Raw genomic sequence first — 57671 nt, forward strand, 5'->3', positions numbered from 1 at the left:
GGGCGGAGACACTGGATGATGAAGTGTTAGCCACAGCCATCCTGGATCGACTGCTATATCGTTGCGAGGTGATCAGGTTCGAGGGAAACGGTTACCGTATGGACAACCGGAAAACTTTCCTTGAGAAAGAATAAAAAAACAGTTGAATACAATAAAAAAGAGATAGTTAATGTAATGTTAAACCTGTACATTGGATATTGCCAAAAGTTGTACACTCAACATTGCCATTTTTTGTACATTGTAAATTTGCTAATTACACTTTGTATAGTAAAACAAATCATCTCACTTTTTTATCACTTCCGATAAACCCCATAAATTAAACATTAAAATTGTCTTATAATGAAAAAAATAACATCTATAATTGTCACAGTATGTATCCCTATAATTGTGATTTTAATTAATTCATGTAGCCATGATGATGTATATGTGAATAAAGTAACTGATATCGAACATTCATTAAATCTGAAATCTCCTAATGGAGAAATGATCGCGTCTAATATTTCCTCTCTGAAAAAAGATTTGGAAATAATAATCGCACAAGGATTTGAAAATAATACTACTTTTAATATTTCAAAAATTGAATATTTACCACTAGCAACTGGTTATTCGGCAATCATTAGCTACATAACAGAAGATGGTTTTGAAGGAAATTTAGTAAAAACGAATAATCCTTCTTTTAAGATTTCTGAGAACTTGGTTGTAAAGACCAAAAACACATCACTTAGATTGAGGAGTAGTGATGAAAATGGTGGTGGTTCTACATTTACTGTATCTTGCAAGAAACTAGGAACCTGTGACTGTAAAGTCACTGCTGTTTACAAAAATGGAGTTACAACATACACTTGTGGAGATTGTAATAACTGCGAGATGACAATTGAACATTAATTAAAATTAGATATGTTATGAAGAATAAATTTATGTATACAAACATTATAGTCCTGATTTTTTCTTTACAATTTGTGATTTTTATGTCTGGATGCAGTAAGGAAGATATAAAAATGAATATTGCAGAAAATGAATATTTATTAGATATTGTTGCTCCTAGTGGTGAGAAAATTGCTAATAATATAACTGAACTTAAAAAGGAAACTGCATTTATTATTGCTGAAACATTTGAAATTGATAAGACTTTTGAAATAACAAATTTATATTATTTACCATGTAAAAAAGGTTATATCGCTATAATTGAATACTTAACTGAAGATGGTATGAAAGGAACTTATGCTATTTCAAAAGATGCAGAGGTAAATTATTCAACAGATAATGTGATTCTTAAATCAAGTAGTAGATTAAGATCAAGCTCGGAAAATGGAGGAGGCGGGCAAACTAAGTTTGTATGTAAACCTCATGGAAATTGTTCTACATGTACACTTCAAGGATCATACAATCCAAATACTGGAGAAAACACCATAACATGTAGCTGTAATGAATGTAAAATGGAAATAACGGTTTCTTGATGAATATTTAGGAGAGTGTCTCAAAATGAGACATTCTCTTTATTTTTTTGCAATAATTAACACAGGTTGCAGCTGCTTTTTCATATTCAACTAAAAACATACAAACTTCATTGAATTGAATTCAATTAAATTATTTTAATAGCAAAATGAAATTTTTTTATGTGCTTTTTTTCATTACTTGCCCTATTTTACTTTTTTCTCAAAGTGTCATTAAAAATAATGATGGCAGTATAACTGTTATTTCCGACTCTACTGTCTACCTTGATTCAAATAGAAATATAATAAATAGAGATATATTTCAAGACTCATTAAATACGGGAAACTACGTTGTGTCCTTTAAAGATACGCTTAGAAGGGTTGAGTTTCAACTAAAGAAAAAAATAGTCACGGAGCATCCAATGTTCAGGTTGGGGAAAAAGTTTCCGGACTTGGAGCTATTGGACATAAATCAAAATAAAATTACTATAACAGATAAAGAAGAATACACATTGTTTACCTTTTGGGATATTAGTTGTAAGCCTTGCATTGAAGAATTAATATCTTTAAATGTTATTGCGGAAGAATATCCGAATGTTTGTTTTATTGCTATAACAGCTAATTCGAATATACAAGTTTCACATTTTTTTCAAGAAAAAGGCATTGCATGGAATAACATAAAGATTGTCTATGATTATCCATATAGTGAAAATTTTAATATAACTAGTGTACCTTTCAATGTAATTATTGATAAGAACAAAATAATAAAAAAGACAATAGCTGGAAAAGATATTAAGAGTATTTGTTCATATTTTGATGAGTTAAAGAAGAAATAAAAACACTTATCTTATAATAAATGGGTTGTTTTCTACATAAAAAAACAAGAGGTGGGTTGCTTTTATTGGTATTCATTACTCTTTTTTCGACTTGTAATAATAATGTTGATGATAATATTGGGCATGTACTCAATCTCGCGGGTAAAAATAGAGCAGAACTAGAAAAAGTATTAAAACATTATGCTTCAAATGTCGAAGATTCTCTGAAATATCAAGCAGCCAAGTTTCTTATTCTGAATATGGAAGGAAAATATTCAGAAAGTTACAACGCACCTTGGGAAGATGTTGCTACAGTAAACTTACGTTGGAGTAGTTCTTCGGATAAATCCAAGGTTATAGAAACATTTAATATTGGAGAGCTGATTCGCAAAGACGATATTCACCACATTACGGCAGACTATCTGATATCCAATATTGAATTGGCTTTTCAGGTTTTGAGAGATAAGCCTTGGGGCAAACACATTTCATTCGAAACCTTTTGTGAAGAAATACTTCCATATCGGATTGGAACAGAACCGTTAGAGAATTGGAGAGAAAAGGTGCTAGCCAGTTTTGCAGATTTAAATAATTCGCTAAGAGAAGATTCAACAATTACGGCAGTAAAAGCATGTAGCAAAGTGAATGATATTTTACCACGCTTTCGCATGGATAAAGACTTTTCAAACATGAATTATTCCCAGCTGATGGCAACTACCAGAGGCATGTGTGACAGCCAAGCAGCTTTAGCCGCTTTTGTCATGAGAGGCTTGGGAATTCCCGTAACAATTGATTTTACTCCGCAATGGAAAATCCACCCAACAGGACATACATGGAATAGTGTCTCTGACAGCATCGGGCAGCACATTTCTTTTATGGGTGGTGAAACCAATCCTCACAATAAACATCAAGGAAATACATTGCAAAAAGCCAAAGCCTATAGAAAAACATTCCAAAATCAAAGAATAGTGGAGGCCGATAAAAAAGACATTCCTTTCTTATTTCAAGATAACATAATAAACTTCTCCCCTTCCTTAGACAGTTTCTATTCACAGATAAGTTAGTTTCCTGGGATCGCCCTGCAGGGCGATCCCAGGAAACTAAGCGGCCTCCCGGTACACATCCATCGGCCTTTTATATTCCAATCCCTGATGGGGCCTTTCCTGGTTATAATACTTCATATAATCCTTTATTTTGTGATATAACTCCAAACCATTGTCTGATGGTTCGAGATAAAGCTTCTCGTATTTGATGTTCCGCCAAAATCTTTCAATGAAGATATTGTCAATAGCCCGTCCCTTCCCGTCCATGCTGAACTTTAAACCCTCGTATGAAGAAAAATAAGCTGAAAACTCCGGGCTGGAGAACTGACTCCCCTGATCCGTATTGATTATCTCCGGAGCACCATGGTGCTTTATAGCCTCTTCAAGGCACTCGCGGCACCAATGGGCGGTCATCGTGTTGGACAGTGACCAGCCAACGATATAGCGGCTGTAAACGTCAATGATGCCAACCAGGTACAGATGGCTGCCAGCTAACGGGATATAGGTGATATCCATCGCCCAGACCTGATTGGGGCGCGTTACCTTTAACCCACGCAGCAGGTAGGGATAAATCACATGGCTTGCTCCCTTATGGGGCTTGCTCGTGTTCGGACGGGGGCCGGTCGCATATAAATCCATTTTCCGATATAAACGGCGCACACGCTTGGGATTGACCTCGTAGCCAATGCCACGAAGGTGATGTGTCATCCGGGGTACACCGTAGAACGGGGTAATCATGTACTGTTTGTCTATCTGCTTCATCAGTTCCTCATTATAGGGAACCATCTTCACGGGGCGAATAGTAGAAGCTGCTACGGGGCACATCCAACAAATCACACTGGCGTGAAACGCTTAAAGAGTGGGTCTTGTCGATTTTGCTCATCCGTTCATTTTTGGCTATTTCCCCAATACTTTTTTTAAGAAATCAACCTCCAGCTGAAGCTGTCCGACCTTCTTGAACAGGGCGTCTTTCTCCTTGTCATCCTCTGTTTTAGAGCCGCCTCTCTCGAACACCTGGTCCGCCTGAGATAAAAATTGAGTCTTCCACGTCGAGATCTGACCCGGGTGAAGTTCATACTTCCTGGCGATCTCCTGGACTGTTTCTCTTTCTTGAAGTGCTTCTAAAACAATCTTTGTTTTAAAGCCGGCACTGTAAGTTTTCCTTTTCTTCATGACAACAAAATTAATATTATTTTTTAATGATTCTTGTTGTCTAAGATTCGGGGGTAATTATAATATCTACTTCTCCCAAGCTTTACAACAAGATATCACTAAAACAGTCTCATTTATGTCGTTTTATTCGATACAGAGCTCCTATAGGGAATTGTAACGTTTCGGAGATAGCTTTCTACGACGACTCTGGTAAAGAGCTTAAGGGTGTACATATAGGCTCTCCTGGTTCATATAACAACCTGGGAGATTCGGGAGACAAAGCATTTGATGGAAACATTTCAACATTTTATGACGCGGTAGACACAGAAAACTCTTGGACTGGTTTAGATTTCGGAGAATATAAGAGAATATCAACGATACATTACTCCCCACGATTATTAGGTGTTGGTATTTATAATGATAATGAATATGAATTATTTCGTTGGACTGTTGATGGTTGGAAATCGATTGAGAAAAAAAAAGCAACAGGACAAACAATTGAATTTAATACACCTCATAACTCTTTATTATATCTAAATAATAACACATTAAATAAAAGAGGGAAGGTGTTTTTTATTAATGAAAATGAAATTTTTTATTATAATTAATTAATAACTATTGAATTTAGAGATATTTGAATGTTCACATTTTCCTCCCCCTCCCAACATCTCTATCCGTCCAATTAATTCCGATACTTTTTTGAAACTCCCTATATTTCATCCGAAACCACTCGATAATATCCACACCATCAACAGTAAGACGGAGCTTGCCAGGTTGTTTCGGTTCCGGTTGCATTTGTGCCACGGAATGTTCAGTAGAAAATTTCCGTTTGTATTCTGCGGAGTACAAACTTCCTTTAAAGCCGACTTTATCGCCGGTTAATATCCGTCGGGTAAGGTCTTCTGAAAACCCCACAAATCGGCACATTCGTTCGATGGAAAGTAATTCCCGAAGATTGGGGAAAAGGTCGTAAATTTTTCGGAGTTCCGAACGGAGTTTATCCGTTATTTTTTCGTGTTCTTTCTGGGCGGTTTGCAACTCGGTTTTGAGCAAACGGTTTTCATCTTTCAAAGAATTATTTTCCGATTGTAGTTCTTCGATTTCGGCTTGTTGCTGTTTTACTTTTGAGCCACCGAAAAGAGAGTTTACGCCATCCATCAAATTTGCGCCCATTGCGGCTTTGGCGTTTTTGAATTTTTCTTTGCTTACTTCGGATTTGACTTTTGAGAGTTCCTTTTCGGTGTTTTTCTGTTTTTTGTGTATTTCGGTCTGATAGTGCCACTCTTTTCGGTCAAACCGTGCCACTATAATTCAGTAAGCACCCGATAAAGTCCCCGTTTTAGTTTACATTTTAAGTTTTGATCTTTGCCGGCAAACATAATTAAATATGACGCCAATAAGCAAAGAAGAATTTATGGTTATATTAAAACGCCAGCAAGAAAGCGGTTTAAGTGTCAAAGATTTTTGTGAAAATCAATCTTACACGGCTTTCAGTTTTTATTACTGGAAAAGTAAGTTTGGGCTGACTCGTCCATATAACAATCATGCACATGAAACTGCAGTGGATAAACTGGCTCCCATCAGTTTTAATCTATCTGAAAATAAGCCTGCACTTAAAACTGTTCCATCAGTTAATATTAAAGGAGAAATAAAAATAAAGTTGCCCGGTGGTATCCAGGTAAGTTTTATAGGCAGCACTCAAACTGAGGCTGCTATTAAATTACTTGCTCAAATATGTTCTGCACATGTTTTGCCTAAATGATACAATGCGCTATTTTCTCTGTCCGGGAAAGACAGATATGCGTAAAGGGATGAACTCACTCTGTGGAGTTGTGCAGAACCATATGGGATATGATGTTAGAATGGGTGATTGTTTCATTTTCATAAACAGAACTCGTACCACAATGAAAATACTTCATGCAGAAGACGGAGGTTTAGTTTTGTATATGAAAAGGCTCGAAGAGGGTACCTTTCGTTTGCCTGCTTATGATAAAGACAGCCGGTCATACCCTATGAACTGGTCCAGTTTAGTAATGATGGTTGAAGGTATACAGGATGACCCAAACACTAGGTTGAAGCGACTAAAAGCGTTTAGAAACCACCAATAAAAAACTCAAATAAAAGTGTAAAATATTGCTCTGAAAGCTTGTCTGGCTAACGGTTTTTTAGTATTTTTATAGCTAAATACAAACCCATACAATGGACCAGTCGCAAGCATTAGAACTCTTAATAAAATCGCAAGCGGAACAAATCCGTCTACTTACTGAGGCTAATGCTAAACAGGCAGAGCAGATGACCGGTCTGCAGCAAAAGATTGATAAGCTCCTATCACAAATAGCCTGGTTTACCCGTCAGTTTTATGGACGTAAAAGTGAGAAGCTATCCAGGCTTGACCCCAATCAGCTCAACTTATTTGAAACATTAGAAGATGAAAAGAAACATCTTGAGGAAATAGAGGCAGAGCGCATCGAAGCAGAAAAGCAGATTGAAGAAAATATATCCTCCAGAAAGAAGACTCGTTCCAACAGAAAGCTGCTTGAAGGACTTCCCGTTATAGAAGTAATTATTGAGCCGGAAGATGTTGATAAAGATAAATACAAGCGCATAGGAGAAGAACGTACCCGTACACTTGAGTTTGAACCGGGTAAATTATATGTAAAAGAGATCGTACGTCCTAAATACGGATTAAAAGACAATCTCACACCTGCAACCAAAGAAGCACCTGCAGTGCTTATAGCACCGCTTCCTTTGTTGCCCATCTACAAAGGACTTCCCGGAGCCAGCCTCCTTTCGGAAATTATGCTTGGAAAGTATGAATATCACCTGCCTTTTTACCGTCAGGTAAAACAGTTTCATCACTTGGGAGTAAAGATACCATCAAATACCTTGAGTGGATGGTTTAAACCCACATGTGAGCTGCTAACTCCATTATACAAGATCCTGAAGGAGGAGGTTTTAAACACGGACTACATACAGGTTGATGAAACCACCTTACCTGTTATAAACAAAGAGAGCCACTATGCAAAGAAAGAATATCTGTGGATGATAAGATCTGTCATGAAGAAACTGGTCTTTTTCCATTATGATGATGGTTCAAGATCGGGAGATACAGCCTACTCTTTATTAAAATCATTTGATGGTTACCTTCAGAGTGATGGTTATGGAGCATACAATGTTTTTAAAGAAAACGACCAGATTTGTCTTGTTGCCTGCATGGCCCATATACGACGTTATCACAACTTTAATTAAATCAAAAGTAGCCTAAGGAAGTAAATTAACAATCAGTATTATCCAATCGCTACTTTCTAAAACTACTTCTGATAATATTTCAAGCCAAACTTTTTAAAAAAGCTTTAAGCTTGGGATCTTTTTCCCAACTTTTCACATCCGGTTCAGTAATTCCAAGATCACTAAAAGCATTTTCTAAGGCTTCTCTCTTCAACTTCGAGTCCGCCCTTGCATAAATCTCGGTCGTCTGTATTGACACATGCCCCAAAAGATCCCTGATATATACCAGATTTACACCGGCCTGTAGCAGGTGCATTGCCCTTGAGTGCCTCAGCGTATGCGGAGTTGGTGTTGACGGGACCAGATCGGGATATGCAATATGTGCCAATGAAGCATATTTTTGCAAAATATAGGTAATCCCGGGATTGGTAAGCTTAGCCCTCCGGCTATTGAAGAAGAGGGGATGATGACCCATCCCGGGTCTGTCCAAGCCGTATTCCTTCAAGTAATTTCCAAGTAAATTCATCATATTGTCATCAATCGGCACCAATCGTTTTTTTGGCTCCTTTACCAAACAACTCGATGACATAGGGCTTGCTTGTTCTTATCGATAGCGGTGTGAGATCTATAATTTCCTGTACCCTGGCTCCAAGATTATACATCAAGGACAATAGGGTCAGGTTTCTTCTTCCTTCACGGGTATTTGTATCTATCTGTTCGAAAACGGCTTTTACCCCGTCAACAGTCAGATATTTGACACTATTTCGCACCTCTCGTTTTATACGTATTGAGCATATTGATTTCCAGTGTGATAAATGGACGGGATCTTCATACATCATGTATTCATAGAAAGATCTTATTGTAGCGTATCTCTGGTCTCCGCGTGGAAACGGCGTTGCGCTTGACATCCTGAAGCCAGTCCAGGAAGGAAAGTACCACACTCCTGTCTATGTCATCCAGTCCTAACTTGTCCGCCGGGATCTTCTTCTCTTTATTCATATATTCAAGAAGCAGAATGAAAGTGTCTCGGTATGAACGCACTGTATGGGCGCTGACGCCGCGCTCTTTTACCAGGTAATCGGTAAAATACTTTTCAATACACCCTGCAATATCTTTATATGTTCCCATGATCATCAACTTTAAGGAGTGATTTTGCAATAAGATTTCCAAGTCCGGCAGTTACGGATGCATCCATTTGGATAATTTCCGGATACATGTTTTGTGTAAGACGGAGATAATGCTCGGTGTCCATGACTTTTACATGTCCCATAAATGTAGAGAGTATAGGAAGGCAACAGTATATATCCCTGCCTTGCCTATGCATGCGGACGAGAGAGTGCACACAAGCGGTATGTCTTAGATTATGAAGGGTTGGGCCTTCTTCGTGTCCCTTATACGGGATGTTTGCCTCCTGCAGTAGTTTCCTAAAATATCTGCCTATACCCCTTTTTGACAGTTTATGCCCCAGCCCATTGACAAAAAGGTGACTCTCAGGAGCCATTACACCTTCGACGGGTAACATGTTTCTATAACGGATGTATTGCCTCAAAACTTTTTCTAAAGATTCATTTAAAGGGGCAAGTCTTTGACGGCCATTCTTTGTGTTATCCAAAACAATGACATGTTTTTCAAAATCTATGTCCTTGTTCCGAAGATTTATTGCTTCACCAATTCGTATTGCAGTGCTATACAAAGTCCTTAGCAAAACAGGTACAACCATCATTAATGAATTGGCATGATGCTCCTTTACCCTGAGATTATCGGCTGCGGCAAACAAGCCTTTGATTTCGTTTTCAGTAAAAATGTATGGCACATATTCAGATTTATGCTTCCTTGGCAATCTAGGGACATAACATTCAAGCCCCATATTGCCCATATATATCAAAAAACGTCTCATTACGGATACTTTTTGATATACGGTTGATACTTGTTTGTTGCCACAAGTTGCATGATACCAACTATCATAGGATATCCTGTCAATATAACAAGCCTGATGCCCCTTTTCTGCCAGATGTCGATCCAACTCGTAAAGGATCCACTTTATATCTTCTCCTTTTATCCCTTTTCTGGTTTTTGATTCTACGAAAGAGCTTATGTAGGGAGCCATGACACTTCTATAATTAAGATAATTAGGCATACAGCATGCCTCCTTTCTGCGAATAAAAATCCTCGGGGACATCCGGCACATTCTGGGAACATTCCAGTAGTGATTTGATATTAACACCAAGATAATACATGGTCGACCCTGTCGAACCATGCCCAAGCACTTCAGATATAACAGGCAAAGCCGTGCCATTTTCCAAAAGATTAGTCGCCAGGCTATGCCGTAAAGAGTGGGTGCCATGATGTCTTCCTTTGGGTGATACTCCTGCCGCATAAATATAATTAGTAACAATAGTACACAATGTCGATACTCTTATAGGTCTATAAGGTTGAATAAGTGACAAAAACAGATTCTTGGAATCATTATCTGGCCTGCCATTTTTTATATAATCAATAATGGCGTCTCCTATATCGGAAAGAAGCGGCAGTATAATCTCTCTTTTGGTCTTGTGCTGTTTGAGGATAATGACATTGTTATCCCAATTCAAACTAGCAAACTGGAGTCTTGTAATATCAGAAGCACGTAGCCCGAGTCTGGATGCAAGCAGTATCATCGCATAATCCCTTTTGCCTTTCCCCCCGGTTCTATCTATCACCCCTTCTATTTTCATTACTTCATCCCTGGTATAAAAGGAGGGTAATTTCTCACCCCGACGACACTTAAACCCCTCGAGTTCTTTACTCAGGTCTTCTTTTGTAAAGCCGGATTCGAAGAGATATTTTAAGAATATTCTGACAGGACCGCATTTGTATGGTGATTGATTTTGGGATGAAGCGAGAAAATAATTAATATCTTCTCTTTTAAGAGTTTCCAATGTAGCACCATGTAGCTTCATGGCTGTAGTAAAGATGTCCAAAGAACTTTGATATGTTCGTACTGTTGAACTGCTTAACCTATATTCCTTGTTGCGAAGAGATATGAAACTTTTAGCCTCCATTCCTAGTTTGCCGGGAAAAGTGTATACATCCCCTTCAATATATTTTGGACGGTATGGTAACCCCTTAAGGAAATTATTCAATAAGAAGACCGCTCCCCTTGATGTTGTATATTTGTGTTTAGAATCTGTCAATTCCAAACTTTTGAGAAAAGACATACCCACATCTTCTGTATAAATATCACAATCATGCTCTTGCATGAAAACCACAAGTTCACGGATACGGCAAATATGCCTTGCACCTGTCTGTTGGGTCAACTTGTATTGTTCTACAAGCAATTTTTCCTGAGACAACAAATCGTCTCTCATAATTTTTATTTCTAACATCCTTGATAAATTTAGATTGATGAATGTATTTTCATCAATTACAAAGATATATTGGAAAGAAGAATTTAATCAGAGAAATATTATCAAAACAATTATTGTTTGTCAACCAGTTACCGGTATAGAATCAATGGTGCTTTTGATTTAATTAAAGTTGTGATAACGTCGTTTATCAAAAGATTTTGATAAACGACGTCGCTATGAAATAGCTTTGGACGAGAACAAATCCCTTGCAGAGTATGCATTAAAGCAGATACAGCATCTTTACCAAATAGAAAGAATGGCAGATGAACAGAATCTGTCGTATGAGCAACGCTACAAAAAAAGGAATGAGCTTGCACGTCCCATAATGTTATCTTTTGAAAAGTGGATGGAGAAAACATATCCTACAGTACTACCCAAAAACCGCATGGGCGAGGCTATAAGTTACTCCTACTCTTTATGGCCACGAATGAAGAATTATTTAAAAGACGGCAGATTAAAAATAGATAATAATCTGGCAGAAAATGCCCTCAGACCGATTGCTTTGTCAAGAAAAAACTTCATGTTCTGTGGTAACCACGAAGCAGCTCAAAATACAGCAGTAATCTGCTCATTGCTTGCCTCGTGCAAAGAGTCCGGTATAAATCCAAGAGAATGGCTAAATGATGTAATAGCTAAAATGCCATACTACCAGAATCCGGGAAATGAAGATAACCTAAGAGCACTCTTGCCAAACAATTGGAAACAACAGGAGTCTAATAAAACTCTAATAATAGTCTAAAGAAACTCTAATAATTATCTGAGGGCCTAATTGCCAAAAGCAATTAGGAGAAAATCAAGGGGTAGTTGCTAGGGTGCTTACTTTGCTCCTTATTTAATACAAATACATGACGAAATGTCGGATTTTTAAAGATTTACCTTCTTTCTGAATTCCGCTTTTTTTACCGGAATCTGGGTGGGTATGCTCCGGATTATCCATTTCTTAAACCAAGAGAAAAAACAAAGAAAAACAACTACAAAAAACTCTTTCCAACCTGCTGAAACGCCTGTGGGGAAATGGATGATAAAAAAGAGAGGAAAAGAGGGCGAAACGCCGACAGGCAAAGCGTTTGAGGGCAAAAAGGTGTATTTAAATTCTTTTTTTAGCGGCTTCGCCGCTCAAAAGCCCCCCCTTTTATCGCAAAGCGATTGCATTAAAAAGAGAACCCGCTTTTTGCGGGTTCTCTCTAATTATTTAAGCCAATGTGTATTGTTTTTGTTATTAGTACATTGACCAATTTATTATTATGTTTGCCTGCTTGCCAATTTTGCATTAAATTTAGTGCTTTTAGTCCTGCTTTTTCAAAAGTGGTTAATTCGTCTGCTGTTTTGTTATAAATTCTCGCACCAATTAAATGCCCTGCGGTATCAATAACGAACTGGACTCGTAACTTTGTGTGTATTTCCTCACTTTCTGAAAAATTATATTGAAATTTTTCGCTAAAATCAGTCATAAAAGCTACTTCTCCACCATTATAGTTGGGCATTTTTTCAACAAAAACATATACATTTCTCTGCGTTAAGCTGTCGTATTGTAAATTTTCTTGTTGCCCTTTTACCGAATAGCAAGAGTGCAAACAAAACATTATTATAATCAATAAGTTATATTTACTGATTCCTGACAGGTGTTCCGGGCGGATTGTTCCAATAGTTATCATAATATTGTTTGTATAGAGTAGTGTTTTGTTCGAGAGTTAATGAGGGATTGTATTGCGGTCTAAAACCATATCCTTGGTTTTGTAAATCTATCTCTTTTAGCATAAAATTTAACTGTCCTTTTGTCAATGAATTTAGATTACTTCCTTTTTGCCCGTCAATGGTTATCATTGGATAACTCATAATATTATTTACAATATTTTTATCTGTTGTGGAAGTCGACACAAAAGAATTCGGTGCTACTCTTAACAATTCTGTATCCGCTGTTTGTGTTACTTCAAATGGGTGCTCTAATCTCAATGTATGCAACATTTCGTGCGTTGCGTCTGACGCTACGGAAGAAAGCAACCTTAATTCTCCTGCGGAATTATATAAATTTACAGAAGAATTAAAATATGAAGTCATTCCTCCAATATTACCATTCATTTCTCCCAAAGATAAAGATTGTACAATATCAGCATTCCCTTGATAAAAAGTAATAGTTCCCGACATTGTTCCGCCCGAAGATTGAGATATTGTATTATGAAATTGGGTTGAAATAGCATTTTGGTAAGCATTTATCTGAGCTGTTGTATAGTTGCCCAACACAGAGAGATTTAACGTCACATTGATAGTTATATGACCGTTAGCATCTGTAACATATTTCCATTCTCTTCCATCCGGGTCAATAAATCTTACTGGATTATTCCCACAATACACATACGAACTAATCGAGTAATACTTCTCCGCCATTGGATCCACGGTCAGCCACCTGCCAAGGGCGGCGTCATAGTGTCTTGCGCCGTAGTCATAGAGGTCAAGGCTCAACTGCCTGTCCAGTTCCTTGCCGTTGTACCTGTAGGGCTGGTTGGAAGTTTGGAGCCCTTCTCCGAACAGTCCGCCGAAAGGATAGTAGTGGTTCACCTGCTCCACCGTTCCGGCCTGGTCGATCACCACCCGGTTGTTGCCCTGATGATCCTTCAGGTAGTAGTGATACGTGGGGGGGGTGCCCGAGAGGGTGATGTATCCCTCCTCCGTGAGGATCATGCTCAACGTGCCGTTCCTGTACACCTTGTTACCCGCATATTCTGTTTTTACCGTGCTGCCGCCAACCGTGTAAGCTACGCTCAGCTTACTGCCCGCCGCGTCATAACCGTAGCTGACGGTATTCCCGTCCGCAAAAGCTACCACACTTGGCAAATTTAATGAATTATACGTGATCGAGGCAATGTTTTTGTTTAAATCTTTCGTCAGGTTGCCGTTGGCATCGTAGGTATATTCATTGGGCACGTTCGCCCTGTCCACAAAATGAAATGCACCCGGATAGGTAATGGGGGTGGTGACCGCGTCCGATACCCTGATGAGCCGGTTACCCGTGTAGGTATAAGCGAGGTTGTCCATCATTCCGTAGCCGCTGTCCAGCTTCCCTTGTCGCTGGAGGGATAGGATGTTGCCCGCCTTGTCGTAAGCGGTGACCGTTTCATTGAAACGGCCGAGGTTGGCTGTCAGCGATGCTCCCTCACCGTAGGCGGCGGCAGTGAGACGGTTCAAGCCGTCATAGGCGAACCTGTATCCCCTCTCGGTGGTTTCATCACCGGCCCTCCACTTCATGGCACTAATATTTCCGTTGTACAGTGCTTTATCGGGCACAACACCATTTACCGATGATTCATAAGTTAATGTTTGGTTGAATTTTGTACCAACGATCTGCGTAAGCCAGTCACGGACATTATAGTTATAAGAAATTTGTTCAGGTGTTTCACTAATTGTTTTTGATATTAATCGACCAACTTTATCATACTTATATTCATAATATTTCAGATCTCCGTTTACAGAATGTTCAACTCCCACCAATCGCAACATTTTATCATAAGAATAGGAGAAGAATTCTTCCAGCGTTGTTTTTCCATCAAAAGAGTGTACAAGCTTTTTACACATTGGCTTTCTAATAAAGGAATACTCTATATATTCATCATCAAATCCCCCAAACCGATTTGATGTATGGGTTTGAATAATCCTATCATGTTGATCATAATAGGTAGCAGAAATAGTATATTTTTTTGAGTTATCAAGCTGATACAATCTGGTTCCGGTTAATAATCCTTTTGAATTACCGGGTTGGTCAATTTGGGCATATGGTATATAATTCAATTTTTCCGGGTTGATAGAGGTTTGAAAAGAAATAAAGTCATAATTATCATAATAATTTACCGAAAGAAGGGCTACGTTTTGTAGAACTATATTGGGTATATAACCGGCAAAAGAGTTATCGGCTTCACCCAACTCACATTTTACTATAGTGTTTTTACACCCTTCAATATCTGGGTTTATACAGATTCCGGAAACGATCGGTCTTCCTACCGAATCGTATAGAAAAAAACTCCAGGTATTGGGGTCTCCGCTGCGTTGATTTCCATCTTGAGAAAATATCAATTGGTCTGCTTTGTCATATATAAAATAGACAGGCTCACAGCCCGGTAGTTTTTTCTCAATACAACGATTCCTTTCATCGTATTTGTAGATATAAGCAAAATTGGATAGTGTGGTTTGAGAGATATCAGAAACTGCCGGAGGTAAAACATATCTTAGATTTCCAAAATCATCATAGACATAATAGGTGTCACTATTTGCACCGGCATTTTTCTTCCTTTCCATAACTACTTGTCCTAATTTGTTCACAAATGCGTATGACACGCACTTATCTTCATCTGTGATTTTAGTAACAAATAACTCTCCGTTTGGATAATTGTTTAGGTTTTCCAAAGTGGTTCCATCAAGTCCTATTTTGTATTGTTTACACGATAGACTATCGGAATTATTGGTAAACCAATCTGTAAATATACCTCTATTTGAGTTGTGCCATTGAATTCCGGGACCATACTCTTCTTTTCTTCTATTTAAAGTTGATGGTTCATATACTATTTTACTGAATGCGGCATTATCTTCATAAAATGATGTGGCTATTGTGTTAACAGAAGATTTATCGATAAACGCGTTTTCTTCAGGAGCGGGAATAGGGTTCCACACCTTGGAAAGTCTCCCTGAGCCATCATATTCTCTAAAGTGCACAATATCGCCATAGACAGACTAGACTGAACGTCCCAACCCATCAAAATATTCAAATTCGTCAATATAAGAAGTACCTGAGTTAGTAAGCATATTTCGAGTTTTTATAAAATTGTTTTTATTTGACGGCTCTGTATTGACGTTAATTGTTATTACATTTGAATAAGCCGTTTGGACTCCACTTTTTACCACTCTTCTAAAAGATGTACTTGTTGTTAGTTTTGGACAACTGTATGTTGTACTTTGTGTACCGGGAATAATAGTCCACAAGTTTTTACCGGCAGGCGATTGTTCCCAGAAATAGATATATTCACCGTTTCCTCCCATTGCAACAGCAATATTGCTAAAAGTACCTGGTGAATTGTTCGGATAAACAGTTGTAATGGATGCTCTAATCTCTCCTGCTATTAGAGGAGTGGTTATGGGAACTTCTAAAAATACATTTTGAGAAGAATTTACGAACTCTATTTTTGACATTAAATTTGTAGTAGGGGGCTTAGTGTATGTTACCAAAATTTGCCCGTCTTGTATTCTGCAACTAATATGTTCCGACATCCGAAGAGTAAAGTCACAATTAAACGATGTGTCAAAATATAGCGTTGAGGATTCTCCCACTTCCGTAAAAGTGAGACTTGACGGATAGACAGTCATTAAATCACATTGACTGTAAATCGTATATATTTGGAAGACTAAAAGAAAAATAAATATCAATTTCAAGCAAACCTTCCTGCGTATTATGTTCATATTTTTATTTTTAATTGGAGTTTATTATATGATAATCGAACTTTTTCAAAACCTCTATGTCTGTATTTAGTATATACTGTAAGCGACCAACCGGGTCATATTCATAATAAGTAGTTTTTCCATTAGGCTCTGTGGAGAAAATAATACCAATTAAAGGTGTATAGCCATATGTAGTAATAAAAGCTTTTTTCAGTTTTTGACGTAAACCGTTGAGCTTACTGAAATCGGGAACTACTGCTGCTGAAAACAGATCAATGTCTGTACCAAGGTTATTAATAATCTCGCTATATGAAGCATTTTCTATTTTTGCTACAGTATATTGATAGTTATACCCCCAGATATAATAAGTTTTAATACCATCTTTTGATATACTTCTAATATTACCTTTTTTATCGTATTCATAAATAAAACGACATTCCTTGGGATTATTATCCTTTTGATAAAATTCTTGACTTGGCAAATAGGTATTTGCCACTGATTTATACCATATTTCTTTCGTTATTTCTGAGGTGTTTATACATGAAGTAACAGAAACAGGGACCACCACTATATTTTTATTTACCATACCTCTCAATATATTGCTTTGATTTATATCATCCACCAAACCATAATCGTATGGATATAAATAGGTCTCAGTCATTTTACTCCCTTCCGAATTAGTAATCGTTTTAGTTTTTATTAAATCATTTTTGTATGTATACTCAACCTTTTGATTAACTACTCCATTTGGGGTATATGAAATAGTCTCTTCGCTGTCCAACACCTCTTTAATCTCTAATATATCGTAAAAATGAGCTGAATAAAAATCATTATAATAACTACGTTGAAAATGTAACCCCTGTTCCCAATGTATACTTCCATCTTCTAAATATTTGAAATCAGGATTATTTCCCATAAAATTTAAAGTGTTCCTTTCGGCCAGTAAACCTTTTATCAGATTATCGGGCTGAATATTTTCTAGCTTATAATTATATTTTTTCTCTCGCAGGAGAATATATGAGCCTTTATCTAATTTATATACTTTTATTTGGGTATTTAAGGGACCATGAGTAAAAATATTATTATAGCGCTGTATCGTTTTTCTATTGAAAGTTATTTCTTCATCACTTTTTAACCCATCCGAGGAGCTGCTCCAATGTGGTAGACCTGTACCATATCCTTCAATGTTTGTGAACACATTATCTTCTGCAACTTTCCTAAAGCTAAAAACAGTTTTCCCTTCATCTTCTGTATATTCAGTTACCTCCTCATACCATATAGGGACAGCATTAAAATTCATTTTTGAATAATTAGATCGTCCATTTAGATATAGTATTCTAAATGTGAGGAACTTAAATAGAGAGCCTGATTCATGATCGCTAGAAAAATCATGATACATTCCTCCTTTGTAATCTTCCACAAAAGTATCATAAGTTGGTTCAGCAATGCTTACAGCTTTTCCATTTTCGTTAATACCATACTTATAGTATTTGACAACCGGAGCAGAATTAGAATCTGCCGTTGAATTGATTTTGGTAACCCTTAAGCCTCCACCTTGATTTAAAGCTACTCGATAAGAACTGTCAAGCCAGGTTGCAGTGGGTGTTTTTCCGTTAAATTGGTGTGCTTCATATGAGAAGATAGAATACCCTCCGGTAGGATAGATTATCTTTTCCAGGATATTAGCTTTCATTGCTTCACAATTAATGCTTCTATCGGCATTACCCACTACTTTAGTCTGTAGATATGCACTTTCTCTATTTGGCTTTGTTTTTAATTTCAAAAGAGGGACTAAAGAGTGATTTGGTTTGCCGTTATAATATCCCCAAAAATCCTGAGAATAATAATTAGAAAAACGTATAGGATTATATATAAAGGTGTATTTACCTTCATCGGAGAATGATAAACTTTGCAACAATAAATCTTCTTGGACTTCAACCCCATAGTTAAAGTCGATATTTTTAACAATATCACCATTTTGATTTATAACTGATAAATTTGTTAAAAAAGGATCATCTATGTCTTTATACTTAAAATTAATTGAAGTACCGGAATAAGTTATCTTAGAAAGATGACACATTTTATCATAATTCCCTTGTTCAGTTGCATAACCTAATTCAGAGGCTGATATATAAGAATCATTATCATCAAATCTGTTGTAATCATATGGAAAACAATCTCTCAACTCATCAGAAACTGTTACATAGTTTTGGGTTTTCGAATGTTTAAAATAATCCCATTTAAAACTAATGATTTTATTTCCCGGTAAAACGATGCGATCCAACATCCAGGCAGTTGTAATATTGTTTTCTGTTTTTTCTAAATAATTCTCAAAAAAGTACTCTATACCTTTATCATCTATAACCTTAAAACCGATCAGTTCGCCACCATCTAGCTTGGGTATAATTTTCACGTTAGTACCAACAGTCCTAACTTTATTATTTACTATAAAAAATGTAATTTGTAAATTGGGTAAATGAATAGTAAATATATCATGCTGACTATCAATATAGTCTTTCAGGGGAATATCGGGAAAATCTCCGGCTTTAGAAGAATATACCAGTTTTTTGTAATAGTCATAAGGTGCCTCCTCATTAAAGTTAGACATATCCATTTTATAGTTAATGCCATTTAGATCCGGTCGTCCTAATATTGTCCGCATAATCCGTAAACCAGGGAAAAATTTCCATCCATATCCACAAGGATAGGGGTCTTCTTCTACTTTGATACCAGAAGTATTATACACAAGGGAAAGGGGAAGGGAGTATCCGCCAAATTCAATATTATACAAAGAAATTGGAATATTAATTGAACCGGTCGCAAGTGAAGGGGCATAGTTTCCATATTGTCTATAAGTAGCAGAACTCGGAGAAGGAGGAATTACTGTGTTATAGAGGGGACTAACCTGAGCAAATAGAACATTTAAAAAAAATAGTAGAAATATTTCTATCAAAAAAAATCTTTTCATAGCACAAAATACGTGTTAGATTATAAAACTTTTCATGGGAAAAGGAATTAAACAATATTTCCTTATATTATCTTATTATTGAAACGAATATTAGATATATTTAAACTCTTCTCTTTTATAATATAAACTCACACAACGACAATATTAAAAAGAAATCACTAAGTTTTACAAAAGATAAAAATATCTTGTAAAGCATCGCTACCGTACAATTTTACATATTATTTTAATAATAACAAAAAAATTTGTTACTTTTTTATATTTCCCAATCTTTCCTCAATGGTATCTCTCTCTCTTTTTAGCCTCTCCTCTCGCTCAATAATCCTTGCCCGTTCTTCCACATTCTTCTCGAAAACTTTCACTTGTTTGCGAAGCTCTCTGATTTTCTTACTGTCTCGGTTGAAATAAAAAAGGGTGTCCAAGGTTGCTAAATCTTCCCGGGTGGCTTGTCCCTGCATTTAGATGTAACGAAACTTTAAATCGTTATCGGAATAATCATACAGTTCGTTTTTTAAAGACCTGATCCATATCGCAAGCGATAACAGTATAACCATCAATGAAAAATAATAATCAGCGAGGGCATGGAAGTGATTGTGAATTCGATTTCCCCTTTGGCGGGTCGGTTCCGGTTCTTCAGCTCATTCATATTCTCGTTGTGTACTTGATAAAATACATCTAATTCGGATTTCAGTTGCGAAATTTCATTTATCAAGTCTTGATTTGTATCGGCATTGTTTGCCGACTGGCTTTGTTCGATTTTGTCGATTCACTGACCAACTCTCTCTAGCTTTTGGTTGATTTCTTCAAACATCAAAAGGATGTTTCCGTTGTCTGTGGTGTTCATAAATTATTTTTTTAGATGTTGTTTTTACTGTTTTAGCTTATTCTGTGTATTCTTACCCGGCTTCTCGCCTTTCGTTTTTTCGCTTGCAGCGATTCCATATACTCGGCAAGCGTGGCGTCGTAATGCGGACTGCTGAGTAATGAGAACAGACTGAATTGTGATATAATTGATGTGATAGCCCCCCACGGCACTCTCAGAAAAGTTGGCTTGCACTACTTGCTGTTCCACTTCTTGCAATACTTGAAAAGCGTTGCCTTTACTTTCTTGGTCAATTTTTGAGAAACTACAATTTCTGTCCACTTTTGAGCCGTTGATTTTAATGCTGTCTTTCTCGAAAATAATGCCTTGGATAGTATCAGTTTTTCCATTTGTGAGTCCACTCCGAAAAGTCCCTGGCATTTTTTCATGAAAATCCCTGACCATAGGGTTTGTTAACCATTATAAGCAAATTGGGCCGATAGATGCTTTTAACCACGGCATCGACTCAGGGTTTTTGATAACCATTATAACCAAGTTGCCTCTCAGCTCATACGGTTTTTATAATCTTCATAACCAAATTTCCTGTAAAGAATAAACTTCCCCTCTTTTGTCCATAAACCGATAGATGGGTGTGAAACACCATTAAACATAGTGGTTTTTACGATAGTGTAATGGATCATATCTTCAAACACAATCCTGTCCCCTACCCGCAATGGATTATCAAAAGACCAGTCCCCCATGAAGTCTCCGCTCAGGCAGCTGTTACCTCCCATTCTGTAAGTAGGCTTACCATCTACCGGTTCATTATATGCACCACGGATACGGGGTTTGTATGGCATCTCCAGACAGTCGGGCATGTGACATGCAAACGACACATTCAGCATCGCTGTTTTCACCCCTTTGTTTTCCACGATATCGGCAACGGTAGCCACCAGTACACCTGTCTCCCATGCGAAAGCGCTACCAGGTTCCAGTATGACTTCTAAGTGTGGGTAACGTTCTTTCAGCCCTTTCAATACAGTTATCAGGTGCTCCACATCGTACTCCCTGTGGGTCATAAGATGACCGCCTCCAAGATTCAGCCAGCTAATCTGTCCGAACAGCCTGCCGAACTTCTTCTCTACGGCCTCCAGAGTCCGTTCCAGATCATATGAGTTGTTTTCGCACAGGTTGTGCAGATGCAGTCCTGAAATTCCTTCCGGCAACCTCTCACCTATCGTGCCTGATGTCACACCAAGGCGTGATCCCGGTGTGCTGGGATTATAAAGATCGGTATCCACTACCGAGAATTCCGGGTTGATCCTTAATCCGCAATAAATCTTTTTCCCTGAAGCCACTACGTGAGGATAAAAACGCTCGAACTGCGAAAGTGAGTTGAAGGTTATGTGACTGCTGTATTTCAGGAACAGTGGAAAATCTTCTTCTATATATGCTGGAGCGTAAGTATGCGCCGAATTTCCCATCTCTTCAAAGGCAAGCCTGGCCTCAGCGATAGAGCTGGCTGTAGAATGCTGAATATACTCTTTCACTATTGGAAACGACCTCCACATGGCAAAAGCTTTAAAAGCAAGTATAATATTTACGCCTGCACGCTCCTTAACCGATTTTATCAGGTGAAGATTCTTTCGAAGCAGCTCCTCTTCCATTACAAAACATGGAGATGGTATTCTTGAAAAATCAATCATAGCAGCCTTTATCCGGTTATTGTTTTGAAAAATTCTATATGTACCTTTTCCCAGTGCAGATTATCAGGATCAGCAGGTGCCTTCTCTTTCTCTTTTTTACCAAAGGCAATCACACAAAGGACCTCAATGGGCATGGGTATCTGAAGTAATTCGTTTATATAATCGCCCGACGACACCTTATCAGAGTAGTAACGGTTCCTCACCTGCACCCAGCAACTGCCTATACCCAGCTCTTCGGCCTGAAGCTGCATGTTTATTGCAGCTATGGAAGCATCCTCAATCCATGCATCACTTTCAAGCGGATTACCAGCAACTATAACTGCCAGGGCAGCATCGGCAATAAAAGCGCCACTATTCGGCTTACAAGCAGAAAGCTTAGAAAGCATTTCCCTGTCTTCAACAATAATAAACTCCCAAGAATGTCTGTTTTTTGATGTAGGGGACAGCAGGGCAGCTTCAAGAATTTTTTGGGTTTCATCAGGCGACAGGTTCTCTTTTTTAAATTTCCTGATGCTTCTGCGCCTGATAAGTAAACACTGAAAATCGTTCATCTTTTCCTATTTGAAGTTTGAGTAAAAATGTTTTATCAATTCGGATACAATAATACGAAAAAATAAGCTGTTTATCACCCTTACAACTCAAAATAGCAGTGAGAAAACTCAAGCCACCTACATAAAGTTTGCAGGCCAGGATACGATAACTGTAATTTATTAAATAATTTAAGTAATATCGCACTTGCTGGTTGATTCTACACTTTTGCATTTAACATGTCAAAGTTTTTTATTTTGAAAAATATATTATAGATTTACAGAAATTTCCTAACATCATAAAATTATCAAAAGAAGCCCATGAAAATTCATGAATATCAGGCAAAAGAGATATTTGCAACATATGGCATCCCCGTTGATAGGAGTATAGTGTGCCGCTCAGTGGAAGATGCTGTGAAAGCTTACAACCATATGGATTCACAGAAAGTGATAGTAAAAGCTCAGGTACATACTGGTGGCAGGGGCAAAGCCGGTGGAGTGAAGCTTGCCACTGATGAGATAGAGTTACGCAGGCACGCTGCTTCCATTCTTGGCATGGACATTAAAGGATTCAAGGTTGACCGTATTCTCATAGGTGAGGCTGTGAATATTTCCAAAGAGTATTATGTTAGTTATGTGATTGACAGAAATTCTAAATCTACAATTCTGATGCTTAGCAAAGAGGGAGGAATGGATATTGAGGAGGTGGCCAGGTCTACACCCGAAAAAATTTACAAATTTGTGATTGATCCCTCTGCTGGTATTCCTGATTTTCTTGCTCGTGAGTCAGCATTCAAGCTCTTCGACGATATTAATCTTGTACGACAGGCAGCCTTAATTTTCCAGAAACTGTATAAATTATTTTTGGAAACAGATGCCTCTCTTGCCGAGATCAACCCGCTGGTGGTTACCGATGAGGGTAAGATCATGGCAATTGATGCAAAAATAACCTTCGATGATAATGCACTCTACCGTCATCCCAGGATTGCAGCCCTTAACGAGCCCACCGAGGAGGAGAAAAAGGAGCAGAATGCAAAGAGCAAAGGATTCAGCTATGTTAATCTGGGAGGAGAGATAGGGTGCATGGTAAACGGTGCCGGCCTAGCCATGGCTACAATGGACATGATCAAGCTCTATGGCGGTAATCCTGCAAATTTCCTCGATATAGGGGGAAGCTCCAATCCCACAAAGGTAATTGAAGCTATGAAACTGTTGCTGAGTGACAAAAATGTAAAAGTAGTGCTAATCAATATTTTCGGGGGCATCACCCGTTGCGATGATGTTGCAAATGGTTTGCTGGAAGCTTTTAAGCAAATGAAAAACAATGTACCTATCGTTATCCGCCTCACAGGTACCAATGAAAAAGAGGGGCGTGCTCTTTTGCAGGGTTCTCTTTTTCATGTTGCTGAAAACATGGGTGAGGCAACCCGGAAAGCAGTAGAATTAACAAATTACAATCAAGACTGAAAAAACATACTATGAGTATTCTTATAAACAACGATACACGACTTATCGTACAGGGAATTACCGGTCGCGATGGCGGTTTTCACGCCTCAAAAATGAAAGTTTACGGTACAAATGTTGTTGGTGGTACATCACCCGGAAAAGCGGGTGAACTTGTAGATGGCATACCAGTATTCAACACGGTAAAAGATGCTGTGATAGAGACCGGGGCCAACACATCCGTTATATTTGTTCCGGCTGCTTTTGCTAAGGACGCCATGATGGAAGCTGCAGATGCGGGTATTAATCTGATTGTCTGCATAACAGAGGGTATTCCTACCCTCGATGTGATTGAAGCGTATCACTATATCAAACAAAGAGGCTCCAGTCTTATAGGTCCCAATTGTCCGGGATTAATCTCTCCCGGGAAAAGCCTCGTAGGCATTATGCCTTCTATGATTTTCAAGCAGGGAGGTACCGGAGTAATTAGTCGCAGCGGTACTTTAACATATGAAGTTGTATATAACCTTACTGCCGGCGGCTTGGGACAGTCTACAGCCATAGGTGTTGGTGGTGACCCTGTAGTGGGGCTCTATTATAATGAGTTGCTTGAGATGTTCGAGAACGATCCTGAGACCGATTCCATAGTTTTAATAGGTGAAATTGGTGGCGATGCTGAAGAACGTGCTGCCGAATATATCAGGAAACATGTTACAAAGCCCTTAACTGCCTTTATTGCAGGACAAGAGGCTCCTCCCGACAAGCAGATGGGCCATGCAGGGGCCATCATCTCCAGCGGAACAGGCACTGCAGCCGAAAAGATAGCAGCCTTTGAGGCAGCCGGTGTTCCGGTTGCTAAAGAGCCGGCTCAAATTCCGGAACTATTAAAAAACAGGAGATACTGACAACTCATTAAAAAGCTGATTAACACTGAATATATAATATTTTAAGGCACTTCAAGAGATTTCATAAAAAACGGGTATAAAAAAAAGCGGATCAAAAAACCCGCTTTTTTTATATATAATTCTAATGTCTGAGTCTGCTCCGAAAATCCCCAAATCCAGTTTTAATAGTTTTCAACTCGCTGAAAATCAATGATGATTTTGGAAAATTTTCAGTAGAAAAGAGTTATCGGAGGGGACTCATGTCCTTAATCTGCAAAAGCATGTTTGAATCCCTGAACCTTGTTCCAGTTACCACGTGTGAAATCGGGTACAGCTACCGGAGCATTGTTATTCTCAATTGAGATGCGGCTTAGTTCAGCCAATGAGCACCATTCAGCTAAGTCGTATACATCCATATCCAAAGGCAAACCGTTCCGTAAACAATAGATCAAACGGTAATCCATAATAAAATCCATACCTCCGTGACCACCTACCTCTTTTGCCTTCTCTTCCAGCTCGCGATGAATGCGGTGTTTATATTTTTTCATCAAAGCTTCTTTTACCTCTTGCGATACATAGTTATGGGCACTCAGGTTCTCTAGATTGGGTGCAATATCAGCATCCAGGGATTTACCTTGAACAGCATAACCCTCATTGGGATATTTATTAGCAAAACCTTTTGTTCCACTAACCTGATACATACGTGAATATGGACGTGGCGACGCCACATCGTGCTGAATATGAATGGTTTTGCCATTTTCAGTTCGTATCATTGTCATTGTATTCTGACCATTGGCAAAGTTGTAAGCACTATCCGGATCCATTCCCCTCTTTTCAATGAGATATTCAGGAATATTTACCGGTTTGGTATCCATAGAAACTAATATGTTCATCTTATCCCCACGATGCAGGTTCATCACCTGAGCAGCCGGCCCCATGCCATGAGTAGCATAAACGTCACCCCTGAACTCCTTATTGTATTGCAAGCGCCAATCCCCTTCATAGTATCCCCAGAAATCGGACAGATCATGGATATACGAACCTTCGGCATGGAGTACCTCACCGAAAAGGCCTTGTTGCACCATATTCAGAGTCGTGAGCTCAAAGAAATCATATACGCAATTTTCGAGCTGCATTGCATGCTTCTGAGTCCTTTCTGCTGTGTTCACCACCGACCATATCTCATCTAGGGTCATTGATGCCGGTACTTCACATGCCACATGCTTACCCTGCTCCATTGCGTAAACCATCATTTCGGCATGATGTTTCCAGTCGGTAGCAATATAAACCAGATCAATATCATCGCGCTGACAAAGTTCTTTCCAGGCATCTTCGCTTCCGCTATATCCTGCAGCGAGGGGCAGGCCTGCTCTATCGAGTATGGTTTGTGCTTTTTCCACCCTGTCGGCGTGCAGATCGCATAATGCTACTATCTGAGTGCCTGGAATGTGTGTAAATCGCTGCACAGCTCCCGGGCCTCGCATTCCAAGCCCGATAAAACCCACCCTTACCGTATCGAGCCTGGGTGCAACCAAGCCAAGTACATCTTTTTGTCCTGCAGGACGTTCAGGCACTTCCGTTTGAATAACATAACGGGAAGGATTTTCACTGCCTGCTTTATTAACGTTTGTGGTACACGCTGCAAAAACGACAAGCAGTAATGATAAAAAAAATAAATTTGTCTTTGTCATGTTGAATAAAATTTTGAATATACTGTTTTATCTGATTATATATATTTTAAAAAGTAATTATTATTTTATTGGTCACCTGTAATAGTGTTCAATACTACAATAATTCAATCCTGAGATTAAAAATGCGACCTGAGTTTTAGTAACTGATTAATTAAAAGTTGCACTAATTATGGAATTATGCAAAATAGATGAATGTGTAATCTGCACTTTTTCAATTAAACTTCAAATATAGCATTAATTTATTTTATATAATAAATCATTCTGCATAAATTTCTATGGTTACTCAATTAAAACGTCACTTCTGTCTTATCCCCATTATATGCTATTGCAAATACTTTGGTATCATCGGTTACGAAAGAGTCCAGAGTAAAAGAAGACATGTTTGAAACAAACATTAATTTTTCATCCTTATAAACTTCGTAAGCAACCACATTTTGCCATCCTTTCATCGTTATTTTGGTCCCGCTTTTCGTAGCAGTTCCCGGCTGTACGGGTAAACGGTTTTTGAATACCTTCCAATTGGCGTCACAGATATATTCAATTTTCTCGTCAACTTCCGGGTAACCTTTGGCTTTTATGTCGGCAATGGTGCGGTCTATCTGCGTTTGGGTAACGGTAATGCGCTTTTTGCCGTAGTCGTCGACTTCGTCATCGAAGGGAGTGTAAAAGCCCCAGAGGCGGAAGAAGCGCGTGAGATCCCTGCCGGTAATGTCGCACATGATTTTGGTAAATTCCAGTTGTTGCTCGCCCGGCGTGGACTTATCGGGCGATGTACGGATTTTTTCGTACAAATCTTTATACACATCGGCATTCCCCCTTGCATTGGCAAAATAGAGCTGTAACTGCCAAAGCGGGACCAGTTTGCAGAATACGTCTCCCTCGCCGGGATGAGCTACCTTTTTCACAAAAGAATTATGGTAAGCTTTCTCATAACGGTTATTATAACGCCCCATATTCTCTGACTCCAACCGTGAAGCATTCCCCCATTGAGTCTGCACGTAGAGAGAGTGCACGTTATTGGTCACTTCCGTCATTCCGTGCCATTTAAAGCCGGGACGGGTTTGAAACGTATGCCCCATTTCATGTGCGGGTCCCCATGGAGACGATTTGAGCTGACTAACATCAAGAACGGCTTTTTGCACATCAGTTCCACTCACGTTGTATGCTGTCCGGTATGAAGTGGAATACATATACGATGTATACATAGCATGGAAATAGGCTCTGTTAACAGTCGGCCTATTATACTTCATCAGTCCCATGAACTCTTTTTCCATGCGGACCAAATCGTCGTAAGCATTGATCAGTTTATCACCGTTGTTGGCTGCATAGGTTTTCAAATCGTTTGTCGGGAATGTCAGATGGGCATGCTCGCCCAATAGATCGAAATAATCATCAACTGCCGCGCTGAGCAGTCGCGGCCAGTCTGACGCCTGATGCTTTTGCGAATCGAAATAACCGTTCACTTTCCCGGTGGCGAAATGGATTTTTACCTGGGGTGCGGTTTGCCAATCGGGCGTATGATAGAACAGATAAACCAGGCCTTTGTTGCGGACTTTCAATTTATTCACCCCCGGAGAAAGCGGATAAAAAGATGCATTATTATAGCCATCTTTACCGGGACTATTCAGGTTTTGAATTTTCAAGCTCAAAGGATATCCTCCGGTATCACCTACAAAAACCACCATTTCCTCGTTTTCCGAAACAGAAATTCCGGTGGGGTTATCCAGTAAGCTCAAGGTGGATGTTTTATTCACTCTTGCCCAATCGTCAGGATGTGGCCAGGCACGGTAGTCTTGTATGCGGAACTCCCGTGGATAGGTTCCTTTCAGCATATAAAGAGCGATATTGCGGTAGAGGTTGTTAGATACCTTTTCTATCTCATCCATTGTAATGCCGGCCTTGAGTTGCGTACAAGTAAGATCGGTAAATAGCGTGAGAGGATTGGTATTGTCAGGGTTGGTGCGATAAAACTCCATCTCGGCACATGAGGCAAAACCTTGTCCATCACCGGCACCCGAATTAACTACAAATTTAATTGATTTGGGTTTTACCAGGGTTTTTTCGAACGATACTCTAGTAGGAGACGATACACCCTGAAAATCATAATCCATCGCTTTTATGTAAGAGGGCTTATCTTCTGTTGCTACCCAAATCTCAACCTCTTTGAAAAGACCATTTGGGCCTGACGTCCGGGGGTAATAGACAATATAATCTATACTTTCCTGATTCTCGAAAAAGTATTCCAGCGTGATCGGGAAATAATTGCTCCCTGCATTGTTCCATGATGAATGGTAAAGGGTGTTCATATCACCATCAAAAGACTTTTCAATTTCTCCCCCCGGTTGGAATGAACTTGCCGTACCGCGGCTTACAGGTACTTTTAGGTCGTCTTTGATGTCGCCATCCGTGTTGCCGCTATAACCCGCTTGTGCTTTTTGTATTACGATTATTCTCTTTTCAAGCTTTCCCTCTTTTTGTTTAATAACGACCTCAGCTCTACGTTCAGTTTCTTCCGTATTCCAGTCCACCTGAAACTGATATTCTCTCTTGACCATCTCGACTGAGCGGGTTCCGGATTTTGGTTTGATCCATCCGGCATCGTCCGGAATGATGATACCATATTCAATATTCGAGGTAATTTCCAAAGAGAAATCTCCGCCGTCAGGGGATAAGGTAAATATCTCTGATGAGGCGAGTATCGCCGGTTCTGTTCCCAGCTGAACTACAGTGATCGTTTCGGAAAGATCATCGGCAACCACCCTTATTTCACCGTGCCTGGATTCGAATTCAGTATTCTCCGAAACCACCACGCGCAGAATGGAGCCGATGCGGGTTGCTTCCATCCATGTCCTGGCATCCGGCTGTACCATGACCGTCCAGTTTTCGATGCTCGTCTTCACAGGAATATCGCGAGTAGTTGATACTGAATTGAAATTCAGTGTTTGGGTTTCAATGGTAAGAAAAGGAGGAATATGCTCCTGTTTATCCGTACAAGAGAACAAGAATCCCGTCAGAAACAGGGTGAACAGAAATAAAATTGACTTTCGTTTCATCGCCTATATCGATTAAACAAGAAAATTAGCACATTTTATCATGAATCTTCCATTCATGTACTATCTTTTTTGGGGCTTGGGCAGGTTCATTTTCTTTATGGCATTTTTTACCCGTTACAAGTCCGCTATAAATCATAAATCAGTTGTTGAAAAATGGGGACAATTTTGTATTCCCATTTTTCAACAACTATGGGCTATTTCTATATTAGAACACAAACATTCAAATTTTACAATTATAGAAAAGCCCCATATACATAAAGCTCTGCTAACGTAAAATAGACAACATTATTTCTCGGATTACTAAATGTAAGTCGTATGTAACGAATGTTGGGAAGAGCATCTAAACTATAAATGATCTCAACGTTTCGAGTTGTCGGGAAATCATCGTAACTTCCGTATATTTTCCAGTCAGAGCCATCCAAACTGCCTTCCACAATAAAATCGGTGGGCGCATTTTTCGCATTATTATGATTTCTGTTATAGAAGCCCAACTTCGTTACGATACGACTGCTCAACATATCAAAAGTAACATGATGAGGAAACGGATCTGACGCCCTCCAGTTTGTTTGCCAAAAAGTCCCCAAATTGCCATCCAATATTTTTTCAGGAGACTCACCTGTACCGCTTTGTGAACTAAAATCTACAATCATCCACTCACTTCTATCTTCAAACCGAACTTCCTGGTATGGTTGTATGGAAGCAGTCTTTATTTCAGAAAACTGAAGGAAGTTTCTCGGATTAGATGTATAGTAACTGAAAACCTGTTCCTCGGGATGTACACCTAATACATATCTTTTTCCGCTTGATTCAGATGATATCGATGTATATAATTGTCGCACTCCATCACTGTCTAAATAATCCACATTTATTTGGATATCTTTGCCTGTTGGATTCTCCCAACGAACAGCTACACCACCTACTACAGGTTCAATAGCTAAAGTCTCAGCCGCGATCTTATAGGCAGGCTCCAAAGGGGTAGCATCGATACATATAGGGTCGGACAGGTTGCCGTTTTTATCTGCTGTTCTGATCGAAAAACTATATTCCACAGCGTGCAAATTCGTAATCAATGCCTCCTCAGAAAAACGACTAAATGCATATCGCTTATCTTCTCCATCGCTTATAAAATCAACACGTACATATTCAACATCTTGCTCCTGAGGAAAATTCCACGTAAAAGCAATTTCACCATACCCGACCTCATAGGTAACCTCTCCGATGGTTGGCAAGGTAACAACTGTTTCTTTATCGCAAGACAAAAGGAATAAAAGAAACGCCAAAAATATTGTTTGAAAATACATTAATCTATTCATCATCTCATGTGTTTGTTTTACATATTGTACACTCTGAAGGTCCAGCAATCATCAGTATCCGGGATTTTGCACTAAATTTTTATTCCGCTGTACATCTGTATATGGGATCGGCATTAAATAATTTCTTGGAGATGCAAAGTTTCGTAGAATATTAGGAGCATTCCCCCCTGCAACAACACGGCCATCCAACGGCGTTGGAGTACAGAATTCGTTAAAATTATTTGTCATGATATTATTTCCTACAGGAGTAGCATCGAAATATTCTTCGGCTAAAAGCCATCTTCGCATATCCCAGAAATTTTGATGCTCCATGTACATTTCAATCATACGTTCCCGGCGAACAATTTCTCTCATCTTTGCTTGCGTCAGTGAAACGCCTATCCTTCCCCAAGCTGTTTCAAGGGTTGGAATTCCTGCTCGTTCACGAATCTTGTTGAGATATAGTTTTGCTTCATCTAAATCTCCCGATTCGACACATGCTTCAGCATAATCAAGATATAGCCCACCTAATCTGACTACCGGCCAAGGGTATTCTCTATGCCCTCCTCCTCCTGAATTCGAGGCGGGATGAACACCTTTTTTATTAAGAAATCCTGTTGGACTATAGTTATTACTACGCTGTTGAATACCACAAGATTGGTTCCGCATAAATTGCGTTAAAACCTTCATTTTTTTAATACCGCGTAGATTTGACTCCTTGTACGCATCATTACCGGAACCCTGAGTATATCTTCCCTGACACTCGTAGTAACCGTTATGAAAACTTATCCATGCATAATAACGCGGTTCCCGGTCAATATTCATCTTCTGAGTTTGTCCTTCACCGTTGATATCATCTTCATCAAACACCGTAGGTGAAAATCTCTCCTCATAATCAAATTCGGGATCCTGATCGATGGGAAGTCCATTTTTTGAATAGAACCGGTCCAACATGGTTAAGGTAGGTGAAATACCATTCCATGAATTTCCTTGGTGCCATGGTCTGGATTTATTCTGCATAGAATAAAAACCCTCCGAACGTGCATCAATCCAAATATGCTTCTGTCAATGCTACCCAATACGTAGCACCGCGTGAGAGCAGATCCTGATTAAACACATACTTGGGGTGATGCACCATAAACGTGTCGCCATTACCCATCATGCAGTAAGTACCCGCCTTCTTTTGCAGCATAAATGCAAAATCTTCGCTACCCATATACGGGTGCATTCCGTAAACGGCGTTCTCTTCGCCAAAAGTTTCCTGAGCAACCTTGTAAGCCCATTGTGTGTTTTCGGGAGTGTTGACAAGCACGGCATCAGCCACTCCTTCATGGATTTCGTATCCGCAGTTAAAGGCTTCGGCTTGCGCTTTGGTGATGCTGCGCACTTTGTCGAGTACCAACGTTCGAAAAGTCCGTCGGCAAGCAACCCGATGGCTTTTTCGCCGTCGCCCACGGTCTCGATGCCACAATTCCCGTTCCGCCAATGCCTTCCGCCACGGCGTAGTCCCACTCTTTCATTTCACCCTGAAATGTTGAAACCCGGGATATTTCCTTTAACTGCTTATTGTGGATAAGCGGTTAGCTATAAAATATAACCTGACACAGTTTGATTTACACAACCTAACAAAAATTTAATGGATATAACGTTTCACATTTGCTCTTTTATTCTAGCTTCCAGTGTGTTGTAAAGATAGAGGTAGGTTCCCCTCTGTTAGCCTGCTGATAATATACAGTTAAAATACTTTCATCATCTAACTGAACGCTTGCCGGATACCCCAAGTCACCATTAAAAGCATCAGCGAGAACTATTTCATTTTTAATATCCCAGGTTTTTCCTTCATCCCGGCTGATACATGCTCTCTCGCCGTAAGGTTCTTTTCTGTAGCCATATACAACAAGTAGCCAACCGTTTTTCAACTCCAACAGGTGAGGAGGATAGCCCCAAATCGGGGTTTGATGCAACATAGTCCATGTTTTACCCCCGTCATGACTCTCTGATTGCAATAGAAACTTTTCGTTATTATTCGGTTCATTCCGAAACATGGCAATAATTTTACCGCTTCTTGTTTCTACCAAGTGTGGTTCACTGATACCTGTAATCGATCCGCTTTCAGTTTTGAACGTTGCAATTACCTGCCAACTCTGTCCATCATCCATCGATTGTTCTGCGACAAGTGCTGGCAATCCATTCCATGTACCATTCCCAATATAAAGCAAGCGCCCGTCGCGTAGTTGAATGGGGCCATGGGGTGCAGTAGATGAAGTACGAACCGGCTTTTCCCATGTCTTACCACCATCTGTAGACCTACGCGTCCAGTTTCCCAACCAGATCTTTTTTATTTCATCAGGTATTTTTTCAGCCACACGGGCATATTTCTGATAGGTCCATTTCCATGCAGGGCTTGCATAAGTCAGTGAAGTAAACCAACTAATCAGCAGTGTCCCCTTTTGGGTTTGAATAATACCGGCATCTCTGTCGTCTAATGGCGTATTGTTAATGGTCTCCGGTTTACTCCAAGTTTTACCGTTGTCTCTACTACGTATCAATTGTGTTTTACCCCAGGGACAAACATGGGAATCCCTATCACCCGAATAAACAATAATCAGTTCCCCCTCCTCTGTCTTTGCAATGGTGGGCCATCCAAGATAACGATTCGATTCCAAAAAAGGATCCGTAGGTTTCACATGGCCATTTTCGTCAATCGACTGTCCAATAATATACAGTTTCCCTGGCTCCTTGCATACTAGCTTTGTTTCAATGATAGTAGCAATTTTATTTGGAGAGATTTTGAAATTTTTAATCATTCCCTTCTTATGATGATTGCTGATTTTTTCGCCATGCAAGTGACTATTAAGGAGGGAACCTGTTGTTATCATTCCTAATGATTTTATGAAATTACGCCGGTTATAATTCTTGTTCATTTATTATTTTATTCTGTTGATAAACACTATTATAATATCTTTATATTCAAAAATGTTTTGTGGGTATATCCGTTCGATAAAGCAGATGTAACCTGATAAGCTGTTTAAGCGTATAAAATAGCCTGCAAGCTTTTCCGTTAAGCCAAATGAATAGAGCCAATCTTGCTTGAGTTATTCATGACGGGGGAAAGCTTTACTTTAGTGAATCGAAAACGGGTTACAAAACGTTTGTTGATCGCAAGATTTGGCTGTTATCAAAACACATGCGAAAGTTCAGTTAATTAGTTGTTGAAAAATGGGTATATCTCCCATTTTTCAACAACTATGGGCTATTTCTATTTAGAACAAAAACATTCAAATTTTACAACTATAGAAAAGCCCCATACACATACAGCTCTGCTAACGAAAAAAAGACAACATTATTTCTTGGATTACTAAATGTTACTCGTAAATAACGAATGCTAGAAAGAGCATCTAAACTATAAATGATCTCAGTGTTTCGAGTTGTCGGGAAATCATTGTAGCTTCCGTATATTGTCCAATCAACACCATCCAGACTGCCTTCCACAATAAAATCAGTAGGTGCATTTTGTGCATTATTATGATCTCTGTTATAAAAACCCAGCTTAGTTACAATACGACTGCTCAACATATCGAAAGTAACATGATGAGGAAATGGATCTGCCGCCCTCCAGTCCGTTTGCCAAAATGTGCTCAAATTGTCATCAAATATTCTCGTGGGAGGCTCATTCTGACTACTTTGCGAAGTAAAATCTACGATAATCCACTCACTTTTATCTTGAAACCGGACTTCCTGATAAGGTTTAATGGAAGCTGTTTTTATTTCAGATAACTGAAGGAAGTTACCCGGACCAGAAGTATAGTAACTGAAAACCTGTTCCTCGGTATGTACACCTAACACATATCGTTTCCCGGTTAATTCAGATGATATTGATGTATATAATTGCCGTACTCCGTCACCGTCTAGATAGTCTACGTTTATTTGGATATCTTTTCCCGTTGGATTCTCCCAACTAACAGCCACTCCTCCTATAACAGGTTCGATTTTTAAACTTGAAGCTACTACCTTGTAAGCAGGCTCCAAAGGAGTTGCATTAATGCATATGGGAGCAGACATGTGGCCTGTTTTGTCAGCTGTTCTGATTGAAAAAGTATATTCCCGGCTTTGTAAATTCATAATCAAAGCGTCTTCTGCATAACGACTAAAGGAATATAATTTGTCTTCTCCCTCATCCGAGAAATCAACGCGTACATATTCAACATCTTGTTCTTGAGGAAAATTCCAATTAAAGGAAATTTCTCCATACCCGACCTCATAGGTAACCTCTCCTATGGTTGGTAAAGTGATAGCTGTTTCTTTATCGCAAGAAAAGAGGAATAAAAGAAACGCCAAAATAATTGTTTTAAAATAAATTAATCTATTCATTATCTCTTGTGTTATTTTACATATTATGCATTTTGAAAGTTCTGCAATAATCAGTATCCAGGATTTTGTACTAAATTTTTATTTTTCTGTACCTCTGTATATGGGATAGGCATTAAATAATTTCGTGGAGATGCGAAGTTTCGTGGGATATTAGGAGAATTTCCCCCTGCTACAACACGACCATCCAACGGTGTTGGAGTACAGAACTCTTCAAAATCGTTTGTCATGATATTATTTCCTACAGGAGTGGCATCGAAATATTCTCCAGCCAAAAGCCATCTTCGCATATCCCAGAAATTTTGATGCTCCATATACATCTCTATCATACGTTCCTGGCGAACTATTCCTCTCATCTTTGCTTCAGTGAGTGAAACCCCTATACTTCCCCAAGCCGTTTCAAGAGTTGGAATTCCTGCTCGTTCACGGATCTTGTTGATATATACTTTTGCTTCATCTAAATCTCCCGATTCAACACATGCTTCAGCATAGTTAAGATATAACTCACCTAATCTGACCACCGGCCATGGGTATTCTCTATGCCCACCTCCTCCTGAATTTGATGCAGGATGAACACCTTTTTTATTGAGAAAACCCGTTGGGCTATAGTTATTGCTACGCTGTTGAACACCACAGGCCTGGTTACGCATAAATTGAGTTAAAACCTTCATATTATTTATACCGCGGAAATTTGAGTCCTCGTATGCGTTATGCCCAGAACCCTCATAGTATCTTCCCTGGCACTCGTAATAACCGTTATGGAAACTTATCCATGCATAATAACGCGGTTCCCGGTCAATATTCATCTTTTGTGTTTGTCCTTCACCGTTGATATCATCTTCATCAAAAACCGTGGGTGAAAATCTTTTCTCATAATCGAATGCAGGATCCTGATCTATGGGAAGTCCGTTTTTTGAATAAAAACGGTCCAACATTGTCAATGTAGGTGAAATACCATTCCATGAATGTCCTATGAGCCATGGCCGGGATTTATTCTGCATAGAAAAAAATCCCTCCGGACGTGCATCGATCCAAATATGTTCTTTACTTGCTTTATCAACCAGCGTAAACCTCAGTGCCCGTTGAATGGGATCCGCAGGTTCAGGCAAATCCCCGGCAGTCGCATCTGCCGGCATATAAAGCCTATGCCCAACTGCTTCTGCAGCCTCAATCGCTTCTTTGCACGCTTCTTTTGCACGCGACCATTTATTAACATCAAAAGTAGTGTTAATCAATGAAGTCCCATCGGGATTTTTAAAATCAGCATACATGCTATTACCATTGTACAATGGTGAAGCTGCATATAGCAACATGCGTGATTTAATTGCTTTAGCCGCAACGCTGGTAGCTAATCCCATCAACCGATTTGACCTATTAGCGGGAAGTCTTAAGGCAACATCATCAAACCTTTCAGCAATCCAATCTACACATTCATCATAAGGAGTTCGTCCCAAAAAATCCTTGGGAGAAGTATTTATTACAGGTTCCTCTTTTACCAATATTATCGGGCCATAACAACGTAAAAGCAAGAAATGATAATAGGCAATCAAAAAATCGACTTGTGCTATATAGTCATCTTTACTGCTTTGGTCTAAATTGGGAACCTTATCAATGTTATTAATTAATAAATAACACTGTTTTATACCCGAAAAAAGTGTGTTCCAATAAGAGATAAACGGATCATTGGCAGTATAATTTCCTTTAGGAAATTGAGCAAATGTCTCATGCTCAAAAGCAGTCACTATTTCGTCACCGGTTAACCAATCTAAAGAGATGACCGCTTCTCTTGAATTTGGGATGTAGGAGTAACACGAATAAAGAAAATTTTCGGCAGCTTCTATAGTTCTGAAAGCATCATCTTCTGTAGTTACTTCGTCAGGCACAACATCCAGGTAGTTGCAAGAAATGACACCAATTGTCAATAATATGAATAATAATTTATATAATTTCATTTTTCCACTTTTTTAGTTTATTGTCATCTGAAATCCAATATTAAAAACTCTCGTTGTCGGATATTGTAATCCACTTCCACCACCTTGTTCCGGATCCCAAAGTTTAAATTTTGAAAATGTTAACAGATTTGTTCCGCTTAGATAAAAACGCATATTTTTTAAATTGTAACCGATTTCAGCATTTTTGAGTTTTAAAAATGAAGCATCTCGCAACCAAAAACTTGAGGCTTCCGTATTATTACCATGGGTGGTTTGAGTCAGTCTGGGATAATCTGCATGTAAATCCTGATTATTCGGACTCCAGTGACTATCAACAATCCATTTCATCACGTTCTTGCGTGTGTTAGTTCCAAATGGATGCATATTCGACAACATCATGGAGGTTCGTGCTGCCCCCTGGAAGAGAAACCCGAAATCACATTTTTTATAGCGAATACTGGGCCCAAAACCATAAATAATCTCAGGGACAGTAGGATAACCCATTCTAATACGATCATTATTTGTAATCAGGCCATCCGTTTCGCCAAATCTATTCGGGATATCTTTATACTTAATATCACCAACTCCTACATTCCCCGATATTTGTTGCTCAGGACGATTTGCAATCTCTCCTTCATCAATAAACAATCCTTCTGCAACATAACCAAGGTGAGTATTCAATGAGCTTCCTACATTTACCAAGTTTGGATAATCCTGATCGATCGGTTCATCATACTTTGTGATTTCATTTCGGGCAAAAGTAAATGTCCCTTTCATTTGAATAATAAAATCTCTATTAACCTGCTTACTATAATCAACTAAAAAGTCAAAACCTTTGTTCCTTACAGCAGCAGTATTAGCATAGACAGCAGTATTAGCCGTGCCTAAATAGTTTGGAATAGTCGCCCGCTGTTGGAAGATATTGCTTCTTTCCTCTCTGAAAAAATCAGCAGAAATTCTAAAATCATCAAACAGATGCAAATCGAGACCCAGGTTAATTTTCTCACCGGTCTCCCAAGTTAAATCATAATTGGGGTATCGGTTATATACTGGACCGCTTTTGGAGTAATTCATATCAATCCCAGTTGTAAAACCTTTCCCGGTTAAAGACACGTCTGACATATAAACAAAACGTTCCCCCCCGATACGATCATTACCTACTAAACCCCATGAACCTCTTAATTTTAAATGGCTAACAACAGGCAACAATGGTTCAAACCAAGATTCTGAGCTTATATTGTACCCTCCTGCAACTGACGGAAAGAAACCAAAGCGATTTCCTTCGGAAAAATTTTCGGAACCATTGTATCCGAAGTTAAATTCGAGCAAATATTTATTATCGTATGCATAGGATAATCTTCCCGCCACACTCTGTGTTCTTTGAGGCAATGAGTTATATAAACGCTGCAGCGATTTGTCGGCAGAAATGTTATTTAGGTTAAACTGATCTTGATTGTAGATAAATAAAGCATTCAAATCATGCTTACCAAAACTCCTTGCCCAATTTAAATTTGCCTGAAGGTAAAACAAACGACTACCTGAAGTACCGCCGTTTGTTCCCAGCACCGGCGTTACTTCTTCAACTTGCCTTGCCAGTTCATAATCTACAGTATTGTCAGGATGACGAGTGTAATTAGAAACTCTAAACATATTGTAAGGAGCTGAACGATAGGTAGATGTTGATGACCAGTTTTTAAAAGAAACCAATGTGGCAAATGAGAGACCTTTAACAATGAAATCAAGCCCCTGATCAAACCGAAGGTTGGCCACCACGGTGCTTTCAAATTGATTTTGGTATCCACTTACAAAGTCCGCTAACGGGTTACGGGCTCCTTCATTTCCAAAAGCGTAACCTCCCCAGCGAGCATAATGAACCAACGGATCATCCGGATACATTATTGGGAAATCAACCGGATTAATATACATTATATTGTTATAGAGATTGCTAACACTGGTGTTTGGACCTTTTCTGTCCATCAAGTTTACATTTAAGCGCAGAGAAAACTTCGATGACTTACTCAAATAAGCATTTACATTATTCTGTAAATTATAGCGCATTAGATCGATATTGTTGTCAAAAGAATAAAAATCTTTACTTCTGTTTTGTAATATTCCGTTCTCATGTGTTAGAGAAATACTGCTAAAATAATCTGCTTTACTGCCACCACCACGTATGTTAAAATTAAATTTCTGGTTAAACGCTGCATCTTTGAATATCTCATCATACCAGTTAACATTGGGATAAACATATGGATTTAAATTGTTCTCCGTACCATATATTTTATCTTGCGAATAGAGTAATGAAGTCCCTAAATTTCCTACCGCTTCATTAAATAGCTTCATATAAGTAACCCCGTCGGCAAGTTTTATTTTACTCGTGGGCATAGCTACATTGCCTTCTATGCGATAATTTATTATAGGCTTAGATAAGTCGGAACCTGTTTTCGTTGTAATGATCATTACGCCATTAGCCCCTCTGGACCCATACATAGCAGTGGCTGTGGCATCCTTCAATATAGAGAATCCATCAATAATTTCAGGATCAAGTGCATTTAGGTCACCTGCCGATATTTCGACACCATCAAGTACAATAAGAGGCGAAGTTGCACCACTAATTGTAGAAATACCACGAATATAAAAACTGGCCCCGTCAGCACCAGGCTGTCCTGTCCGCTGGTAAGAGATTACTCCCGCCAAGCGACCTGCAAAACTGGTTGAAAGATTTGCAGAGGGTACTCTCAATTCTCCTGGATTCACTGTTTGTATTGAACCGACCATTGTTTCTCGTTTCTGTCCGGTTCCAAAAGCGGTAATAACCACCTCCTCCAACGCCTGGGTATCAGGATGCAATTCTATTTGGGCTAAATCAGTACGATTGTCCACTTCAATTCTTAAATCCTGATATCCGATATAAGTGATCAGGAGCACATCGGAACTTCCTGAAACAGATATTGAGAAATTACCGTCAATATCCGTGACAGTTCCCCTGTCTGTACCTTCAACACGTATATTGGCACCAATTATTGTCTCATGGGTCTGTGCATCAACAACTTGCCCAACCACATTACGTCGTTTGGGCTGTTGCATCATATTCATGTTGCTTCCTGAAGAAACCTTGCGTGTAACTATCACATTATTACCTCTGACCGAGATATTATATCCGGCAAAAATTGCTCTTGCTACCTTTTCAATGGACTCGTCAACTACATTCAAATTAATTATTTGCGAGACGTCCACATCATTATTATTATACACAAATTTGTAATTTGTCTGCTTTTCAATAGCTTTTACAGCCTCAATAATGGTAATATTATTGAGTTTAATATTTATCAGCTCGTTCTGTACTATGGCTTTTGCCTGTGATGTCATGATAAATGAAAACAAACTGATAAAAAAGAAGAATATTCGTAAGTAAGTCGTTAATTTACCAAAAAAAAAGGATGAATCATTCTGTTTTTGTATGTTCAACATGTTCTTTTATGTTATTTTTGTTATGTAATTAGCTTCTTCCCTGTTTTACGCTTTAACCGGGCGAACAGAATAAGAAGAAACGTTAATTCAAAAACTTAGGGCAGATGAATAATTTCATTTGCCCTTTCATATTTACTCTTTCTGTTTATCTCATAGGCAACGTTATTTTAAGGATTATCTATTCAATTATTATCATCTCGTTACTATTTTTTTTCCACGATAAAGATGTAATTTGCTCCAATATGCTTAAGGTCTCACTCAATGGTTCTTCATCAAGCGTGAATGATACCGGAGTATTCAACAAATCACTGTTATTACATTGGATTTCCACATTATACCATCGTTCCATTTGTGTAAAGACGTCTCTCAACCGTCTGTTTTCAAAGATCAGGCTGCTCTTTCTCCAACTGGTGTAATCAGTAGCATTTACATTTTTCACTATTGTTGATCCATCAATATGATTGTAAACAACTTGCTGATTGGGTTTCATCTGCAATGCTTCTCCCGATTTATTAAATTTCAGGTTTATCTTGCCAGATTCTAAAACCGTTTCGGTTTTAGAGGATTCTCCGCAATCGCTCACCAGAAAAAGTGTGCCTAGCACTTCTATCGTTATATTGTCAGTTTCTACAACGAAATTCCTTCCTTGGTCTGGTTGCACATCGAAAAGCGCCTCTCCGGTTAACCTGACTTTCCGTGAATGGTTGAATTTGAGGGAATAACTAAGCATGCTGTGTGCATTAAGCCACACATGAGATCCGTCTGGTAGAAAGACCTCTTTTTTTGTATCTTCAGATGAGACCGTTAATATTTCGTCACCGAAAAACACATTTGGAAGAAACAACTGTAAACTGATCAGCAAAAGAATAACTGCAGCAGCCGCTCCCGAGATCCATTTTAATAGAGTGCGCCGTTTCCTCAGTTTTTGTCTTTCAAAGAATTTAATCAGTTGATTTCGCACAATTGTTTTATCTTGCAGCGCTATTGTTGATTCCTCCCAAGACTTTGCCATCTCCCGGAAATATGCTTTATTTTCTTTCGACTGTATTATCCAAAACTCCAACTGCTTCTTTTCTTCAGAACTAATTTCGTTATCAAGATATTTGGATATCAGTACATTATATTCAATTTGCTCATGTAGCATAGATACTTCTTCCTTATGGTGTTTTAATATATCACGAATGAGAAGCAAAATACCCTACCCTGTCTCGCATGTTTTTAAAATATAATTTTCGGATATAATATTTCAACACTTCGGCAATTTATTAAAACAATTCCTATAATTCGCTGAATACCAGCAGAATATGGCACTTTTAAGAATCAAGGGTAACTTATTGACTGTCTTTATTATAAATTAAGTTTTAACGAGGCATTGATATTTGAGTCTGCTCCCAAAATACTTAAAAAAAATGTTTATTTTTAATACATTGGATGTCAATATCTTTTTTTGCCCGTTTGCAATAAAAGAAACTTTTTGGAGGGGACTCACATTTTGAAGAAATATTGTTTTTCCTAATAATTTGTATGTGAATTATCTTCTTTACCGAGCCACATTTAATATTCAAAACCTATAAACATAGTCAGGTTTTTGTTAAGTTTTTCAAGTATAGTTTAGAAAAAATAGAATATATGACCGTTAAATAACTTAATAAAAAAGCAAGTTAAAGCTCCTAAATAGCCGGTTTTCAAGAGATGATCACGAATCGTTTGCAGTGCTTTTGATATATGCTTTTCTACTGTTTTAATGCTGATATTAAGTTTTTCAGCTATCTCCCTGTTTTTAAGGTCATCATGGCGACTTAATAAAAAAACCTGTTTGCACTTATCGGGTAATTCAGCAACGCAATTTGAAATTTCTTTTCCAATTTCGTCAGAATATAATTGTTCGTCTAAAGTGAAAGCCGAATACATAATTTCGTCGCTAAGCGAGAATCTGTCAGAAATAGTAACCCTTTTATTATCTGATAATTTCAAAAAATCAAGACTACGATTATAAGTCAATTTATATAAATAAGGCTTTAATGACCTGGAGAGATCAAGACTGTTACGTTTCATCCAGCATTCAGTAAAAACATCTTGTACAATATCTTCAGCAGAAGATGCATCGCCTACAATACGTATAGCAAAAAGATATAAAACTTTAAAATAGTTCTTATATATATTTTCAAAATATTCTCTATCCATTCACTTTTTTGATTGGAATCAAAGCTCAACCTTAAATATATCTTATTGTATGGGAAAATTATTTAAATAGCAAAGTTAAAGAATATCCTCCGATTAAACCAATATATAAAGAGTTAAATAATTATGAAAATACTTCAAAAGTATGACAAATTAATTCAAACATTCGTTAAGCACTTTATCTCCCAATGCTTTTGCTTCAGCAACAGATTGAGGATCGGACAGATCAAATCGGTATGTTGACGGATCAGGAATGAGCAAATATGTTCCGGAAGGAACAATGTTGGGGTTTTGTATATTTTTCTTATTTTCGAGATAGATGTACACCCAAAACTCCTTGTTCCCGAAAAGTTCCAAAGCCAGCAGTCGTAATGTTTTTCCTTCTTCGAGCATTATCTTCTTCTCCTCTTTTGCTTGAGCAGCAACTTCATTTACCGACTGAAAAACGGTGTCTGTCCGGGGAGTATAGACATTTTCAGTAGTATATTCTATTTCATTATTTACTATTAGTGGCTCAACTTTTTTTGTTTGAACTCCCCTGAAAAAAAAAAGAGCTGCCAGAGCAATTGCCAAGCCTCCCAAAACAGGTATCAACACAGTAGGCCTCTTTTTTCGTTTTTTCTTTTCAGAACGAGAAGTTGTCACTGGCAACTTGTGCTCTATAATGCCAGAGGCAGTATTAACAGACATATGAACTTCTGCAGATGCAGAAGAATTGGATATTTCGATAACTTTTACAGGCGCAGGTTCCTGAATTGTTTCAGTAACTGCTTCTTGCGTTGTTTCCGGAGTTACTTCAGCTATTGATTTAGGTATTGCTCCAGCAAAAGTTTCGGGAACTGCTTCAGTTGTTGCACCATCACCAGATTCGGGAGCTGATTCAGGCGTTGTCTCAGATATTCCGGCTGAAAGTGTAATTTCGGGAGCCTGAGTTATTGCTGTTTCTTCTTTTTCAGGATGCAATTGTACTGATTTGTTGGGCTCATCATTCTCCTCCAGATCATCATATTCGTCTACTGGAATCACTACCTGAATTCCAGGTAAATCCACACCTTCATTAAGTAAAGTGGGTTCGAAATGCGAGAAAGAAATATTAACTGCTTCGTTCAAAGCCACGTCAGGGGTAAAAATCAACTCAAAAGGTAAAATCTCCTCTTCTGTTTTCAAGCTCAACATCTCAAAATCCACCTCAACAACGGGCGGTATCAGATATCGATCATTTGTTTCACTGTCTACAAGAATATATTCCGATTGAATACGGGTAAAAAACACTCCAAAATCATCAATAATAATCCGGTTGCTTTCCAACAGTTCAGCTTTAACTACGTCTATCACTGCATCCAACACTTCAGAAACTGCAATATCTGTCCAATCGAGGCGTTGAGCAATTTTGGCAATAAGGTCTTCGTTTGTCATGTTATACTATAAAGTTTTGATATCTGATTTAATCATAAATCCGATATCAGCTAAAAATTCAAAATCACATATCAAGTATCAATTTACTTTGCCAATTAAGTCAAAGGGCAATACAGACATTATAGTTACATCATAGAAGTCACCGATAGATAATTCCCGTTCTTTACTTATCAGCACCTCTCCGTCAACTTCCGGAGAATCGAATTCAGTACGTCCGATATAATAATCAGGATCTTCCCTGTCGATAATCACCTTCATAGTTCTACCCACTTTAGCTTCATTAACAGACATAGCAATTCCCTCTTGTATCTTCATCAGCCTATCCATTCTTTCCTGCTTTACCGAGGCAGGTATATCGTCGGAATAGTGTTGATCATTATAGGTATCTTCTTCGTGCGAATATGGGAATGCTCCCAGGCGTTCAAAACGGCTATTCTCAACAAAACCAAGCAACTCCTGAAAATATTCGTCTGTTTCACCAGGATGCCCCACCATCATAGTAGTTCGCAGATGTATTCCCGGCACTTCTTCACGAATGCGTTCTATCAGCTCAATAGTCTGTTGTCTGGTTATGTTTCTGCGCATTATTTTCAGCATATTATCATTTATATGCTGCAGTGCAATATCAAGATATTTGCACACATTTTCTCTTTCACGTATTACCCGCAACAGGTCTGTCGGAAAATGTGCAGGATAGGCATAATGCAGACGGATCCATTCCACACCTTTTATGTCTGATACTCTTTCCACCAGTTCGGGAAGTTTCATGGTTTTGTACAGATCGAGTCCGTAATAAGTCAGATCCTGCGCTATAAACTGAAACTCCTTCACGCCTTCATCTGTAAGTCCACGTATCTCTCTTTCAATCTCTTCCATCGAACGTGATTTGTATTTACCAGTTATCAAAGGTATAGAACAGTATGAACAGGTTCTGTCGCAGCCTTCAGATATCTTTATATAGGCATAATGCGGAGGAGTAGAGAGTGTGCGATCGAATTCAAGTTCCTTGTAATACGACTTACCAAGATCGGCAATTAAGTTCTTCCAGTCGAACTTACCATAATATTTGTCCACTTCCGGAATCTCTTCCAGCAGCTCATCCCTGTACCTTTCAGAAAGGCAACCCATCACAAACAGCTTCTTTAGCCTGTTCCTTTTCTTTGCTTCTGCAAATGACAAAATCATATTTATGGACTCCTCTTTTGCATCACCGATAAATCCACAGGTATTAATCACGGCAATATCACCCCTTGGTGATTCTGAATCATGTTCTACTGTGTATCCGTTAGCTACAAGTTGTCTCATCAACAGCTCCGAATCTACAAGGTTCTTGGAGCAACCTAGCGTAACAACATCTATTCTGTTTTTAACCATATATCATTTTTACTCTCCAAAAGGCTTTACTATCCAAAAAGTTTCATTATCCAAAAAGCGAATCAACAAATTCTTTCCTTCTGAACACCTGCAAATCTTCCATTCCTTCGCCCAGACCAATGTATTTCACGGGAATTTTGAATTGGTCAGAAATACCGATTACAACACCACCCTTGGCGGTACCATCGAGTTTTGTGATTGCCAGTGCCGTAACTTCTGTTGCTGATGTGAATTGTTTGGCCTGTTCAAATGCATTTTGCCCTGTAGAACCATCCAGAATAAGAAGTACCTCATGAGGTGCATCGGGTACAATTTTACCCATCACGTTCTTAATCTTTGTGAGCTCATTCATCAGATTTACTTTGTTATGCAATCGGCCGGCAGTATCAATGATTACCACATCAGCGTTATGCGATTTGGCAGAATTGATTGTATCAAAAGCTACAGATGCAGGGTCTGAACCCATCTTTTGTTTAATCACCTGCGCATCTGCTCTTTGCCCCCATATTTCAAGCTGTTCCACGGCTGCGGCACGAAAAGTATCGGCAGCTCCTAGATAAACTGATAAACCTCTCTGTTTAAACTGATATGCCAGCTTACCTATTGTTGTTGTCTTCCCCACTCCATTCACTCCAACAACCATAATCACATATGGCTTTACTCCTTCCCCTATGGAAAACTCCACAAGGTCGTTACTGTTATTTTCGATAAGAAGATTTGCGATCTCATCACGCAGAATTTCGGTTAGTTCATCCGTTCCCACATATTTGTCACGGGCAACGCGTTCTTCAATTCGGTTTATTACCTTAAGGGTCGTATCAACCCCAACATCCGAAGTTACCAATACCTCTTCCAGGTTGTCCAGCACATCGTCATCAACCCTCGACTTGCCTGCAACGGCACGTGTGATCTTCGAAAAGAAACTCGCTTTTGTTTTTTCAAGACCTTTATCCAATGTCTCTTTTTTCTCTTTCGAGAATCTGTCAAAAAAGCCCATTTATTAATTAATGTTTAACGATAAATATTTATGATTTCCTATCTAACGCTTTTAATGTCTACCCGGAATATATTCTACAAATCTACAAAATAGTAAATAAAAAACTTCCCTGCGTTTTGGCACAGGGAAGCTTTTACATATATTTAACAGATTTATTTAGAAAAATAATCTTTCACCCGATCGTTAAGGATCATCTCTTCTTTAAAACTATATGCACCTGTCTTGGGCGACTTCACCATTCTTATTACTTTCGTGTGGCTGCGTCCCGTAGTCGTGTTTTTATCGCGGAAACCCGCAACTGCTTTCTTTGCCATAGTCTATACTTGTTTTACTTGATTTCTTTGTGTACAGTCATTTTTTTAAGGATTGGATTGTACTTCTTTAACTCCAATCTTCCTGTAGTATTCTTTCTGTTCTTAGTGGTAATATATCTCGATGTGCCTGGCATACCACTCTCTTTGTGCTCTGTGCACTCAAGAATTACCTGCACTCTGTTACCCTTTGCTTTTTTCCCCATAGCTGCTATCTCCTATTCGTTATGAATTTAAGTATCCTTTTGCAGCTGCTTGTTTCAAGGCTGCATCCAATCCAATTTTATTGATTGTACGGAGGCCTGATGCTGAAATATTCAGGTTAATCCAGCAATCTTCTTCCACCCAATAAAATTTCTTTCTGAACAAATTCACGTTGAACTTACGCTTCGTCTTCACATTGGAGTGCGAAACGTTGTTCCCAACCATTGCTCTTTTTCCAGTTATTTGACAAATCTTAGACATTGCTATATAGTGTATTTTATTATTTCCGTTTTACTCATAAAAGGAATAAACTTCCTGACAAATCAGGGCGCAAAATTAAGCATATTATTTTAATTAACCAAAGTTTTTTGCAAATTAATTTATAAATAAACTACTGAACTTCCGTGTATATCCATGCTATAAATCCGGAGCCAAATGATAGTTTTACGATGTTTTGCGGGTCACCATTTACAAGCTACTAAAATTCTGCTTTTTATCGGTAGTAGGCAGGCACTGGCCTCAAAACATTTTATGAATAATGATTTAGCTGTATAGTGAATACTTACAAAAGTAAAATAAAGCGTTGTGATACATTAAATCGGTTCTCAGGTTCTCAGGTTTTCCGGAACAGGCTCAAATATCACATATCATGTTATATACGTATTGTGCACGCTCAGAATTTGCAACTGCCATCTCTATACATTACCATACCGGAAGCCTTAGAATAATATCACCAAACCGGAAGCCTTAGAAGGCCCCTGTTATTTCAGAATATAAACCGTTCAGAAATACGAGAGTGCCTTTTCGTATGTTGTTGCGTAGCTCACTCTCTTCACCGGCAGTGTTTACCGCCTGATTAGTAATTGTCTGCTCGGCAGTATATACTTTAGGGAAAAATGAAGAGCCATCCTTTTGAGCGTTCTGATAAGTTATATCTCTTACCACAAGCATACAGCCGGCATTGGTGATGGTGGCATCAAACCGGTAATTCATTATCATCTTCTCACGAACGCCATCACTATTTGCCGGAAGCAGTAATTCCGCCTTTGAGCTTACTGTCACCGAACGAGCTTTATCATCGAAACGAATTCCTGATAACAACGGGCTGCCAGAATATTTTCCTTTCACCCATTTTTGTAAAACGTCATAATTCTGATTGGTCGTTAGTCTCTGATCTGTAATGATAAAATGGTCAAAAACAACCTTCCCGTTGACTACGGGCACAGTAGTAAAGCCCGCATCAATCTGTCCTTCAATATTAAACAAGCCAGCTATTAAAATACTAATAGTAATAATATATTTCTTCATAGAAGTTCCTTCAACTTTAAATTTATTCTTTTTCAGCAATAACAAAGACCAGTTTAAATAGTTCGTAAATTGTGTAATCAACCCTCTACATTAAACGGTAAATACTTTAATATATTTTTAACACTCAGTTTCTTTAATTGTTTAGTTCTCACTTAAAAAATGTATTATATAACAAAATAATGAATTTTTGAAATTAAATGTTAGACTTGAGACATAAGAAAAAGATTAATGATGCTTGTGACTTTAATAAAAAACAAGCTTTGAAATTTTATTTGTCACTAAAAACCATTACTTTTGCATCTCGAAAATAAAACAAAACATTTTTTTCAAAAACAATATGTCTGCTAAAAAAACAAAAGAATCAAAGGCCGAAAAAAATTTCGAAAATATTGGGGAAGCACTTACCACTACCGAACAATTCCTCGAAAAAAATCAGAAAGCCATTTTAACAGGACTACTGATAGTTATAGCTGCCGTTGGAATTTTTCTTGCCTATCACTATCTACATAAGTCACCCCGAAACGAAAAAGCGCAGTCAGCCATCTTTAAAGGCGAACGCTACTTTCAAGAGGGACAGGACTCACTTGCCATTTTCGGGAACGGAAATGACTATATCGGGTTTGAGTCGATCATAAATCAGTATAAAGGGACTAAGACAGCCGATCTTGCACATGCTTATGCAGGTATCGCTTACAACAGGATGGGCAACCATGAGAAGGCTCTGGAACATCTGAAAAAATTCAAGGGAGGCGACCTGCTTATTACTCCGGCTGTGACTGGAGCAATAGGTGATGTATATATGAATATGGGACAGTCTGATAATGCTTTGTCATACTATCTGAAAGCAGCCAAAGACGCAAACGACGAAATGCTTAGCCCCATCTATTATAAGAAGGCAGGTGAAACTTATTTGAGCCTTGCAGAATACGATAAAGCAATTGATATTTTCAAGCAGGTCAAAGATAATTATATCAATTCACCTGAAGCTCAGGAATCGGACAAATTTATTAAACAGGCTGAACTACTTAAAGAAACGAAATAAACAAGAATGGCAACTGAACTTAACAACCTCTCGTCTTACGACCCGAAGTCTGTTCCTGATGGAAAAGGTAAACGAATTGGAATAGTAGTTTCTGACTGGAACTCCTCCATAACAGGGAACCTTCTGCTCGGTGCTTACAACACACTGGTTAAATTCGGAGTTTTAAGTGACGATATTGTTATCGAACATGTGCCGGGAAGTTTTGAGCTTACCTATGGGGCAAAGGTAATGATTGAGAAAGCAAAAGTGGACTGTGTAATTCTCCTTGGATGTGTTATACAGGGGGAGACTCCACATTTTACCTTTGTTTGCAACAGCGTAACAGACGGAACTACGCAGTTGAATTTAAAATATAACGTACCAGCAGTTTTTGGCCTGCTCACCACCAACACGCTCGATCAGGCAAAAGCAAGAGCAGGAGGAAGACATGGAAACAAAGGTGATGAAGCGGCTATAACCGCTTTAAAAATGATCGGCCTCAAGTCAAAATACATATAATTCGTATTATCTTTGCCGTCGTGAATCAAGGGCAGTTACCAGAGTGGCCAAATGGGGCTGACTGTAACTCAGCTGGCTTACGCCTTCGGTGGTTCGAATCCATCACTGCCCACAAAACAAATGTGTTGATTGTTCAATAGGCCATTGGTAATAGCATACACAAAATATTGGCAATATTGCAACATTTATAAATTGGCTCATAAGTCAGTCATTTTCGCGGAAGTAGCTCAGTTGATAGAGCATTAGCCTTCCAAGCTGAGGGTCGCGGGTTTGAGTCCCGTCTTCCGCTCTAAAGGGAGTAACAGATTAAAGTTACTTCTTTTTTTTATCAAAAAAATACGCAATAAATCAGGTGGAAAATCTTTCTGCATATAAACCTTCTGTACGCGATCTGACAGGCGGAAACATTTTCCGTCAATTGATTACGCTGGCACTCCCTCTGATGGCTATCAGCTTCATCCAGATGGCCTACAACTTAGTAGATATCATCTGGATTGGACGTCTGGGAAGCAAGTCCGTGGCAGCGGTCGGTTCAATCGGCATGTTAATGTGGATGATGAATTCGGTTGCATTGATATCGAAGGTAGGCGCAGAGATTGCCATTGGCCAATCGATAGGTGCCCGGCGGTTAGACAAAGCATCACTCTATGCATCACACACTACCACTATTGCCCTGGCATTGGGGCTCACCTTCGGTATTTTCTTCTTTCTCTTTCCCAGCACTTATGTATCATTTTACAGTCTGGAGGCTGGTATTGCGCTGGAAGCTGCCGGTTACCTGCGGATAATTTCACCGGGAATAACGGTCATGTTCCTTATTCTAAACTTCTCCGGCATCTATATTGGCTCCGGCCGCAGTGACATCCCTTTTTATTTCAACGCCACCGGATTAGTGTTTAACATTTTACTGGATCCTCTCCTTATTTTCGGTATTGGTCCGTTCCCGGCCATGGGAGTAAGAGGGGCCGCGCTGGCTACCCTTCTTTCTCAGGTAGTGGTAATTATTCTCTTTATCCACCACCTAAAGAAAAAAAACGGGTTATTGGGACGGTTTCAATTCCTGATCCGTCTCCGTAGAAAATATACTCTTAACATACTGAAGCTAGGACTACCCGTTGCCGCGATGAATGTTTACTTTGCATTTGTGAATATGAATCTGGCCCGCATCGCATCGGTTTACGGCGGATACCTTGGTATAACCAGTCAGACAACTGGTGGCCAGATTGAGGGGATCACTTGGAATACCTCCAATGGATTCTCCACAGCCTTGGGCAGTTTTGTTGCGCAGAACTATGCGGCGCATAAGATAAACCGGGCCAATCGTGCATTTCGCTATACATTAATGATGATGGGCACATTGGGAATAATTGTAACTGCGGCATTCATATTGTACGGTAAAGAGATTTTTTCTGTTTTTGTACCTGAAAAAGCAGCATATCTGGCTGGGGGTGAGTATTTGTTAATCATGGGTGTCTCTCAAATTTTCATGATGCTGGAGATCACCACCCAGGGCATTTTCAACGGGTTGGGCAGGACCACCCCGCCTGCCATCATCAGCATGGTGTTTAACACACTGCGTATCCCGCTGGCGCTCTTTCTGGGTGCGCGCATCGGGGTGACTGGCGTCTGGTGGGCCATCTCCAGCACCTCTTTCTTTAAGGGGGGGATTCTGCTGACCTGGTACCTGGTGCTGCGCAGGAAGAGATCATGGTAGGGTTTTCTTAATCCATCTTTTCTAGTGTTCGTGTTGGTCCATTCTTGTCATGCGGGTTGACGGGTACAAGTAGCGCGTTATTTTCTTGATTATTTCGCATTAAATCGATAGCCCAACCCCATCATCAAGTTGTTCGGATCTTTAAAACGGTATAGCTGATAGCCCGTATGCAGGAACATGTTATGGGTAATATGGGTCTTGAGCACAAAAGTTTGGTAAAATGAGTTCGTATCGTCTCCCTTGCACAAAAAGTTTTTTCCAATACCCAGGTTAATTGAAAAGATGGGCATGACAATTTCCCCACGCAGTGAGAGCCCTGCCGAAAACTGTTCCCTGAAGGGAGGCCTGTAGAACCTAAGCTCTTCAGGCTCAGATGGAATATATGTATTGGCTATATGCTTGCCGATGTTGGCACTTTCATCATACTGCAGATCAAGCGAAATACCGGCGCGGAAATAATTGCTGAAATGATATAATGGATTGAGGTTCAATCCTGCAATTCCAAACGAGCCGGGAACTAGCATCGGGCTTTGATCTTCAGGGAAGATGCCCTTTTTCCGTGTAGCACCATAGACAATGAGGTCATAGGTAATATACGAATTCAATGCGTGATTCTGAGACGGGAAATAGGAGAATCTGTTTTCTCTATTGTTCCCAAAAAAGTGTGCAACACCTATGGAGGCTCCAATTGTATTCACCCCTGAGTTGGGATAACTGGTATTTCCGTTGGAATAGTGTGTCACCCCCACCCCGCCACGCAGATAGGTGCTTGGTGTCATTTGCCAGTTCAATAGAAATCCAAGGTTGATATAGGCGCTAATTTTGGAGCCGACAACCATATTGAACGGATTTTTCTCCTCATCATACTTCTTCCAACCGAATGCTGAGCCAAAGTTCCATTCGTAATCGAATGACAAGTCGGAGGTGATGCTTGCTATTCTTGACGTTTGGAAGAGATAGACGTTGACGGGATTTCCCAGTTCGGAAGAGTTGAAGAATGTATTGTAAGCGATTCCGATGCCTTGTATGGCATGAGGATATTGCCTACCCAGATATGTGTTGTCAGAGAACTTGAAACCGTACTTCAGATGACCGGAAAGAGTGGAGTTCATTCTCTGTCCTGCACGGTTGGAGCCTTTGAAGAATTCATGCGTAGGGAACAGATATCCCGGCCTCAAATCGGCACCAATCATGTGGATGATTTTTGTTGAAGTGGAGTCGCTTTTACCGGCAAAGGAGCCTACGGCAGTGAATAGCAACAATATGGTGCATAGGAAGGATTTTAGCGCTCCCTTATTTATTCTTATTTTCATTCAACTTTTGTTTTTAGGATAAAATAATCCGTAGGACGACTACTGGTGAGTTCTCCCGTAAAAAAACGTTTTTTGCCTGTTTTAGGATTGGATATATACACCTTGTAGGGCACGGAATATCTCTCTACTTCATTAAAGATCAGTATTTTTCTTTTGTCGTAGGCATCAACGGTTACCTCTACCGACAACTTCTTGTCCAATGGTGCTTCAAGCTCCTGTTCCATAATTCCAAAAGACGCTTTGGTGTTATGTAATACGGGTTTTGAATCAACCAGATCAGGGATGGCAATTTCAGGGAGCGTAGCGCCGAGTAACCGTCGGAATTTTTGTTCGTCCCAATATCCGGCGGGGTTATAAAAGAGAATCTTCCGCGTCGATTTTTTAAAAGGATAGCATGTGAGGGTAACGGGAGAGGAAGAGTTTTTGTTATCGACAACTAAAGATTCCATTTCGTTAAGAGCGCCCTCATTTATTTCAAATTTTTCCCAATCGTAAACCACACTGTCTATTTGATATTTGCTTGTGGGAGCCAGCAGAAGCTTGATCTGTTGCTCTTTGTAATCATTGCCAACTTTTATCAGCATGGTTACATCCTCATTCATGAGATTTTCATTGAGTGTAAGCTGCAGTTTGTTGCCACCTCTTTTCTCTACACGAAAATCTATAAAGTCGCTTAAGAAATAAACAGTAGCCGGTTCTTTTTCACCGAAAGGAAAAGAGACGGGTTCACCATCGAGGGTATATGCACGGGTAGTAAATGGGGCGTCCATAAAAGAAACAATATCAATCAGCCTCCAGTTGTCTGACTTAAAATTGATTTCCTTTCTGTTGTCCGTTTCCGAAAGTACAACATCCATCTGTTCTCCGGGAAGAAAATCTTCCACAAAAATATCGCTATTGCAACCGGATATGAATATCAGGATGCTTAAAAACAGCGATTTATGTATTTCCTTTTTCATATTTTATGCTTCTATTACCTACAGACACACTGATAATCAACTGATAAGTTTATACCGTTCATCGTAACTTTCAAAAGATTATCTATTGATTTTTGTGCGACTTACAATGAGAATTAACCATTACTACAGACGCATAATATGGAGAATTGCTGCATCATTAAATGTTAACAAAAACTAACCATCCAATCTCCCTGCTCAATGATACGATTAACCCCCCGTATCGGATATTTATATTGTGCATTATTGAAAATAATACAATTGATAGAGATATACAACGGTGAATTAAAAATGAATGTCAATACCCGTGCAGAAAGAGGCCGATGTCGGCAACAGGAAAGTTAAAATGGTTGGCTACGTAGGAATTGACCATTTTTCCGGCATACATGTAAAAGCCAGAAGCAAAACCCCGGTCGAACCGGGCAAAATGGTCCACCCCTCCGCAATCGGCCATAGAAGAGAACAGCGTTACAAAAATATTGCTCAAAGCGATGGAAGAAGTACGTGCCACACGCGAGCTAAGGCTCATCTCACAGAAGTGCAACACCCCAAATTTTTCAAAGATTGACGGATGGCCAGGCAAACAGGCCTCCATTGTGGTTTCGAAACATCCTCCCTGCGCCATACGCAGGTCGATTATGATGGCCCCTCTCTTCATTTCCCTTATGAGGTCGCCGGAGATACGGTAAAAGTGTGATTTGTTGATATACTGCATTGCGCCAATAACTACATCGGCAGAGCGAAAAACATTTCTCAGCACGTTGGGTTGCAATATAGAGGTGAAGACCGGACTACCCAATTCGTGACGAATATTCCGCAGCTTCGATATATCGTCATCGAACACTTTAACCGATGCTCCCAGCGCCATGGCTGCCCTGGCAGCCATGGCGCCGGCCACACCGGCACCAATGATTACCACTTCAGTGGGTGATATGCCGGGGATGCCGCCAAGAAGGATTCCCTTACCACCATGGGCATTGCTTAACAGCTCGGCAGCCAGCGTAATGGAGGAAGCTCCTTCAATTTCGGAGATAGAAGTAACAAAGGGTGACACGCCGGTTTCATCATAAATAAGTTCGTAAGCGAGCGCATTAATCTTTTTCTCCGACATCAATTCAAGCAGTGGTGTAGAAAGCCTGTGAAGGTAGAGAAACGAAAAGACTGTACTTCTTAATCGCATCATCTGAACTTCTTCCAATGTTGGAGGCAAGATTTTAAGGATAAGATCGGCTTGAAAAACCTCTTTTGCTGTCTCTACAATCTCAGCACCCGACTCAGCATAATAGCTGTCGGAGTAGTTTATCATATACCCCGCCCCTGCTTCAAACAATACCCTGTAGCCAGATGACACCAACAGAGAAACAGCTTCAGGGGTAAGAGCCAGACGTCTTTCCACCTCCTGATTTTCTTTGGGTATTCCAATAACAGTTGAAACCTTTTGTTTCTCTGCTTTGAGTAATAACTCACGCACAAAAAACGAAGTGCTTTTTTGAGAATCGTTGATCATTCTTTTTTTTTGTATTTTAATTGCTCCTCAACTCCGCGAACCGTTAAATTAATATCCTCTTTGGTAATCATTCGGTCAGTATGATAAACAATTTGCGCTCTTTTGTAATAACACTCTCTTTGAGCCAAATGTTCCGTTATAAACGGAATAATCTCCTCTCTTGGCTTACCTGCAATAAGCGGGCGTACAGTTTTCGATGCCAGCAGACGGGCAGCAAGTTCTTCCGGATCGGCCTGAATATAGACGGTGGTGCCGGCTTTGTTCATAACATCCATATTATCGAAAAAACATGGTGTACCTCCGCCTGTAGAAATTACCACATCTTCAATATTGGCCACTTCTAGAAGTGCCCGGTTCTCTATTTTTCGAAATTGCTCCTCCCCTTTTTCCGCAAAAATATCAGATACAGACTTCCGGTATTTGTTCTCTATAAATGCATCCAGATCGATAAATGATAGTGATAAAGACCTGGCCAGCCGTTTCCCCACGGTGGTCTTCCCCGAACCCATATACCCTATAATAAAAATTCTATTCATACTCATTTACTTTCTGATTATCGCCACCTCATAATAATGGAGCAAAAAGTCGCAACAAAGATTCAAAAAAACGTTGCATAACGGGCCTCTTAACCCATTCTCTCATCAACACCAAATCAGAAAAGCGTTGATCTTCAACAAAAATATCATTGGCCTGCTCCCCAAGTTTTTCATCATAAATAAATGCCTCAACCTCGAAATTCTGTTCAAAACTTCGTGAATCAAAATTGGCAGATCCTATTAGAGTCAGCGAATCATCGAACATCATCATTTTAGAATGAAGAAATCCCTTATGATATTTATATACTTTCACACCTGCTTTCAACATATCCTTTATATATGAACGTGATGCCATCTGTACTAACGGCACATCAGATCGTTTAGATATCATGAGCCTTACATCCACTCCGCGAATAGCAGCAGCCTTCAGAGCATCTATCATTGCATCGGGAGGAAGAAAATATGGAGTCTGAATGAAGATAGATTTTTGGGCATCGTAGATTGCCTGCATTATGCCGTGAGATATCTCGTTCTCTTCACTCAATGGGCCGCTGTTAACGATCTGCATGGGACACTCCCCAAAGTTTCCCAGCATAGGAAAATAATTGCGCGATGTAATCAGGGTTTGAGAAACAAAATACCAGTCGATAAGGAAAACCGACTGCAATCCCTGAACTCCTTTACCCTCAATCCGAGCATGCGTATCTCGCCAGCAACCCCAATCGAATCCCTTTATGTATCGGTCAGCAATATTCATTCCGCCAACATATCCTATCTGTCCGTCTATAACCACTATTTTGCGGTGAGTCCTGTAGTTCAATCTTGAAGTGATTGCAGACCATGTAAGTTTTAAAAAAGGCTCGGTTTCTATGCCGGCTCTACGGAATTCTTCCAGGAATTTCTTCTTAGCTTTCCTTGACCCGAAACTATCATAAATGATACGTATTTCCAGTCCCTCCCTAGCTTTACGAATAAGTGCCTCCTGCACCTTCATGCCTATCTCATCATCATTCAAAACATAATATTCTATGTGAATATGTTGTCTTGCCTTTTCAATATCAGCGAGCAAATGATCGAACTTGTCTTTTCCTAAGGTGAATAACTTCACATTATTTCCCCCCAGCAAAGGGGTATAATCCAAATTTTGCAGCAATTTAACTATGTTGGCATGTTTTTCAGGGAAAAAAATCTCCACCGGCGTATCCATCTCATCCAAAGGACGCTTTTTTAGTTTACTGTACATCCGCCTTGAGATTACATATTTTTTTGTTGTATCCTGCCCGAAAACAGCATACCATATGATTCCTATGAAAGGCAAAAAGACAACAGCAAGGATCCATGCCACAGTTTTAATGGGATTCCTGTTCTCCGAAATAACCACCACCACAATACTTATCACCGTAAGGAGATAAAGTAGCTCAATGATCATAAGCAATGTATTGTTCAACTGCATGGTTATATCCGGTATTTACCGTCACTAATATCTTCTAAAATATTCAGGTAGGAATGATATCGGCTTTCACTGATATAATGCTCTTCCACTGCTTTAAGAACAGCACAATCGGGTTCATTAATGTGCAGGCAGTTATAATATTTGCATTTCTGAGATATTTTGAATATCTCAGGAAAATAGTGCGATACTTCTGCCGTGACCATATCTATAGTTCCGAATCCCTTGATACCGGGTGTATCTATTATATATCCGC

Annotated in this window: 53 protein-coding genes, 2 tRNA genes and 2 pseudogenes (2 of these 57 only partly in view); 16 read left to right on the forward strand and 41 right to left on the reverse strand. The window is 39.2% G+C overall.

Annotated features, from left to right (window positions below; genetic code table 11):
* The 5 genes from istB to KDN43_RS15970 form a co-directional block, all read left to right on the forward strand.
* Window positions 1-134: the final stretch of an IS21-like element helper ATPase IstB gene (istB, locus tag KDN43_RS15950; RefSeq protein WP_238869509.1), read on the forward strand. The gene continues 499 nt to the left of window position 1, outside the view; the window shows 134 of its 633 coding nt (coding positions 500-633); the start codon falls outside the window, past its left edge; its stop codon occupies window positions 132-134.
* Window positions 135-339: 205 nt separating this feature from the next.
* Entirely contained in the window at window positions 340-885 is a 546-nt protein-coding gene (locus KDN43_RS15955) for a hypothetical protein (RefSeq protein ID WP_238867578.1), read from the forward strand.
* Window positions 886-902: 17 nt separating this feature from the next.
* Window positions 903-1457, forward strand: a complete 555-nt coding sequence (locus KDN43_RS15960; RefSeq protein ID WP_238867579.1) for a hypothetical protein — start codon at window positions 903-905, stop codon at window positions 1455-1457.
* Between the two features lie 146 nt (window positions 1458-1603).
* Window positions 1604-2269 (forward strand): TlpA family protein disulfide reductase, encoded by a 666-nt coding sequence (locus KDN43_RS15965; protein ID WP_238867580.1) that lies wholly within the window; start codon window positions 1604-1606, stop codon window positions 2267-2269.
* A 20-nt stretch (window positions 2270-2289) separates the two neighbouring features.
* Window positions 2290-3309, forward strand: a complete 1020-nt coding sequence (locus KDN43_RS15970) for a hypothetical protein (RefSeq protein ID WP_238867581.1) — start codon at window positions 2290-2292, stop codon at window positions 3307-3309.
* Between the two features lie 36 nt (window positions 3310-3345).
* Here KDN43_RS15970 and KDN43_RS15975 read toward each other — a convergent pair whose 3' ends face one another.
* From KDN43_RS15975 to KDN43_RS15985, 3 genes are all read right to left on the reverse strand, one after another.
* Window positions 3346-4074: an IS3 family transposase gene (locus KDN43_RS15975; protein ID WP_238867582.1), complete on the reverse strand. Its 729-nt coding sequence runs from the start codon at window positions 4072-4074 to the stop codon at window positions 3346-3348.
* Window positions 4075-4185: 111 nt separating this feature from the next.
* Complete coding sequence (locus KDN43_RS15980) at window positions 4186-4461, reverse strand: transposase (protein WP_238866086.1); 276 nt, start codon at window positions 4459-4461, stop codon at window positions 4186-4188.
* 621 nt (window positions 4462-5082) lie between these two features.
* Window positions 5083-5745 (reverse strand): cell division protein ZapB, encoded by a 663-nt coding sequence (locus KDN43_RS15985; protein ID WP_238867583.1) that lies wholly within the window; start codon window positions 5743-5745, stop codon window positions 5083-5085.
* Window positions 5746-5827: 82 nt separating this feature from the next.
* Between KDN43_RS15985 and tnpA the strand changes: the two genes are divergently transcribed.
* From tnpA to tnpC, 3 genes and pseudogenes are all read left to right on the forward strand, one after another.
* Window positions 5828-6202, forward strand: a complete 375-nt coding sequence (gene tnpA / locus KDN43_RS15990; protein ID WP_238867584.1) for an IS66 family insertion sequence element accessory protein TnpA — start codon at window positions 5828-5830, stop codon at window positions 6200-6202.
* A 4-nt stretch (window positions 6203-6206) separates the two neighbouring features.
* Entirely contained in the window at window positions 6207-6548 is a 342-nt protein-coding gene (tnpB, locus tag KDN43_RS15995) for an IS66 family insertion sequence element accessory protein TnpB (RefSeq protein ID WP_238865820.1), read from the forward strand.
* A 91-nt stretch (window positions 6549-6639) separates the two neighbouring features.
* Window positions 6640-7677: pseudogene (gene tnpC, locus KDN43_RS16000) on the forward strand (IS66 family transposase); the annotation flags it as partial.
* Between the two features lie 91 nt (window positions 7678-7768).
* On the opposite strand, the gene KDN43_RS16005 reads toward tnpC, so the two are convergent.
* Genes KDN43_RS16005 through KDN43_RS16025 form a run of 5 tightly spaced genes read right to left on the reverse strand, consistent with a single transcriptional unit; the run spans window position 7769 to window position 11015 of the window.
* On the reverse strand, window positions 7769-8257 hold the full coding sequence (locus KDN43_RS16005) for a tyrosine-type recombinase/integrase (protein WP_238867585.1): 489 nt from the start codon (window positions 8255-8257) through the stop codon (window positions 7769-7771).
* Window positions 8205-8507 (reverse strand): site-specific integrase, encoded by a 303-nt coding sequence (locus KDN43_RS16010; RefSeq protein WP_238867586.1) that lies wholly within the window; start codon window positions 8505-8507, stop codon window positions 8205-8207. The genes KDN43_RS16005 and KDN43_RS16010 overlap by 53 nt, the downstream gene beginning before the upstream one ends.
* 4 nt (window positions 8508-8511) lie before the next feature.
* The gene (locus KDN43_RS16015) at window positions 8512-8796 is read right to left on the reverse strand and encodes a site-specific integrase (RefSeq protein ID WP_238867587.1); all 285 of its coding nucleotides are present in this window, start codon (window positions 8794-8796) and stop codon (window positions 8512-8514) included.
* Window positions 8783-9775, reverse strand: coding sequence for a tyrosine-type recombinase/integrase (locus KDN43_RS16020; protein WP_238867588.1), 993 nt, complete (start codon window positions 9773-9775; stop codon window positions 8783-8785). The genes KDN43_RS16015 and KDN43_RS16020 overlap by 14 nt, the downstream gene beginning before the upstream one ends.
* Before the next feature lie 22 nt (window positions 9776-9797).
* The gene (locus KDN43_RS16025) at window positions 9798-11015 is read right to left on the reverse strand and encodes a tyrosine-type recombinase/integrase (RefSeq protein ID WP_238867589.1); all 1218 of its coding nucleotides are present in this window, start codon (window positions 11013-11015) and stop codon (window positions 9798-9800) included.
* A 205-nt stretch (window positions 11016-11220) separates the two neighbouring features.
* Here KDN43_RS16025 and KDN43_RS16030 point away from each other — a divergent pair.
* Window positions 11221-11793: pseudogene (locus tag KDN43_RS16030) on the forward strand (IS66 family transposase); the annotation flags it as partial.
* Between the two features lie 125 nt (window positions 11794-11918).
* On the opposite strand, the gene KDN43_RS16035 reads toward KDN43_RS16030, so the two are convergent.
* The 9 genes from KDN43_RS16035 to KDN43_RS16075 form a co-directional block, all read right to left on the reverse strand.
* Window positions 11919-12131 carry a hypothetical protein gene (locus KDN43_RS16035; protein WP_238867590.1) on the reverse strand — a complete coding sequence of 71 codons (213 nt, stop codon included), beginning with the start codon at window positions 12129-12131 and terminating at the stop codon, window positions 11919-11921.
* Window positions 12132-12238: 107 nt separating this feature from the next.
* Window positions 12239-12709 carry a hypothetical protein gene (locus KDN43_RS16040; protein ID WP_238867591.1) on the reverse strand — a complete coding sequence of 157 codons (471 nt, stop codon included), beginning with the start codon at window positions 12707-12709 and terminating at the stop codon, window positions 12239-12241.
* Entirely contained in the window at window positions 12660-15755 is a 3096-nt protein-coding gene (locus KDN43_RS16045) for an RHS repeat-associated core domain-containing protein (protein WP_238867592.1), read from the reverse strand. Before KDN43_RS16045 ends, KDN43_RS16040 begins: the two co-directional genes overlap by 50 nt.
* Window positions 15756-15773: 18 nt before the next feature.
* Window positions 15774-16229 carry a hypothetical protein gene (locus KDN43_RS16050; protein WP_238867593.1) on the reverse strand — a complete coding sequence of 152 codons (456 nt, stop codon included), beginning with the start codon at window positions 16227-16229 and terminating at the stop codon, window positions 15774-15776.
* 277 nt (window positions 16230-16506) lie between these two features.
* Complete coding sequence (locus KDN43_RS16055) at window positions 16507-19443, reverse strand: hypothetical protein (RefSeq protein ID WP_238867594.1); 2937 nt, start codon at window positions 19441-19443, stop codon at window positions 16507-16509.
* A 245-nt stretch (window positions 19444-19688) separates the two neighbouring features.
* Entirely contained in the window at window positions 19689-19898 is a 210-nt protein-coding gene (locus KDN43_RS16060; protein WP_238867595.1) for a hypothetical protein, read from the reverse strand.
* A gap of 410 nt (window positions 19899-20308) precedes the next feature.
* A complete protein-coding gene (locus tag KDN43_RS16065) occupies window positions 20309-20707 on the reverse strand; it encodes a hypothetical protein (protein ID WP_238867596.1) in 399 nt (132 codons plus the stop codon).
* Window positions 20708-20805: 98 nt separating this feature from the next.
* Window positions 20806-21948 (reverse strand): carboxynorspermidine decarboxylase, encoded by a 1143-nt coding sequence (gene nspC, locus KDN43_RS16070; protein ID WP_238867597.1) that lies wholly within the window; start codon window positions 21946-21948, stop codon window positions 20806-20808.
* Window positions 21949-21956: 8 nt separating this feature from the next.
* The gene (locus KDN43_RS16075) at window positions 21957-22499 is read right to left on the reverse strand and encodes a nitroreductase family protein (protein WP_238867598.1); all 543 of its coding nucleotides are present in this window, start codon (window positions 22497-22499) and stop codon (window positions 21957-21959) included.
* A 297-nt stretch (window positions 22500-22796) separates the two neighbouring features.
* On the opposite strand from KDN43_RS16075, the gene sucC reads away from it, so the two are divergent.
* The gene (gene sucC, locus KDN43_RS16080; RefSeq protein WP_238867599.1) at window positions 22797-23942 is read left to right on the forward strand and encodes an ADP-forming succinate--CoA ligase subunit beta; all 1146 of its coding nucleotides are present in this window, start codon (window positions 22797-22799) and stop codon (window positions 23940-23942) included.
* A gap of 11 nt (window positions 23943-23953) precedes the next feature.
* Window positions 23954-24823 carry a succinate--CoA ligase subunit alpha gene (gene sucD / locus KDN43_RS16085; RefSeq protein WP_238867600.1) on the forward strand — a complete coding sequence of 290 codons (870 nt, stop codon included), beginning with the start codon at window positions 23954-23956 and terminating at the stop codon, window positions 24821-24823.
* A 245-nt stretch (window positions 24824-25068) separates the two neighbouring features.
* On the opposite strand, the gene KDN43_RS16090 is transcribed toward sucD, so the two are convergent.
* The 18 genes from KDN43_RS16090 to KDN43_RS16175 all read right to left on the reverse strand — a co-directional run bounded on the left by KDN43_RS16090 (window position 25069) and on the right by KDN43_RS16175 (window position 48399).
* A complete protein-coding gene (locus KDN43_RS16090) occupies window positions 25069-26493 on the reverse strand; it encodes a Gfo/Idh/MocA family protein (RefSeq protein WP_238867601.1) in 1425 nt (474 codons plus the stop codon).
* Window positions 26494-26780: 287 nt separating this feature from the next.
* On the reverse strand, window positions 26781-29546 hold the full coding sequence (locus KDN43_RS16095; protein ID WP_238867602.1) for a M60 family metallopeptidase: 2766 nt from the start codon (window positions 29544-29546) through the stop codon (window positions 26781-26783).
* Between the two features lie 233 nt (window positions 29547-29779).
* Entirely contained in the window at window positions 29780-30862 is a 1083-nt protein-coding gene (locus KDN43_RS16100) for a discoidin domain-containing protein (protein ID WP_238867603.1), read from the reverse strand.
* A gap of 48 nt (window positions 30863-30910) precedes the next feature.
* Window positions 30911-31894, reverse strand: coding sequence for a RagB/SusD family nutrient uptake outer membrane protein (locus KDN43_RS16105; protein WP_327065957.1), 984 nt, complete (start codon window positions 31892-31894; stop codon window positions 30911-30913).
* A complete protein-coding gene (locus tag KDN43_RS16110; protein ID WP_238867605.1) occupies window positions 31884-32240 on the reverse strand; it encodes a M20/M25/M40 family metallo-hydrolase in 357 nt (118 codons plus the stop codon). The genes KDN43_RS16105 and KDN43_RS16110 overlap by 11 nt, the downstream gene beginning before the upstream one ends.
* A gap of 262 nt (window positions 32241-32502) precedes the next feature.
* Window positions 32503-33762, reverse strand: coding sequence for a sialidase family protein (locus tag KDN43_RS16115; RefSeq protein WP_238867606.1), 1260 nt, complete (start codon window positions 33760-33762; stop codon window positions 32503-32505).
* A 367-nt stretch (window positions 33763-34129) separates the two neighbouring features.
* Window positions 34130-35209 carry a discoidin domain-containing protein gene (locus KDN43_RS16120; protein WP_238867607.1) on the reverse strand — a complete coding sequence of 360 codons (1080 nt, stop codon included), beginning with the start codon at window positions 35207-35209 and terminating at the stop codon, window positions 34130-34132.
* A gap of 50 nt (window positions 35210-35259) precedes the next feature.
* Window positions 35260-37158, reverse strand: coding sequence for a RagB/SusD family nutrient uptake outer membrane protein (locus KDN43_RS16125; RefSeq protein ID WP_238867608.1), 1899 nt, complete (start codon window positions 37156-37158; stop codon window positions 35260-35262).
* 12 nt (window positions 37159-37170) lie between these two features.
* Window positions 37171-40506: a TonB-dependent receptor gene (locus KDN43_RS16130; RefSeq protein ID WP_238867609.1), complete on the reverse strand. Its 3336-nt coding sequence runs from the start codon at window positions 40504-40506 to the stop codon at window positions 37171-37173.
* 280 nt (window positions 40507-40786) lie between these two features.
* On the reverse strand, window positions 40787-41752 hold the full coding sequence (locus tag KDN43_RS16135; RefSeq protein WP_238867610.1) for a FecR family protein: 966 nt from the start codon (window positions 41750-41752) through the stop codon (window positions 40787-40789).
* Window positions 41753-42219: 467 nt separating this feature from the next.
* Complete coding sequence (locus KDN43_RS16140; protein WP_238867611.1) at window positions 42220-42792, reverse strand: RNA polymerase sigma-70 factor; 573 nt, start codon at window positions 42790-42792, stop codon at window positions 42220-42222.
* A 150-nt stretch (window positions 42793-42942) separates the two neighbouring features.
* Window positions 42943-44205, reverse strand: a complete 1263-nt coding sequence (locus KDN43_RS16145; protein WP_238867612.1) for an HU family DNA-binding protein — start codon at window positions 44203-44205, stop codon at window positions 42943-42945.
* A 78-nt stretch (window positions 44206-44283) separates the two neighbouring features.
* The gene (gene rimO, locus KDN43_RS16150) at window positions 44284-45579 is read right to left on the reverse strand and encodes a 30S ribosomal protein S12 methylthiotransferase RimO (protein WP_238867613.1); all 1296 of its coding nucleotides are present in this window, start codon (window positions 45577-45579) and stop codon (window positions 44284-44286) included.
* A gap of 46 nt (window positions 45580-45625) precedes the next feature.
* Window positions 45626-46576, reverse strand: coding sequence for a signal recognition particle-docking protein FtsY (gene ftsY, locus KDN43_RS16155; protein ID WP_238867614.1), 951 nt, complete (start codon window positions 46574-46576; stop codon window positions 45626-45628).
* Window positions 46577-46728: 152 nt separating this feature from the next.
* Window positions 46729-46890 (reverse strand): DUF4295 domain-containing protein, encoded by a 162-nt coding sequence (locus KDN43_RS16160; RefSeq protein WP_238867615.1) that lies wholly within the window; start codon window positions 46888-46890, stop codon window positions 46729-46731.
* A gap of 14 nt (window positions 46891-46904) precedes the next feature.
* Window positions 46905-47093: a 50S ribosomal protein L33 gene (gene rpmG / locus KDN43_RS16165; protein ID WP_238867616.1), complete on the reverse strand. Its 189-nt coding sequence runs from the start codon at window positions 47091-47093 to the stop codon at window positions 46905-46907.
* A gap of 19 nt (window positions 47094-47112) precedes the next feature.
* On the reverse strand, window positions 47113-47352 hold the full coding sequence (gene rpmB, locus KDN43_RS16170; RefSeq protein ID WP_238867617.1) for a 50S ribosomal protein L28: 240 nt from the start codon (window positions 47350-47352) through the stop codon (window positions 47113-47115).
* 486 nt (window positions 47353-47838) lie between these two features.
* Window positions 47839-48399 (reverse strand): hypothetical protein, encoded by a 561-nt coding sequence (locus KDN43_RS16175; RefSeq protein ID WP_238867618.1) that lies wholly within the window; start codon window positions 48397-48399, stop codon window positions 47839-47841.
* Between the two features lie 337 nt (window positions 48400-48736).
* Here KDN43_RS16175 and KDN43_RS16180 point away from each other — a divergent pair, with 337 nt between their 5' ends.
* The 5 genes from KDN43_RS16180 (at window position 48737) to KDN43_RS16200 (ending at window position 51653) form a co-directional block, all read left to right on the forward strand.
* Window positions 48737-49441: a tetratricopeptide repeat protein gene (locus KDN43_RS16180; RefSeq protein ID WP_238867619.1), complete on the forward strand. Its 705-nt coding sequence runs from the start codon at window positions 48737-48739 to the stop codon at window positions 49439-49441.
* Window positions 49442-49447: 6 nt separating this feature from the next.
* A complete protein-coding gene (gene ribH, locus KDN43_RS16185; protein ID WP_238867620.1) occupies window positions 49448-49939 on the forward strand; it encodes a 6,7-dimethyl-8-ribityllumazine synthase in 492 nt (163 codons plus the stop codon).
* 29 nt (window positions 49940-49968) lie between these two features.
* Window positions 49969-50051, forward strand: a tRNA-Tyr gene (locus KDN43_RS16190).
* 104 nt (window positions 50052-50155) lie between these two features.
* Window positions 50156-50228: transfer RNA gene (locus KDN43_RS16195), tRNA-Gly, on the forward strand.
* Window positions 50229-50291: 63 nt separating this feature from the next.
* Window positions 50292-51653 (forward strand): MATE family efflux transporter, encoded by a 1362-nt coding sequence (locus KDN43_RS16200; protein WP_238867621.1) that lies wholly within the window; start codon window positions 50292-50294, stop codon window positions 51651-51653.
* 89 nt (window positions 51654-51742) lie between these two features.
* On the opposite strand, the gene KDN43_RS16205 is transcribed toward KDN43_RS16200, so the two are convergent.
* From KDN43_RS16205 to rsgA, 6 genes are all read right to left on the reverse strand, one after another.
* On the reverse strand, window positions 51743-52966 hold the full coding sequence (locus KDN43_RS16205) for an acyloxyacyl hydrolase (RefSeq protein ID WP_238867622.1): 1224 nt from the start codon (window positions 52964-52966) through the stop codon (window positions 51743-51745).
* Window positions 52963-53925: a hypothetical protein gene (locus KDN43_RS16210; protein WP_238867623.1), complete on the reverse strand. Its 963-nt coding sequence runs from the start codon at window positions 53923-53925 to the stop codon at window positions 52963-52965. The genes KDN43_RS16205 and KDN43_RS16210 overlap by 4 nt, the downstream gene beginning before the upstream one ends.
* 295 nt (window positions 53926-54220) lie before the next feature.
* Window positions 54221-55429: an alanine dehydrogenase gene (locus tag KDN43_RS16215; RefSeq protein WP_238867624.1), complete on the reverse strand. Its 1209-nt coding sequence runs from the start codon at window positions 55427-55429 to the stop codon at window positions 54221-54223.
* A complete protein-coding gene (locus tag KDN43_RS16220) occupies window positions 55426-55965 on the reverse strand; it encodes a shikimate kinase (protein WP_238867625.1) in 540 nt (179 codons plus the stop codon). Before KDN43_RS16220 ends, KDN43_RS16215 begins: the two co-directional genes overlap by 4 nt.
* A 28-nt stretch (window positions 55966-55993) precedes the next feature.
* The gene (gene cls / locus KDN43_RS16225; protein ID WP_238867626.1) at window positions 55994-57394 is read right to left on the reverse strand and encodes a cardiolipin synthase; all 1401 of its coding nucleotides are present in this window, start codon (window positions 57392-57394) and stop codon (window positions 55994-55996) included.
* Between the two features lie 26 nt (window positions 57395-57420).
* Window positions 57421-57671: the end of a ribosome small subunit-dependent GTPase A gene (gene rsgA / locus KDN43_RS16230; RefSeq protein WP_238869510.1), read on the reverse strand. The gene runs 676 nt beyond the window's last position; only the last 251 of its 927 coding nucleotides appear in the window; the start codon falls outside the window, past its right edge; its stop codon occupies window positions 57421-57423.

The sequence above is a fragment of the Proteiniphilum propionicum genome (assembly GCF_022267555.1).
GTDB classification, from domain to species: Bacteria; Bacteroidota; Bacteroidia; order Bacteroidales; family Dysgonomonadaceae; genus Proteiniphilum; species Proteiniphilum propionicum.

Coding starts and splice junctions, on each gene's coding strand:
- KDN43_RS15955 (WP_238867578.1), top strand. CDS start 340: ATGAAAAAAATAACATCTATAATTGTCACAGTATGTATCCCTATAATT.
- KDN43_RS15960 (WP_238867579.1), top strand. CDS start 903: ATGAAGAATAAATTTATGTATACAAACATTATAGTCCTGATTTTTTCT.
- KDN43_RS15965 (WP_238867580.1), top strand. CDS start 1,604: ATGAAATTTTTTTATGTGCTTTTTTTCATTACTTGCCCTATTTTACTT.
- KDN43_RS15970 (WP_238867581.1), top strand. CDS start 2,290: ATGGGTTGTTTTCTACATAAAAAAACAAGAGGTGGGTTGCTTTTATTG.
- KDN43_RS15975 (WP_238867582.1), bottom strand. CDS start 4,074: ATGGTTCCCTATAATGAGGAACTGATGAAGCAGATAGACAAACAGTAC.
- KDN43_RS15980 (WP_238866086.1), bottom strand. CDS start 4,461: ATGAAGAAAAGGAAAACTTACAGTGCCGGCTTTAAAACAAAGATTGTT.
- tnpA (WP_238867584.1), top strand. CDS start 5,828: ATGACGCCAATAAGCAAAGAAGAATTTATGGTTATATTAAAACGCCAG.
- tnpB (WP_238865820.1), top strand. CDS start 6,207: ATGCGCTATTTTCTCTGTCCGGGAAAGACAGATATGCGTAAAGGGATG.
- KDN43_RS16005 (WP_238867585.1), bottom strand. CDS start 8,257: ATGTCATCGAGTTGTTTGGTAAAGGAGCCAAAAAAACGATTGGTGCCG.
- KDN43_RS16010 (WP_238867586.1), bottom strand. CDS start 8,507: ATGATGTATGAAGATCCCGTCCATTTATCACACTGGAAATCAATATGC.
- KDN43_RS16015 (WP_238867587.1), bottom strand. CDS start 8,796: ATGGGAACATATAAAGATATTGCAGGGTGTATTGAAAAGTATTTTACC.
- KDN43_RS16020 (WP_238867588.1), bottom strand. CDS start 9,775: ATGGCTCCCTACATAAGCTCTTTCGTAGAATCAAAAACCAGAAAAGGG.
- KDN43_RS16025 (WP_238867589.1), bottom strand. CDS start 11,015: ATGAGAGACGATTTGTTGTCTCAGGAAAAATTGCTTGTAGAACAATAC.
- KDN43_RS16040 (WP_238867591.1), bottom strand. CDS start 12,709: ATGATAACTATTGGAACAATCCGCCCGGAACACCTGTCAGGAATCAGT.
- KDN43_RS16050 (WP_238867593.1), bottom strand. CDS start 16,229: ATGTCAAAAATAGAGTTCGTAAATTCTTCTCAAAATGTATTTTTAGAA.
- KDN43_RS16055 (WP_238867594.1), bottom strand. CDS start 19,443: ATGAAAAGATTTTTTTTGATAGAAATATTTCTACTATTTTTTTTAAAT.
- KDN43_RS16060 (WP_238867595.1), bottom strand. CDS start 19,898: ATGCAGGGACAAGCCACCCGGGAAGATTTAGCAACCTTGGACACCCTT.
- KDN43_RS16065 (WP_238867596.1), bottom strand. CDS start 20,707: ATGGTCAGGGATTTTCATGAAAAAATGCCAGGGACTTTTCGGAGTGGA.
- nspC (WP_238867597.1), bottom strand. CDS start 21,948: ATGATTGATTTTTCAAGAATACCATCTCCATGTTTTGTAATGGAAGAG.
- KDN43_RS16075 (WP_238867598.1), bottom strand. CDS start 22,499: ATGAACGATTTTCAGTGTTTACTTATCAGGCGCAGAAGCATCAGGAAA.
- sucC (WP_238867599.1), top strand. CDS start 22,797: ATGAAAATTCATGAATATCAGGCAAAAGAGATATTTGCAACATATGGC.
- sucD (WP_238867600.1), top strand. CDS start 23,954: ATGAGTATTCTTATAAACAACGATACACGACTTATCGTACAGGGAATT.
- KDN43_RS16090 (WP_238867601.1), bottom strand. CDS start 26,493: ATGACAAAGACAAATTTATTTTTTTTATCATTACTGCTTGTCGTTTTT.
- KDN43_RS16095 (WP_238867602.1), bottom strand. CDS start 29,546: ATGAAACGAAAGTCAATTTTATTTCTGTTCACCCTGTTTCTGACGGGA.
- KDN43_RS16100 (WP_238867603.1), bottom strand. CDS start 30,862: ATGATGAATAGATTAATGTATTTTCAAACAATATTTTTGGCGTTTCTT.
- KDN43_RS16115 (WP_238867606.1), bottom strand. CDS start 33,762: ATGAACAAGAATTATAACCGGCGTAATTTCATAAAATCATTAGGAATG.
- KDN43_RS16120 (WP_238867607.1), bottom strand. CDS start 35,209: ATGAATAGATTAATTTATTTTAAAACAATTATTTTGGCGTTTCTTTTA.
- KDN43_RS16125 (WP_238867608.1), bottom strand. CDS start 37,158: ATGAAATTATATAAATTATTATTCATATTATTGACAATTGGTGTCATT.
- KDN43_RS16130 (WP_238867609.1), bottom strand. CDS start 40,506: ATGACATCACAGGCAAAAGCCATAGTACAGAACGAGCTGATAAATATT.
- KDN43_RS16135 (WP_238867610.1), bottom strand. CDS start 41,752: ATGCTACATGAGCAAATTGAATATAATGTACTGATATCCAAATATCTT.
- KDN43_RS16140 (WP_238867611.1), bottom strand. CDS start 42,792: ATGGATAGAGAATATTTTGAAAATATATATAAGAACTATTTTAAAGTT.
- KDN43_RS16145 (WP_238867612.1), bottom strand. CDS start 44,205: ATGACAAACGAAGACCTTATTGCCAAAATTGCTCAACGCCTCGATTGG.
- rimO (WP_238867613.1), bottom strand. CDS start 45,579: ATGGTTAAAAACAGAATAGATGTTGTTACGCTAGGTTGCTCCAAGAAC.
- ftsY (WP_238867614.1), bottom strand. CDS start 46,576: ATGGGCTTTTTTGACAGATTCTCGAAAGAGAAAAAAGAGACATTGGAT.
- KDN43_RS16160 (WP_238867615.1), bottom strand. CDS start 46,890: ATGGCAAAGAAAGCAGTTGCGGGTTTCCGCGATAAAAACACGACTACG.
- rpmG (WP_238867616.1), bottom strand. CDS start 47,093: ATGGGGAAAAAAGCAAAGGGTAACAGAGTGCAGGTAATTCTTGAGTGC.
- rpmB (WP_238867617.1), bottom strand. CDS start 47,352: ATGTCTAAGATTTGTCAAATAACTGGAAAAAGAGCAATGGTTGGGAAC.
- KDN43_RS16175 (WP_238867618.1), bottom strand. CDS start 48,399: ATGAAGAAATATATTATTACTATTAGTATTTTAATAGCTGGCTTGTTT.
- KDN43_RS16180 (WP_238867619.1), top strand. CDS start 48,737: ATGTCTGCTAAAAAAACAAAAGAATCAAAGGCCGAAAAAAATTTCGAA.
- ribH (WP_238867620.1), top strand. CDS start 49,448: ATGGCAACTGAACTTAACAACCTCTCGTCTTACGACCCGAAGTCTGTT.
- KDN43_RS16205 (WP_238867622.1), bottom strand. CDS start 52,966: ATGAAAATAAGAATAAATAAGGGAGCGCTAAAATCCTTCCTATGCACC.
- KDN43_RS16210 (WP_238867623.1), bottom strand. CDS start 53,925: ATGAAAAAGGAAATACATAAATCGCTGTTTTTAAGCATCCTGATATTC.
- KDN43_RS16215 (WP_238867624.1), bottom strand. CDS start 55,429: ATGATCAACGATTCTCAAAAAAGCACTTCGTTTTTTGTGCGTGAGTTA.
- KDN43_RS16220 (WP_238867625.1), bottom strand. CDS start 55,965: ATGAATAGAATTTTTATTATAGGGTATATGGGTTCGGGGAAGACCACC.
- cls (WP_238867626.1), bottom strand. CDS start 57,394: ATGATCATTGAGCTACTTTATCTCCTTACGGTGATAAGTATTGTGGTG.